General features: G+C 42.8%; 70 protein-coding genes and 1 pseudogene (1 of these 71 only partly in view). 60 read left to right on the top strand and 11 right to left on the bottom strand.

Annotated elements, in window-relative coordinates:
• From H7T88_RS04240 to H7T88_RS04090, 31 genes and pseudogenes are all read left to right on the top strand, one after another.
• Positions 1-1097, top strand: the 3' portion of a protein-coding gene (locus H7T88_RS04240; RefSeq protein WP_221787159.1) for an FRG domain-containing protein. The gene continues 199 nt to the left of window position 1, outside the view; only the last 1097 of its 1296 coding nucleotides appear in the window; its start codon lies beyond the left edge, outside the window; its stop codon occupies positions 1095-1097.
• 585 nt (positions 1098-1682) lie between these two features.
• Complete coding sequence (locus H7T88_RS04235) at positions 1683-2075, top strand: DUF6547 family protein (protein ID WP_260510694.1); 393 nt, start codon at positions 1683-1685, stop codon at positions 2073-2075.
• A gap of 133 nt (positions 2076-2208) precedes the next feature.
• Positions 2209-2976, top strand: coding sequence for a GNAT family N-acetyltransferase (locus tag H7T88_RS04230; RefSeq protein ID WP_221787157.1), 768 nt, complete (start codon positions 2209-2211; stop codon positions 2974-2976).
• 288 nt (positions 2977-3264) lie between these two features.
• Complete coding sequence (locus H7T88_RS04225) at positions 3265-3762, top strand: DUF6933 domain-containing protein (protein ID WP_221787154.1); 498 nt, start codon at positions 3265-3267, stop codon at positions 3760-3762.
• Between the two features lie 25 nt (positions 3763-3787).
• Positions 3788-4120: pseudogene (locus H7T88_RS29130) on the top strand (GNAT family N-acetyltransferase); the annotation flags it as partial.
• A gap of 264 nt (positions 4121-4384) precedes the next feature.
• Positions 4385-5182, top strand: coding sequence for a phosphotransferase (locus H7T88_RS04215; RefSeq protein WP_221787150.1), 798 nt, complete (start codon positions 4385-4387; stop codon positions 5180-5182).
• Positions 5183-5226: 44 nt separating this feature from the next.
• Positions 5227-5715 carry a hypothetical protein gene (locus tag H7T88_RS04210; protein ID WP_221787148.1) on the top strand — a complete coding sequence of 163 codons (489 nt, stop codon included), beginning with the start codon at positions 5227-5229 and terminating at the stop codon, positions 5713-5715.
• A gap of 45 nt (positions 5716-5760) precedes the next feature.
• Complete coding sequence (locus H7T88_RS04205; protein WP_260510715.1) at positions 5761-6183, top strand: GNAT family N-acetyltransferase; 423 nt, start codon at positions 5761-5763, stop codon at positions 6181-6183.
• 73 nt (positions 6184-6256) lie between these two features.
• Complete coding sequence (locus H7T88_RS04200; RefSeq protein WP_221787144.1) at positions 6257-7024, top strand: nucleotidyltransferase domain-containing protein; 768 nt, start codon at positions 6257-6259, stop codon at positions 7022-7024.
• Positions 6984-7460, top strand: coding sequence for a hypothetical protein (locus tag H7T88_RS28620; RefSeq protein WP_260510723.1), 477 nt, complete (start codon positions 6984-6986; stop codon positions 7458-7460). Before H7T88_RS04200 ends, H7T88_RS28620 begins: the two co-directional genes overlap by 41 nt.
• Positions 7453-7872 (top strand): DUF7674 family protein, encoded by a 420-nt coding sequence (locus H7T88_RS04190; protein ID WP_221787141.1) that lies wholly within the window; start codon positions 7453-7455, stop codon positions 7870-7872. The genes H7T88_RS28620 and H7T88_RS04190 overlap by 8 nt, the downstream gene beginning before the upstream one ends.
• Positions 7873-7941: 69 nt before the next feature.
• The gene (locus H7T88_RS04185) at positions 7942-8436 is read left to right on the top strand and encodes a GNAT family N-acetyltransferase (protein ID WP_221787140.1); all 495 of its coding nucleotides are present in this window, start codon (positions 7942-7944) and stop codon (positions 8434-8436) included.
• 185 nt (positions 8437-8621) lie between these two features.
• Complete coding sequence (locus tag H7T88_RS04180) at positions 8622-9203, top strand: DJ-1/PfpI family protein (protein WP_154982843.1); 582 nt, start codon at positions 8622-8624, stop codon at positions 9201-9203.
• 35 nt (positions 9204-9238) lie between these two features.
• Positions 9239-9562, top strand: a complete 324-nt coding sequence (locus tag H7T88_RS04175) for a hypothetical protein (RefSeq protein WP_221787139.1) — start codon at positions 9239-9241, stop codon at positions 9560-9562.
• Positions 9563-9656: 94 nt separating this feature from the next.
• Positions 9657-9962, top strand: a complete 306-nt coding sequence (locus H7T88_RS04170) for a DUF2834 domain-containing protein (RefSeq protein ID WP_312027577.1) — start codon at positions 9657-9659, stop codon at positions 9960-9962.
• Positions 9963-10047: 85 nt separating this feature from the next.
• Positions 10048-10509 (top strand): SRPBCC family protein, encoded by a 462-nt coding sequence (locus H7T88_RS04165; RefSeq protein ID WP_221787136.1) that lies wholly within the window; start codon positions 10048-10050, stop codon positions 10507-10509.
• A 143-nt stretch (positions 10510-10652) separates the two neighbouring features.
• Positions 10653-11228 carry a dihydrofolate reductase family protein gene (locus H7T88_RS04160; RefSeq protein ID WP_221787134.1) on the top strand — a complete coding sequence of 192 codons (576 nt, stop codon included), beginning with the start codon at positions 10653-10655 and terminating at the stop codon, positions 11226-11228.
• A gap of 164 nt (positions 11229-11392) precedes the next feature.
• Positions 11393-12022, top strand: a complete 630-nt coding sequence (locus H7T88_RS04155) for a hypothetical protein (protein ID WP_221787127.1) — start codon at positions 11393-11395, stop codon at positions 12020-12022.
• 46 nt (positions 12023-12068) lie between these two features.
• Entirely contained in the window at positions 12069-12656 is a 588-nt protein-coding gene (locus H7T88_RS04150; protein ID WP_221787125.1) for a GNAT family N-acetyltransferase, read from the top strand.
• Positions 12613-13104, top strand: coding sequence for a CDI toxin immunity protein (locus H7T88_RS04145; protein WP_221787123.1), 492 nt, complete (start codon positions 12613-12615; stop codon positions 13102-13104). The genes H7T88_RS04150 and H7T88_RS04145 overlap by 44 nt, the downstream gene beginning before the upstream one ends.
• A 42-nt stretch (positions 13105-13146) precedes the next feature.
• Positions 13147-13656 (top strand): hypothetical protein, encoded by a 510-nt coding sequence (locus H7T88_RS04140; RefSeq protein WP_221787119.1) that lies wholly within the window; start codon positions 13147-13149, stop codon positions 13654-13656.
• Positions 13657-13836: 180 nt separating this feature from the next.
• Positions 13837-14148, top strand: a complete 312-nt coding sequence (locus tag H7T88_RS04135) for a hypothetical protein (protein WP_221787118.1) — start codon at positions 13837-13839, stop codon at positions 14146-14148.
• 64 nt (positions 14149-14212) lie between these two features.
• Positions 14213-14650: a GNAT family N-acetyltransferase gene (locus tag H7T88_RS04130; protein ID WP_221787115.1), complete on the top strand. Its 438-nt coding sequence runs from the start codon at positions 14213-14215 to the stop codon at positions 14648-14650.
• 75 nt (positions 14651-14725) lie between these two features.
• Entirely contained in the window at positions 14726-15523 is a 798-nt protein-coding gene (locus H7T88_RS04125) for a hypothetical protein (protein ID WP_221787113.1), read from the top strand.
• A gap of 33 nt (positions 15524-15556) precedes the next feature.
• Positions 15557-15817, top strand: a complete 261-nt coding sequence (locus H7T88_RS04120; RefSeq protein ID WP_221787112.1) for a hypothetical protein — start codon at positions 15557-15559, stop codon at positions 15815-15817.
• A 390-nt stretch (positions 15818-16207) separates the two neighbouring features.
• Positions 16208-16636 carry a GNAT family N-acetyltransferase gene (locus H7T88_RS04115; protein WP_260510692.1) on the top strand — a complete coding sequence of 143 codons (429 nt, stop codon included), beginning with the start codon at positions 16208-16210 and terminating at the stop codon, positions 16634-16636.
• A 79-nt stretch (positions 16637-16715) separates the two neighbouring features.
• The gene (locus H7T88_RS04110) at positions 16716-17372 is read left to right on the top strand and encodes a hypothetical protein (RefSeq protein ID WP_221787110.1); all 657 of its coding nucleotides are present in this window, start codon (positions 16716-16718) and stop codon (positions 17370-17372) included.
• 34 nt (positions 17373-17406) lie between these two features.
• Complete coding sequence (locus H7T88_RS04105; RefSeq protein ID WP_221787109.1) at positions 17407-17970, top strand: hypothetical protein; 564 nt, start codon at positions 17407-17409, stop codon at positions 17968-17970.
• A gap of 55 nt (positions 17971-18025) precedes the next feature.
• Positions 18026-18409, top strand: coding sequence for a hypothetical protein (locus tag H7T88_RS04100; RefSeq protein WP_221787107.1), 384 nt, complete (start codon positions 18026-18028; stop codon positions 18407-18409).
• Positions 18410-18461: 52 nt separating this feature from the next.
• Positions 18462-19016 (top strand): hypothetical protein, encoded by a 555-nt coding sequence (locus tag H7T88_RS04095; protein WP_221787105.1) that lies wholly within the window; start codon positions 18462-18464, stop codon positions 19014-19016.
• A 33-nt stretch (positions 19017-19049) separates the two neighbouring features.
• Positions 19050-19529 (top strand): hypothetical protein, encoded by a 480-nt coding sequence (locus tag H7T88_RS04090; protein WP_221787103.1) that lies wholly within the window; start codon positions 19050-19052, stop codon positions 19527-19529.
• Between the two features lie 79 nt (positions 19530-19608).
• Here H7T88_RS04090 and H7T88_RS04085 read toward each other — a convergent pair whose 3' ends face one another.
• From H7T88_RS04085 to H7T88_RS04075, 3 genes are read right to left on the bottom strand one after another with little or no spacing between them, the layout of a single operon-like run.
• The gene (locus H7T88_RS04085; RefSeq protein ID WP_221787102.1) at positions 19609-20040 is read right to left on the bottom strand and encodes a hypothetical protein; all 432 of its coding nucleotides are present in this window, start codon (positions 20038-20040) and stop codon (positions 19609-19611) included.
• A gap of 18 nt (positions 20041-20058) precedes the next feature.
• Positions 20059-20226 (bottom strand): hypothetical protein, encoded by a 168-nt coding sequence (locus tag H7T88_RS04080; protein WP_221787099.1) that lies wholly within the window; start codon positions 20224-20226, stop codon positions 20059-20061.
• 24 nt (positions 20227-20250) lie between these two features.
• Positions 20251-20529: a hypothetical protein gene (locus H7T88_RS04075; protein ID WP_260510691.1), complete on the bottom strand. Its 279-nt coding sequence runs from the start codon at positions 20527-20529 to the stop codon at positions 20251-20253.
• Positions 20530-20747: 218 nt separating this feature from the next.
• On the opposite strand from H7T88_RS04075, the gene H7T88_RS04070 reads away from it, so the two are divergent.
• From H7T88_RS04070 to H7T88_RS04015, 12 genes are all read left to right on the top strand, one after another.
• The gene (locus H7T88_RS04070) at positions 20748-21314 is read left to right on the top strand and encodes a histidine phosphatase family protein (RefSeq protein ID WP_221787096.1); all 567 of its coding nucleotides are present in this window, start codon (positions 20748-20750) and stop codon (positions 21312-21314) included.
• Positions 21315-21548: 234 nt separating this feature from the next.
• Positions 21549-22274, top strand: a complete 726-nt coding sequence (locus H7T88_RS04065; protein ID WP_221787095.1) for a hypothetical protein — start codon at positions 21549-21551, stop codon at positions 22272-22274.
• Between the two features lie 31 nt (positions 22275-22305).
• On the top strand, positions 22306-22866 hold the full coding sequence (locus H7T88_RS04060; protein ID WP_221787093.1) for a hypothetical protein: 561 nt from the start codon (positions 22306-22308) through the stop codon (positions 22864-22866).
• The gene (locus H7T88_RS04055; protein WP_221787092.1) at positions 22866-23744 is read left to right on the top strand and encodes an alpha/beta fold hydrolase; all 879 of its coding nucleotides are present in this window, start codon (positions 22866-22868) and stop codon (positions 23742-23744) included. The genes H7T88_RS04060 and H7T88_RS04055 overlap by 1 nt, the downstream gene beginning before the upstream one ends.
• Before the next feature lie 34 nt (positions 23745-23778).
• On the top strand, positions 23779-24465 hold the full coding sequence (locus H7T88_RS04050) for a hypothetical protein (protein WP_221787090.1): 687 nt from the start codon (positions 23779-23781) through the stop codon (positions 24463-24465).
• A 33-nt stretch (positions 24466-24498) separates the two neighbouring features.
• The gene (locus H7T88_RS04045) at positions 24499-25080 is read left to right on the top strand and encodes a chloramphenicol phosphotransferase CPT family protein (RefSeq protein WP_221787089.1); all 582 of its coding nucleotides are present in this window, start codon (positions 24499-24501) and stop codon (positions 25078-25080) included.
• 469 nt (positions 25081-25549) lie between these two features.
• Positions 25550-26377: a transporter substrate-binding domain-containing protein gene (locus H7T88_RS04040; RefSeq protein WP_221787088.1), complete on the top strand. Its 828-nt coding sequence runs from the start codon at positions 25550-25552 to the stop codon at positions 26375-26377.
• A 27-nt stretch (positions 26378-26404) separates the two neighbouring features.
• Positions 26405-27100 carry an amino acid ABC transporter permease gene (locus H7T88_RS04035; protein ID WP_221787087.1) on the top strand — a complete coding sequence of 232 codons (696 nt, stop codon included), beginning with the start codon at positions 26405-26407 and terminating at the stop codon, positions 27098-27100.
• Positions 27097-27807 carry an amino acid ABC transporter permease gene (locus tag H7T88_RS04030; RefSeq protein WP_221787086.1) on the top strand — a complete coding sequence of 237 codons (711 nt, stop codon included), beginning with the start codon at positions 27097-27099 and terminating at the stop codon, positions 27805-27807. The genes H7T88_RS04035 and H7T88_RS04030 overlap by 4 nt, the downstream gene beginning before the upstream one ends.
• Complete coding sequence (locus tag H7T88_RS04025) at positions 27804-28556, top strand: amino acid ABC transporter ATP-binding protein (protein WP_221787084.1); 753 nt, start codon at positions 27804-27806, stop codon at positions 28554-28556. Before H7T88_RS04030 ends, H7T88_RS04025 begins: the two co-directional genes overlap by 4 nt.
• 48 nt (positions 28557-28604) lie before the next feature.
• The gene (locus H7T88_RS04020) at positions 28605-29615 is read left to right on the top strand and encodes an LLM class flavin-dependent oxidoreductase (protein ID WP_221787082.1); all 1011 of its coding nucleotides are present in this window, start codon (positions 28605-28607) and stop codon (positions 29613-29615) included.
• Positions 29616-29676: 61 nt separating this feature from the next.
• Complete coding sequence (locus H7T88_RS04015; protein ID WP_221787080.1) at positions 29677-30171, top strand: DinB family protein; 495 nt, start codon at positions 29677-29679, stop codon at positions 30169-30171.
• A gap of 42 nt (positions 30172-30213) precedes the next feature.
• Here the strand turns inward: H7T88_RS04015 and H7T88_RS04010 are convergent, their stop codons facing one another.
• Positions 30214-30585, bottom strand: a complete 372-nt coding sequence (locus tag H7T88_RS04010; RefSeq protein ID WP_221787074.1) for a hypothetical protein — start codon at positions 30583-30585, stop codon at positions 30214-30216.
• Positions 30586-30710: 125 nt separating this feature from the next.
• Positions 30711-31412, bottom strand: coding sequence for an NAD(P)-dependent oxidoreductase (locus H7T88_RS04005; RefSeq protein WP_221787071.1), 702 nt, complete (start codon positions 31410-31412; stop codon positions 30711-30713).
• Between the two features lie 186 nt (positions 31413-31598).
• On the opposite strand from H7T88_RS04005, the gene H7T88_RS04000 reads away from it, so the two are divergent.
• The 6 genes from H7T88_RS04000 (at position 31599) to H7T88_RS03975 (ending at position 40121) form a co-directional block, all read left to right on the top strand.
• Complete coding sequence (locus tag H7T88_RS04000; RefSeq protein ID WP_312027576.1) at positions 31599-32159, top strand: TetR/AcrR family transcriptional regulator; 561 nt, start codon at positions 31599-31601, stop codon at positions 32157-32159.
• Between the two features lie 26 nt (positions 32160-32185).
• Complete coding sequence (locus H7T88_RS03995; protein ID WP_221787064.1) at positions 32186-32464, top strand: hypothetical protein; 279 nt, start codon at positions 32186-32188, stop codon at positions 32462-32464.
• Between the two features lie 157 nt (positions 32465-32621).
• Positions 32622-33662, top strand: coding sequence for an ABC transporter substrate-binding protein (locus tag H7T88_RS03990; RefSeq protein ID WP_154887198.1), 1041 nt, complete (start codon positions 32622-32624; stop codon positions 33660-33662).
• 1 nt (position 33663) lies between these two features.
• On the top strand, positions 33664-34440 hold the full coding sequence (locus H7T88_RS03985; protein WP_221787062.1) for a (2Fe-2S)-binding protein: 777 nt from the start codon (positions 33664-33666) through the stop codon (positions 34438-34440).
• Between the two features lie 45 nt (positions 34441-34485).
• Entirely contained in the window at positions 34486-36213 is a 1728-nt protein-coding gene (locus H7T88_RS03980; protein WP_221787060.1) for a helix-turn-helix domain-containing protein, read from the top strand.
• 299 nt (positions 36214-36512) lie between these two features.
• On the top strand, positions 36513-40121 hold the full coding sequence (locus H7T88_RS03975; RefSeq protein WP_221787055.1) for an S-layer homology domain-containing protein: 3609 nt from the start codon (positions 36513-36515) through the stop codon (positions 40119-40121).
• 841 nt (positions 40122-40962) lie between these two features.
• Here the strand turns inward: H7T88_RS03975 and H7T88_RS03970 are convergent.
• Positions 40963-41283 (bottom strand): hypothetical protein, encoded by a 321-nt coding sequence (locus H7T88_RS03970; protein WP_221787052.1) that lies wholly within the window; start codon positions 41281-41283, stop codon positions 40963-40965.
• A 103-nt stretch (positions 41284-41386) separates the two neighbouring features.
• Here H7T88_RS03970 and H7T88_RS03965 point away from each other — a divergent pair, with 103 nt between their 5' ends.
• The 5 genes from H7T88_RS03965 (at position 41387) to H7T88_RS03945 (ending at position 44934) form a co-directional block, all read left to right on the top strand.
• Positions 41387-42775, top strand: a complete 1389-nt coding sequence (locus tag H7T88_RS03965) for a lipase family protein (RefSeq protein WP_221787050.1) — start codon at positions 41387-41389, stop codon at positions 42773-42775.
• A 1-nt stretch (position 42776) separates the two neighbouring features.
• Positions 42777-43082, top strand: a complete 306-nt coding sequence (locus H7T88_RS03960; RefSeq protein ID WP_221787048.1) for a WXG100 family type VII secretion target — start codon at positions 42777-42779, stop codon at positions 43080-43082.
• A 287-nt stretch (positions 43083-43369) separates the two neighbouring features.
• On the top strand, positions 43370-43612 hold the full coding sequence (locus H7T88_RS03955) for a hypothetical protein (protein WP_221787047.1): 243 nt from the start codon (positions 43370-43372) through the stop codon (positions 43610-43612).
• On the top strand, positions 43609-44061 hold the full coding sequence (locus H7T88_RS03950) for a hypothetical protein (protein WP_221787046.1): 453 nt from the start codon (positions 43609-43611) through the stop codon (positions 44059-44061). Before H7T88_RS03955 ends, H7T88_RS03950 begins: the two co-directional genes overlap by 4 nt.
• Before the next feature lie 492 nt (positions 44062-44553).
• Positions 44554-44934 (top strand): hypothetical protein, encoded by a 381-nt coding sequence (locus tag H7T88_RS03945; protein ID WP_221787045.1) that lies wholly within the window; start codon positions 44554-44556, stop codon positions 44932-44934.
• 51 nt (positions 44935-44985) lie between these two features.
• On the opposite strand, the gene H7T88_RS03940 is transcribed toward H7T88_RS03945, so the two are convergent.
• Positions 44986-45510, bottom strand: a complete 525-nt coding sequence (locus H7T88_RS03940; RefSeq protein WP_312027582.1) for an amidase domain-containing protein — start codon at positions 45508-45510, stop codon at positions 44986-44988.
• A 204-nt stretch (positions 45511-45714) separates the two neighbouring features.
• Positions 45715-46119 carry a hypothetical protein gene (locus tag H7T88_RS03935; protein WP_221787044.1) on the bottom strand — a complete coding sequence of 135 codons (405 nt, stop codon included), beginning with the start codon at positions 46117-46119 and terminating at the stop codon, positions 45715-45717.
• 266 nt (positions 46120-46385) lie between these two features.
• Between H7T88_RS03935 and H7T88_RS03930 the strand changes: the two genes are divergently transcribed.
• Both H7T88_RS03930 and H7T88_RS03925 read left to right on the top strand, forming a co-directional pair.
• Positions 46386-46571, top strand: a complete 186-nt coding sequence (locus tag H7T88_RS03930) for an aspartyl-phosphate phosphatase Spo0E family protein (protein WP_221787043.1) — start codon at positions 46386-46388, stop codon at positions 46569-46571.
• Between the two features lie 36 nt (positions 46572-46607).
• On the top strand, positions 46608-46913 hold the full coding sequence (locus tag H7T88_RS03925; protein ID WP_221787042.1) for a hypothetical protein: 306 nt from the start codon (positions 46608-46610) through the stop codon (positions 46911-46913).
• 209 nt (positions 46914-47122) lie between these two features.
• Here the strand turns inward: H7T88_RS03925 and H7T88_RS03920 are convergent, their stop codons facing one another.
• Entirely contained in the window at positions 47123-48802 is a 1680-nt protein-coding gene (locus H7T88_RS03920; RefSeq protein WP_221787041.1) for a type 2 periplasmic-binding domain-containing protein, read from the bottom strand.
• Positions 48803-49200: 398 nt separating this feature from the next.
• Positions 49201-50808, bottom strand: coding sequence for a response regulator transcription factor (locus H7T88_RS03915; protein WP_221787040.1), 1608 nt, complete (start codon positions 50806-50808; stop codon positions 49201-49203).
• Positions 50809-51149: 341 nt separating this feature from the next.
• Between H7T88_RS03915 and H7T88_RS03910 the strand changes: the two genes are divergently transcribed.
• Positions 51150-52094 (top strand): alpha/beta hydrolase, encoded by a 945-nt coding sequence (locus H7T88_RS03910; protein ID WP_221787038.1) that lies wholly within the window; start codon positions 51150-51152, stop codon positions 52092-52094.
• Between the two features lie 12 nt (positions 52095-52106).
• Entirely contained in the window at positions 52107-52256 is a 150-nt protein-coding gene (locus tag H7T88_RS03905) for a DUF4175 domain-containing protein (protein WP_221787036.1), read from the top strand.
• Between the two features lie 59 nt (positions 52257-52315).
• Here the strand turns inward: H7T88_RS03905 and H7T88_RS03900 are convergent, their stop codons facing one another.
• Positions 52316-54130, bottom strand: coding sequence for a sensor histidine kinase (locus tag H7T88_RS03900; RefSeq protein ID WP_221787034.1), 1815 nt, complete (start codon positions 54128-54130; stop codon positions 52316-52318).
• Positions 54131-54625: 495 nt separating this feature from the next.
• On the opposite strand from H7T88_RS03900, the gene H7T88_RS03895 reads away from it, so the two are divergent.
• Positions 54626-55483, top strand: coding sequence for an ABC transporter permease (locus H7T88_RS03895; protein WP_186809594.1), 858 nt, complete (start codon positions 54626-54628; stop codon positions 55481-55483).
• A 19-nt stretch (positions 55484-55502) separates the two neighbouring features.
• Positions 55503-56375: a carbohydrate ABC transporter permease gene (locus H7T88_RS03890; RefSeq protein WP_090921935.1), complete on the top strand. Its 873-nt coding sequence runs from the start codon at positions 55503-55505 to the stop codon at positions 56373-56375.
• Positions 56376-56884 lie beyond the last annotated feature (509 nt).

Raw genomic sequence — 56884 nt, 5'->3', positions numbered from 1 at the left:
GTTATTTGGAAAAGATTACTGACAGGGGAAGAATGTATCTTATTGAGTATTCATTTGATAAAGAAATACCAACTATAAAATCTTCGGATTTGGAAGATATCGCGTTATTATTAGACATCAGAGGTTGGGAGATTAATCGGACTCATTGGGCAATCAAAGATGAAGATTTATTAATACGTCTAAGTGAAGCAAACCTTATTAAGATTGAAGTAGATAAGAATGATACTGTTCTACCTGATCCAGTGGAATCAGATAGTATAGTAGTAGAGTCGGTAAAATCATATATTGAAGAAATTTTTAAGCTAAGCAATGATCAAGACAATGATACTTTTTATAGAGGGCATTCAGATAAAAAAGTATATAAACTTGTACCCTCTCTTTTTAGAAAAGATAAAGCCGGAAATTACAAATTTCTTGACAACGAAAATGTAATGTTTAATGAAATGATATTATCTAATTCTTCTGATTTTTCAATGGATACGAGTACTTTGGATAAGTTAGTAAGAATGCAACATTATTCACTGCCAACACGCTTGCTAGATATAACTTCTAATCCACTTATCGCTTTGTATTTTGCATGTTCTTCAAATGGAAACATGAATGTTGAGGGTGAGGTTATTATTTTTAAAATAAACAAGAGTCATATTAAGTACTTTGATTCTGATAAAGCGAGTTGTATATCAAATCTAGCGAAATTATCGAAAGATGATAAAGAAAACATTATATTCGAGGCTGATGTGGAGGGATTTAACAAGCAACAAATTGTTGGTAGATTACTTCATTACATCATGGAAGAGAAGCCATTTTTTCAGCCAAGAATAGTGCCAACAGACTTACAAGATATCTTGTGTATTAAAAGTAAGCGAGCAAATAGTAGAATATACTCACAATCAGGAGCATTTTTGCTTTTTGGTCATGAAGCAGTTATGAATGAAGAAGGAACCGAAGATATTACAGTAAGAAGGATAACTATTGTAAATAAGCAAAAGATTTTAAATGAACTTGATGCATTAAATATTAATGATAGTACAGTCTTTCCATATATCGAGAATACAGCAAAGTATATAGCAAAGAAATTTGAATTCATAAGCAAATAATTCGAAAAGTCCTTCAGATAACAAAATATTCACGCAGTCGGCGTTCGCCCTTGATCCGGCATTCGCCGTACACCCGACATAAGTCGGGCCGTGAATACAACAATGTTATACGAAAGGACGAAGTTTAAGCAATTATCATAAAATTTTACGTTATCTATGAGGAGAAAACTATTATGTGGGGTATGGTGTCAACGGTGTTTAGCATCATAAGTTTAATAGCATCAATAATAGCATTGTATTTTCTTAATGGAAAAATCAAAGGAGACAGTGTTCAAACATTAAGAAAAGTGAAGTTTTATATATATATTTTGATTGCAATCAATGGCACTAGTCTACTTTTTAGACTAATTTAAGTTAATAAAAATCTATGGGATTGAAAGTAACTCAAGCCCTCTATGTATAACACAGCATTAGCGCATCGTCGCAAGCTCTTCGGTCACGGATAAGAAGTTGCAGAGAAATGGATCCACGTGCCAACCCTGCAAGGCTAAGTCTGCGATCCGTTTCGCATTCGCTTTACTTAAGCCTCTCGGGTTTGTTGATGCAAGAATGTTATACGAAATTTGAAAAAGTGCGGAGGACCATATGAAAGAAGACAAACATTCAAACAGTCTTCAGAACTATAAAGATTTTATTGATGGATTAGTCGAAATTCGGCCTGGAGTATTATCGAGATGGGTGCTGACTACTGGGTGGCCAAAGACAGAAGAAAATATAAAAGTTAATGAATTCATTGGTTCGCTGTCTGAAGAACAAAAACAATTACTTGCACAAATCATTCAACAATCACGAGATGGTGGTATACATGACGTTTTGGTCTACTTAAATGATGAAATAAACCTGAATGGAATGAAATTAATAAAAAATGACATTGAAATAGCAAAGGAACCTTTTGATTCAGAGATGTATTTTGACTGGTTATGTAGAAGGAGATCCGTGGCCGGATTCGGAGAAGTAGTAAGACTTCGTATAACATAATATTCTAGTTGCGTCTCCTTCGGAGTCTTGGTTTGCGAGAAGCATTTCGAAGAGGGATTTCAGCAGATAACTCCTTCGGGGTTCATGAATACAGAAACGTTATAAGAAATAGCCGCAAAGGGAGGAATAATTGGTGTTAGAATTAGAGAAAAATGAGCTCGAGGCTGTTCACTTTTTATGCAGCGGTATAAGTAATACAGTTCTTTTTGCGAGTATAGAAGGAAATATAGGAAGGACATGGATTGACAGTAAGAAGGAGCCCACGTACTCCGTAATTATTGCAGGAGATTTCGCATTCTTACTTGGAAGTGTCGAAGCTTTGAAAGAAGTAGATGTTCCATTGCGGTTTGTTCTTGAAGAATGCAAGGGGAAAATCATAATTACGAATGAGTTTTCTTGGATATCCCTTTTATCTCGACATTACTCGGATTCATTCCAAAAGTTTAACCGGTATTCCTTTAAGAAAGAACCGACTTTCCAAATAGAACAATTAAAAGAGAACATAAAAATGATGGATACTGCTTTCAAAATCGTACCCATAGATGAACATATTTACCCAATGGTACTGCAAGATCCCTTTATGGCAGATTGTTGTTGTTTCTTCTCTTCCTTAGAAGAATTTATGCAACATGGAATTGGATTTGTTATCCTCAAGGATAATCAGATTATTGCCGGTGCTTCTTCTTATACTTATCATGAAGGGTGTATTGAAGTTACAATTGGGACACATCCTTTGTACAGGCGCCAAGGTTTGGCACTAGCTTGCGCATCAAAATTGATTCTTGAATGCCTGAGCCGAAATATCCACCCAAACTGGGAGGCAGCCAACATAGAGTCAGTTGCTCTTGCAGAAAAATTAGGTTACAAATTGGAAAAAGAATACGAAGTGTATTCCATATAAACAGTCACACTACAGGGACTGCGTTAAGATAACAGGACACGGTAGTTGAGTGTTGCAAAGAAAATAATTGTAGGTACTTCAAAGAAGGCGGATACATCTATAACAACATATCTACGCCGCGTCGCTATCGCTCCTTGGTTTGTCCGAGGATTTTCGAAAAATTGGATTCCCGCAGGCACTTCTGCAAGGCTAAGTGGCTGAGCCACCCAGTCACTTTGCTCCTTTAAGCCTTTCGGGCTCGTGAATAGAGGAACGTTAGGCGAAATCAGTAAGAGAGGGGACAACATAATGCTTGCACTAAGACTTACCAAAGACTTATTGAAAGATATGAAAGTGACTCCAGTTGAAGATATCAATGCAGCTTTGTTTTTAAGCTGGCATGTAAATATTTATAACTTGAACAAACGAAAACACATTGTTTTTGTGAACGATTTAACTAGATTAGCTATTATCATTGATGGAATCAGAACAGGGCAAATAGAGCGTTTGAAAGAAAAATTTTCGATAACTCTTCGGGAATACTTACTCCGAGAGGGCGTTAATGAAAGTCTTATCAATAGATATTTTGCGAATAGCGAAGAAGTAGTTATCTCGAAAACAAACAATAGAAGCGTCCTAGGAACGATGAAAGAAGTTACGTGGTTTATTGAAGATGATTTTCACGATAGCATTGAACGTATGAAGTGGCTAAATAGAATGATTCATAAATCAATAGATTACAAGGAACCGATCAATTATTTTAAAGAATCCTTATGGAATATTAACAACTACAACATAATTATCTGAGGCTTTTGGAGATTCCGAGTCTTGGACTAGGGAGTATCTGAGCCATACTAAAGAGTCATCACGTATTACGTATATTGCTATGGACCGTCTGACACCCTTAGGCATGATTAGAGTTAATTGTCTTCATACGAATACTGCCATAATCCATGATTTTTGTGTGCTTCCTGCATTTCAGGGGAGAGGGTATGGCCGTGACATTCTTTCGAAGGTAGTTAAGTTCTTGCAAAATCAAGAGTACTCTCCAATCCGCTTGAGTGTAGTTACTCAAAATAGACGTGCATTAAGTCTGTATCAGTCCATAGGATTTGATGTGTCTGCCGAATCTCTTTATTATGTGATTCCTATGGATAACCTTTAGTTGATTACGATAGGAAAAGAACGAGTTACCAACTAAAAAATCTTTATGGTATATCAAAGTATCAAAGAAAACGCTGAAATCCTATAACCTAGTATTCATGCTACAGGGTTATCACCCTTGATTGTCAGATGCTAATCATGGAAGGAAGCTCAGACAACAAATGACCCAGCCTAAGATAAGAGCTATCTATGGCTGGGTCATTTTATGAATATAGGAACGTTAAATGAAATCAGCGCATGACACAAAATTAAGGAGTACAAAACCATGGATAACAGATTATCTATACCAAGTAAATTAATCAATCTATCCGAATTAATGAGTGCTACAGCCATTGAAAAAGGAAGGCATTATCAATCGGTGTGCATTTTGGAGTTTAGTAATTCTATAAAGTATGTATTGAAAGAAAAAAATGTTGAAGATTCCGGTAGTTTGATGGACGAAGCAGAAAGATTAAAATGGCTCAATGATAGAGTTCCGGTTCCTAAAGTTATTGGTTATTTAAAGGAGAACGGTAAGGAACATTTAGTTATGTCCTACATAGAGGGCTGTGTTGCCGAAGAATACAAGCAGGAAAAGGGCCAAAAAAGTCTAGGTTATATTCTGGGAGAGGGCTTAAGAACAATACACAATATCCCCATTCATAATTGTCATTTCAATGATAATTTGCCGGATAAGCTTATTGATATGGTAAGGAAGAATATTACTGAGAGAAAACATGAAGTCAAGGATGCTATTAACAAGTCATTTCCCAATCATACCATTGAGCAATTGATGGATTTCTTGGAAATGTATAAAGCATCGACAGAAGAACTGGTTTTTACGCATGGTGATTATGGTTCGGGAAACGTTATGTTACATAAGGGGCGTATTGCAGCATTTATTGATGTAGGAGCATCTGGGATATCCGATCCGTACTATGATATTTATTATCTTGTAAAAAGTCTTACATTTTATACGGATAAGGAAGAAGAAGTAGAGGAGTTTATGAAAGGATATGGCATATCTGAATTAGATGAGAATAGAATGAAGTTTCATCAAATCATCGATACTTTATTGTTATGAGTACGTTACGTTATCTGATATCTTTCATGAGGTGAATGTATCAAATGATAAAATTAAATATGAAAATCATGACCTTGATCTTATTTTTAATTTTGCCTGCCTGTTCGGCCAGTAATGAAAAAGATCCTTCTGACTCCATCTTTCAGGTTGAAGTAGATGAGATTGAAAATGTTAAGGTCAACGAAACTTTTCAAATCGTAGGGTATTTGAAAAATTCATCAAAAAAGGCAGTGGAAATATCTCATGGCTCAGGTATGTTTAGTTATGAGATTTATAATGAAGCTGGCGAGAGAATCCTTCCAGACGCAACCGTGCTATTAGAACACGCTATTGGCTATCAGGTTGAGCTTCGACCAGGTGAAGAATATAGAAATAATGGACAAGATCAACGAAGTAAGGAATATTATGAATTCGTTATCCAGCAGCCAGGCAATTACAAAGTTAAAACACATGTCGAATTTATGATGAATAATGATGGCAAACAAAAGAAAATAAGCTTATCGAGTGAATTCAATGAATTCAAAGTGCAGTAGAGGATTGCAGGGAGTTTCACCATAAATTTAGCGAAGGTGATTTCAATGGAAGTGAAAATACTCAAAAAACAAATTAGTGTACAAGATTATATGAATCTGAGGGAAATCGTGGGTTGGGGTAATCCTGATAATATAGAGGCCATCGAACGTGGATTAAAGAACACTTTATATTCCATCTGTATAGAGGTTGAGGAGCAGATCGTAGGATATGGAAGAATCGTGGGCGACGGTGGGTTTACTTTTTACATACAAGATATTATCGTGTTACCTTCCTATCAAAGGCTAGGTTTAGGCAATAAAATAATGGCGGAACTGATGGAGTATATTACAAGTACGTATCCGCCAGGAAGTTCAGTCGGACTCATGTCGGCAAAAGGTAAAGAGGATTTTTATAAGAAATTTGGATTCGTGGAGAGACCCAATGAAAGTTATGGTGCAGGAATGATCCAATACTTAAAGAAACCATAGTAGAGGCATGTCAAGCAAGAGAAATTCACCGGACACATAGCTGAAAGAAGTTCTTAGTTTAGGAGGAATTCATATGATATTAGAAAAAGTTATAAATCAAATTAATATACAAAGTGAATATAAGGATTTGGTTGATACGTATGTAGAGCATATCCTGAACGAATTCAAAGATAAGATTCATAGCATTTATATGTGTGGCTCGATTCCCAAAGGAACGGCTCAACCTTATAAGTCAGACGCAGACTTTACGATTGTATGTGCAAAACCCGAAGATATTGATTACGAAAGATTGTCAAATATCAAGGATAAGCTTTTGGAAGAATACCCATTTGTCACGAAGATGGATACGATCATTTGCTCGATGGATGATGTATTAAGTAGACCGAATGATTGGGGTTTTTGGGTTAAGATCATTTGTGTTTGCATACATGGGGAGGACATTGGTGAAAAAGTACCCCCGATCATTATCTCTCCAGAATTCATCTTAGACTTAAATAGAGATACCAAGGAGGAAGTGGATCGTGTACATCGTTCACTTTCTAATGCTAGTGATGACGCGCTGAAAACTAGATATACTAAAGGTTACTCGAAGAGATTACTTCGTGCATTATATTCATTGATTATAGAAGATACAGGGGTATGGGAAGACGACATGACTAAGATGAAAAATGCTATATTAAACTATTGCGAGATTGATCCTGCTTTAGTTGAATATCTGTATGCTTGTTACTTGGATAGTAGTCATGTACCTGTTGAAGAGTTTCTAAGAAATGCAGAGGAAGTATATCGCTATTTCGAGAATGCCTTACATACAATGGCTGCTTTCAGAAATTCAAAATGAAGGTGAGGTGGGACAGATGAAGGAGGCTACTCCTAAATATGTTGAACAAGCATCCATGGAAAGTCTCATACAAAAGTTGAATCTGCCGCCACTCACTCCATTTTCACAGGACTGGGAGTATACGTCGGCTGATGCATCGAGATTAGATGAATTTATTACGTATTACGAGAATCATCAATTAAACGACAATGAGAAATTTACACTGATGATCATTATGATCTCTTCATTGGATGACTACCTTTCCGAAGGAAAAGGAACGGATGGTCAAAAACTATGGAATAGAATAAAACAAAATCTACGTAAAGACTATGAGTTACATATCCATACTATTAATTATTGGGCTCAAGATGAGAGCGATCTGGAAGACTGTTTTGCAGTCACACCCTATGTTAGAGAGATGCGAACCTGGAACGAAGGTGAATACGACAATGATTGAAAAAGAAGAAATCATGGAGAGGTTATTAATAGCCGTGCCCTCCTATAAAGATAGATACGAACGGTACATCCAAGAGAACTATGAACTTGGAGAAGAGAGATTGATCTATGTCGATATAAGTGACTTCGTCAAACATGTTATTAAGTGTTATCAACGTAAAAACACGGATGAATTCGATGCACTATTCGAAGTCATTGAAGAGCTTCATACGAATGGAGATTCATTTGTTAAAGAATTTGCTACAGTCGGTATTCTGGAATCATTACAGAACCAATTATCGGATAAGAATATTGAGTATAGTGAAATTGAAAAATGTTTAAAACCAGAATCAAAACGATGGTGGAATCATGTAATTGATTATTGGAATGGGAAGACTCCATACATTGGAGGACCGATTAAGGAACAATCATAATGTTCTGGATGTTGGTGATTTTGAAGCAACCCTAGAATCATTCAAAAGCCCGAAAAGGAGATGATTCTTATGAAAGTCACGCTTCGCTTTGTCTTACCTTGTGATGCTGAATATGTACAGCAATATGCAAGTTACCCTGAAATTTCAGAGACAAGCAATGTTCCCTATCCTTATCCAGACGGAGCAGGAGAATCATGGGTGAACATGGTGATGGCTAGACGTGAACAAGGGATATCTTATGTATTTACTATTTTATCGGATGATCAATTTGCGGGTGTCATGTCTATAAATGCTGTGGATCTAACTGAGAAAACAGCAGAGTTGGATTACTGGATTGCAGTTCCTTTCTGGAATCAAGGCATAGGCACAGTCGCAGCCCAAAAGGCTATTGAATTTGCGTTTCATGAATTGGATCTTCAAATTCTTAGAAGTGCTTGTTTGGCGAGCAATAAAGGTTCGTTAAAGGTCCTTGAGAAGAACGGATTTAAAAAAGTGAATGACTTTATTTTTGAAGCTGGCAAGTTTAAAGATAGGACAGGATGTAGACTTGAATTACATAGGTGACGACCTTTAGGTTGCAAATCCCGATGAAAACTTTATGGAGCCTGTGATTGATTAAATCGAGTGAGAGGGAGAGATCTCAATCCACTACTGCAGGCGATTCTTGATTACGATCAAAAAGAGATCGATAAGGGATTAAAGAATATTTCATAGAAGTGAATCACTTAATCTTGGAGAGGAATGATTCTATGAAGATGGCCTTCATTTTATTCAATGGAGTAACATTTCTTGATTTTGTTGGTTTCTATGACGTTATCTATCGATTGAACTTATTTGACCAAACCAAAGGAACGACATGGGACATCTGTGGATTGACTGAGGAAGTGACGGATGAACTTGGGATGAGCGTAAAGGTGGATGTCATAAAACCTGATTTATCTCCATATGACCTTGTTTTTATTCCAGGAGGCATGGGGACTAGAAAACTAAAAGAAGATAATGAATTTGTAGATTGGATTCGAACTGCCGAATCTGTAAGCTACAAAATCTCGGTTTGTACGGGTTCACTTTTGTTAGGGGCTGCCGGTTTCTTAAAGGACAAGATAGCAACAACCCATCCTAATGTATATGACTTACTTGAGCCTTACTGCAAAGAAGTAGCTAAAACGAGAATCGTAAAGGATGGAAACGTGATCACTGCGGGAGGCGTAGCGACATCGATTGATTTGGGACTATATTTGATTGAATTATTTGCAGGCCAAGAAGAGGCCAATATAGTAAAGAAGCAGATTGATTATCCCTACACTGCAGTAGGAATCATTGAAGTGTAGTTTTTTTGCAGAGGACAAATTAAAGGGTGAAGGAAATGAATAAGAAAACGTATCTTGTTAAGGTTGCTTATTTAATTGATCTAAGTGATGAAGAATACAAAGAAATGGGTGACCAATTGATTCCAGAACTTGAGAACGAAATGATAGTCGGGGAAAATCTAAAATTAGATTGGCAGAGTAGTTCTACTATCTTACTGAATTCAGAAACAATGAACTGCGGAAAGTGCTTCAAATGTAACTCGTGGGTAACCGACAGAGAAAAACCGGATCATATAGATGAACTAAACAACGGAGCGGTTGTCGATGATCGATTACTCTGTGATGAGTGTTTGCCAGAGGATCATAGGTGGGCATTCTAGAATGCTGCCTAGGTGCACGAGAGTCATTACCAATAGTTAAATTTAGAGGGACATAATATATTAATGAGGTGAGAGGTTGAAGTATTTCTTCGGGGTGTTAACCATATTAGGAATAGCACTGCCCTACATGGCGTTTATTCCATGGATTGGTGAAAACGGATTCAATCTAACTATGCTAATCAATGAAGCAAGACAGAATCGGATTAGCGAGTTTGCTTGGCTGGATGTACTGATCTCCGCGGTTGTTTTGATTGGGTTTATCATATATGAAGGAAAACGAATTGGAGTAAAGCATATGTGGTTACCGATCATTGGAACATTAACCGTTGGCGTTTCTTTTGGACTGCCATTATTTTTATTATTGCGTGAAATTCATATGGATAAAATGAAGAATAGATAAACTGGGAAATGGATTATAAGTCAGTGGCAGATTCATGTAGTTCTAATTCAATAAATCATTCGTTACGTATCGAGGTGATTGTGGAGTGGTTATAGTTGAGACAGAGATTCTAATCGATGCTCCAATAGAGTTATGTTTTGATATGGCTAGAGATATTGATGTTCATACACAAACGGTCTGGAAACATACGAAAGAGAAAGCTGTCGCAGGAATTACTTCGGGAAAAATAAATTATGAAGATACGGTAACCTTCGAGGCAAGACATTTTTGGATTAGGCAAAAGTTGACGTCAAGGATCACAGCGTACCAAGCTCCTTATTATTTTGTAGATGAAATGCTGAAAGGTGCGTTTAAAAGCTTGCGCCATGAGCATATTTTTGAAGAACATAACGGCAAGACACTCATGAAAGATCGGCTTACTATGGTTGCTCCGTTCGGGGTTATAGGCTGGGTCACCGAAAGACTTATATTAAAATCATATATGAAGCGTTTCCTCATGTATCGAAATCAACAATTGAAATTCTTAATAGAGATGCAAAGTGAATAATAGAAGAACGTTATATACATCTTTTTGGAATAGTCGTATATTTCATTTGTGGTTAACAAACCATATGAGAAAACAAGATGAATCATGTCAGAGTTCAGTTCAGATTTAGCGGAGATATCCCTCATAAACAAGGAGAAGTGAAGATGAGAAAACTCGTTTTATTTCTGCATTCGTCGCTTGACGGTTATGTAGAAGGACCCAATGGTGAGATGGATATTGGCTGGGTTTCTTACGATGCAGATTTGGAGAAATACGCGAAAGAAGTTCTGAGTACTGCTGACACGGTCATTTGGGGACGTGGGACGTATCAGATGATGCACGGTTACTGGCCATCTGTACGTTCGGACGTATCGGCTTCTCAGCATGAACGGGATCATGCCGAGTGGATTGAGAAGGCCGTCAAAATTGTTTTTTCAACAACGCTGAGCGACGTCGAGTGGAACAATTCCAGATTGGTAAAAGAAAATATTGAAGAAGAGATCAAAAATCTCAAACAACAACCAGGCGAGGATATGGTCATACTCGGTAGTCCAAGGTTCGCACACTACCTTATGCAGCTTGGCTTAATAGATGAATATAAAATTACAGTGTCTCCCGTTTTAATCGGAAGTGGATTACCGTTATTCCAAGGTCTCAACCAGAAGATCAATCTTCAACTTATTGAAAATAAAACCTTTGATTCCGGTGCTCTAGGTCTCTTTTATCGGGCGATTAAATGAATGGGTTTTCTTTAAAATAAAATAAAGGGAAAGAATCCCATTACACAAGACCCAGTCTAAGATAAAATGATCTAAGGCTGGGTCATTTGTATAGAAGGAAAATAATCTTCTGCCAGCTGCTTTTGACGGAAAGATGTTTTAAAAAATGAAAAGGAGCATAAACCGTGAGCGAATTTACTTCAGGAAGCGTAACATTAATGAAATATAAAGAGGAAATTCTTAAATATGATCCAATTTACATAGATAATTTAAATGATCAATGGTTTGTATTCATCACTAAAGATACAGAGGTGAGTGAAGAAATCCCGGAAAGTTTAATTCAAATTTCAGAAAAAATTCCAGTGTTATATTTTTATAATTTCGAGGACCATGGTTGGGGCTATCGTGTAGTTTACAACTTCAAAGAGATTGCAAGTCTTCAAATAATATATGAATTAATAGATACGATAATTATAGAGCTTGCGGAAGAGAGGTATCCGGAAGAAGATCATATTGAATTTTTATATGTCGACCCTAGAGGGGAGAGTATCCGAATTGAACTTATAGAAGAAATTCAAACAACTAATAAATATGATGAGGCGATCACAAGACAGTTTACAAATTGCAATCTAGAGACATTTAAACGATTTGAAATTGCTGATGAACAAATACAACGATTAAGCCAAATTTTGAATGCGAACTACTATTCTCAACTGGAATCTAAACATCAATTAGTAGAAGAATTTAAGGAAGTACTAAACATTCAAGAAATGAGCTGGATCGAAGTGGATCATTTGCATGAAAGTGAAGTGTAACGCTTGAATCGTTCTATTATAGATACATAAACTGGAGGTGTTGAAAATGAAGATTGAAGATGTTTACAACGATTTACCTGTGCTTGAGACTTCCAGAGCCATACTTAGAAAAATTGAAAAGAATGATGTGCAGGATATCTATTCTTACTGTAGTGACCCGGAAGTATCCAAATATACAACATGGCATCCGCATATGAAAATAGAGGATACAGAAAAATTTGTTAATTTCATCATAGATAAATATAATAAAAGCCAGATTAGCCCATGGGGGGTACAAGATAAAACAACAGGCAAGATCATCGGAACTTGCGACTATGTAGGCTGGGATATCCATCACCACAAAGCTGAGATTGGATACGCATTGTCAAGAGATTATTGGGGACAAGGTTATATGACGGAGTGTGTGGAGAAAATAATCCAATTTGGTTTTGAACATATGGACTTGGTTCGAATTGAAGCTAGATGTATATCAACGAATACGGGTTCTTCCAGAGTCATGGAGAAAGCAGGCATGGAGTTTGAAGGGATTTATAGAAAGCATATATTCATTAAAGGGAAATTCGAAGACCTCAGAACGTATTCGATCATAAATGAGAATTCAGCGAAAAGAGTGGAAGATAACTTTGCCATCTGACAGAAAAAGAAGGCTTCAGACATTGTTGAGAAGAAACAAACTGAAAAATAAGGAAAGAGAAACAAGTGTGTTGTTTGAAGAATGCTTGGCAGCGTTAGGTAGTGATGTGATTGTTATGACCGATGAACGGTCAAAAGAAATATATAAATTATTTGAAGCGGAATTTAAAATCAATTTATATGGTCGAATAGAATGGGATTCATATAAAGCGTATGAGGAAATGGATGAGAATACATTTGGAAATCGATATATGAACCAAGAAGAATATTATTATATATTATGGAGTCATGGATCAGATCCTGTAATCAAAGCAAGGTTGAATCAGATCGTTAAAAACCTGGAGGATGTTACTGCTGTTTCTCCAGATATATGGGTCTATCGAGAAGAGAGGCAGGTTATTGAAATCTTCCATGGTGGAATCGTAAGAGTGATGCAAAAGAAAGAATGAGGGTGGTAAAAATGAGGATTAAGGATGTTGGGAGGGCAAATATTGCGAGTAAGTACATTTCTTGAAGAAAAAGATTTTAGCTTTAAAGATGTGGAATACTTGTCTCCAGAAATCAAAGCAGTGGTGGTCAATCATCATATTAATGTCACACAAGGAGAAAGTGAAAATATTGCACATATACATGTTCAATATAATGAAAACTTGTCCTTTCAATGTAAAGTGATTGATTTATACCAGGAGCATTCACCAAAGATCGCATGGATCAAAAATAGTTATGTAACAGATACATCGAATGATGATTTTGATTATGAGGATGTATTGCCTCCTTTTGGTGTTGTAGAGTTATATGATTTGGATATGAAATGTAATTCAGATTGTACGAAAGTCATGATCCAAGCTTTGTATCAATTAATGTTTAACTTCTTGCTGGAATATTTCAATGTGATTGTTTTTCATTCAAGGGAAGCTACGAATGTTATAGATCTTGAGAACATAAGATTTAAGCGTTTCATGATCAACGACGAATTATATTATAGGTCGATTTCTTACTAAGTATAAAGAAAAGTTATTGTTGAAGAATGAACAAGTGCTGTTTTTCGATCCAACTTTTCTCTCTGGCATTAATATAGGTGGAATAGAGCAGTATGAATTTTGGCGGATTCACAACGAAGAGGAAAAACAAGAGGTATATATCGAGCTTTAATTAATCTAATACATTGGAAGTGGTCTTCAGTGAAGAAAGTAGCGGTTGTTAGCTTGTATTTTTTGAGCGAGGCAGAAGGTGGACAGAAGGCAGCAATTACGGAGGACTTTTCGGCACCTATCGTTTTTGATGTGGATCCAGATTTGCAATTCGGGCTCTGGAGTGCTGTCGTGAAGTTACATAGTCAACCGGATGAACATAGGGAAGCTAGGGCTGATCTGTATTATCTATTCCACAATTCAGAAGAAGTGCCGAATCATCTGTTGGAACCCGGCAACAGTTTCTCACTAAAAACGAATAAGACTATTGCCAAAGGAACGATAGAATGGTTGAAGGAATGATAAGAACATCAATCCTCGTAGGTTCAATAATATAAGGTATCATTTCAGAGATCGGAGGTTAACCATGGACGTTGTGATTCGAGAAATCCGAGAGACGGACTATTCTGATGTAGTCATGTTATGGAACAATGACTTAGGCAGTCCGACTGTTACTTCTGATAATATATCTGCACGGATCGAAAGACTGAATTCAGATGAAAACTACAAAATAATAGTCGCCGTATCAGATAACAAGGTAGTTGGTTGTATTTCAATGGTGCAAATCATGGCATTGGAATATGAGATAGGATACTTACAAATTAATGGTCTGGTTGTTCAAAAAAATGCTCAACAAAAAGGAATAGGCACTAAATTAATTGACCATGCCGAGGATTTTGCTTCAAAGAACGGACTTTCTTACATGATATTAAATTGTGGATTTCAACGTACAAAAGCACATGAATTCTATGAATCTAAAGGATTTGATAGATTATCCTATTGTTTCACTAAAGCGGTAAGGTGAATCAGTCCAATGGATGAGTATTAGACAAAGCGAAACATAACAGACAACGTAAATATACAAAGGAGTTATGCATAAATGGTAAATCATATGACCACATTGGGATTTCGTGTAAATTCTCCAGAAGATTTTGAAAATATCGCCGAGTATGCACTCTCAACAGGAACCAGAATTAAAGCTAAACATGGGCAATATGCTTTTGCTCTGGCAGGAGAAGGGATTGAGATATGGCTTCAAATAGATAAAAAAAATCAGGTTATCGGATTGAATCCACATTTTTCAGGTTCATCTCGTATGAATATCGGACTTACTGCAGAATTAAAGCCAGACGAAAACAATAAACTAGATGGCAGTTTTCATGCTTGGGCTGAACCCGATGATTCGATGGAATCTGGGAGTTATCCATTCGTTTTTGATGTACCTAACCGAGGCGTCTACGGGCAAATTCTGACTCCTCAGAGTATACATGTACAATTATCTGCATTCGCACATGAAGTGACGATCTATAAAGATGAAGAAGAGTTTAACCTGTCCCAAGATAGTGAATTGAAATTTGCAGTGGAATCTTTTATCCCATCCGGACTATTTGATAGTGAAGGTACACCAAGTGCAACAGCCATTTTTACTGGGCGAATCGTAGAAACGGCAGAGATTGTTAATGAGCAGTCGAAGCTACGTTTCACCTGGGCATTAGTCAGAACATTAGGTGGGGAGATTGATGTTGTCATTGATCAAGAACTCGTTAACAAGGAAATGATAGTCGGTGGCATTATTTCTGGTTCATTCTGGCTTAGCGCAAAGTTCCAGGATGAACCTGTCATTAAGAAAAAAAGCAACGTGATTGAGAGAATATTTAGAAAAAATAATGAGAAATAATATGAAATTATAAAATTTAATATGGAGGTCTATTTGAAGACTGAAGAAATACTCACAAGGATTATCAACGCATGGGACCCACTTGCACTTCTGGCTGGTGGGGCACCAAGTAATGAATATGATATTGAGATAAAAGTGATATGCAAACAAGTAAACGCAGCAACGAACGAAAATCAAATAGCTCAAATCATTTATACAACATTTAGAGAAAAGACGGGCATTGAATTAAATCTATTGAGTTGCTTGAAGTGTGCATTTAAAGTTGTTCAGGAGATAAAGGGTAATCAACAATGAAAATAGAATAAAAAACTGAACCATGGATGTCATCTTTTAAAATAGTCACATCTATGCTGACATCTCATCCATACAACTGTGATGTTAAACATGAACCCCGCGATTCATTGTCGCGGGGCTTCTTCATAAGGTGCTACCAACTAGAGCAGCAAGTCGCCCCTATGCGGCTTACCTATCCATAGACGCGCCACGCTTCACCTTTGACAAAAATCCTGACGCAAGCGAAACTGGACTTTCTGAATTGACAAGATAGAGAAGAAATGTCATGTTTTATTATGAACGATGATTAAATGTTGAGTGAACCGGGGCAGCAACGTCACGAAGAGATATTTGAATAAATAATAGATAATTGGGTGTAAAAGAAGGTGGGATGGTGTGACTCAAGCTCGTTTGATTCGTGAAGATGAATTAGAGGATTTGTTATTGCTGTATACGTTTCTTCAACCGAATGATCCTGAACTAAACAGAGATCAAGGTTTGGCAGATCATTGGGCTGAAATGCTGCAGGACAAGAATATGCACATTGTTGTTGTGGAACATGAAAGTGTACTTGTTGCTTCTTGTATTGTAGTTATTATTAAAAATCTGACTAGAAATGCTAGACCCTATGGATTGATCGAAAATGTAATAACGCATAAGGATTACAGGAGGCGGGGGTTGGGTCAACTGGCACTTGAAAAGGCTAAGGATATCGCCGAGCAAAAGCACTGTTATAAGTTGATGTTAATGACGGGTTCTCAGCGAGAAGAAGTGCATCGTTTTTATGCGAGAGCAGGGTTTAAAAAGGGTAGGAAGACAGGATTTGTATTACATATGTGATACAGCATGGGTGGGTTTAATTGATTAGGCCTGATAAATCGGATGGATCAAAAATAGCTACGTTGGAGGGTGATCATGGTTGGATATTAATAATCGAAACGGTGATTTTCTTGGTAGAATTCAGATGGAAGCGCAGGAAAGTGATTACGTCGTAGATCAAATTATACGCACTCTGAAACCCGGTGATGGAAAGGCCATTTACATTGCAAATGCTGGAGAGCACCAATTCACCCAGCAGACGAATTATGCTGCCGTTAAATGGGAGCACGGACTGGAGCAGTTGAAGGAAACGCTGACGGAGTGGCAGCCGCAGTTTCCGGCCCATGCGGGGGTTGAGAGCATTCAGGTCTATTATGGATTCGATAATCTGACACCGGATGAGATTGAAGCTATGGCTGAAGAGAGCAGAACCACAGGACAGCAGGTCGTGATCCGTGATTTGCATCCAAACAACAAACTTGTAGGTATCCGAATCCAGTATCAAGGAGAAGGGGCACTGACCCTTCACATTTTTGGCACAACCAAAAGCCGAGTTTACCTATCTGAGGATGAATTGTCTCAGGTGAAACCGCTACGCGTTCGGGGCGCAGAAGCATTTTATTTTTCGAATCACGGAATGGACCGGTTGATCTGGATTGAGGTTGGAAGCAGCGGAAAAGCACTACAGTATGAACTGATTGGGCAGCAGCAGTCCGCAGCAACTTTAATTCAAATGGCTGAAGGGATGAGCATATAGTCTGAGTTAAGCATCGAAAAGGAAAGGAACAGATATGAATAACAAAAGATGGGCATTACTTTCAACGGTTATCGTGATTGTAGCTGCGATATTTATATATCAGTATTACAAGTCAGACTCCCCAAGCGAGGCAATAACAGAGAAGGTTTTGAACCAAGATGGGTATACCGTCACGCTGAGATCAGAACATATTCCTGTTGAAATTTTTGTAAAACCCGAATGGATTAATTTTAATGTCGATGAACCCATGAAAAAAGATATCCAAGCAGCCGAGATCCACAACTCGACTCTGCTACTGGATGTGGTAAACAGAGGTAACGATATTTATTTTTCGTTTAGAACGATCTTTAATATGAACAATCCTTCGGGAGCATTTATATATAATGGATACTTTACTGACGAGGGGATTAGTACATCCATGGACACTAATATGAAATTGTACGATAAGAATGGGAAGGAAATTGCAGTAGGTCAGACAGGAATTGGTCCAGGCGCAGCTTTTTCCTTTGGAATTGAGAAGGAAGAACAGATGCTTATCAAAGAAGGATTCTATGTGAAGTATGATGATTTTAAAGTTTATAATTATATGAAAAAATAACAGCTCATCATGAATGAGTTCAGCGATTGGATGCGCCGTGTCGAGAGGTGGATGGATGGGTGTAAGCAAGAAACATAAACGCAGTATTATTCGTGCGAATCGATTATTTTTTTGGTATGTAAAGCCGGATCTGGACGATGAAGGGATCATGAAACTACATATCATTTCTGAGGATAGAAAATTTATTGTCGCTTATGAGGTGGGACAGTGCATTAGAGGTCATCTTGAGGTCCCAATGTTAGTGATTATCGGTAAAGAGTTTGAAGGTTGGACTGCAGATTATATGGGTCACCGAAGAGTTCGAACACCCGTATGGAACGATGGCGTAGTTACACCACGACTGATAGGGAAGATCATTGACTGGTGCTTAATGAAAGACAAAGAAGTCATAAGTTTGAACTGGAAAGGTGAAATCATAGCATTGGACCAACGTATTTAAAAGAGGTAGAAGTCGATGATTCGACAAAGTCGTAGTAAGGTCAGGAGGAGTTATGGGGACAGATATTTGGTTTTATGTAGAGAAAAAACACTACCGAAGAGAGTATCAATGGACAAATGGCAGCCTGGTCGAAATCCCGAAAAGTGAAAAAGAATTGAAGGACACAGCCCGTTGGGTTAGCGAGGATCACTGGAAGGTCAATCCCAACTACCATCTGTACCCGGAAGAGCGTGCTGCTCAACTCGTACAGATCAATCCATATCAATTTTACAGCGGAGTTAGAAACTACGATCTGTTTGGTATTTTGTCCAATACCAGAAATGACCGTAATCTTAAGTTTATAGATGCCCCGCGAGGTCTTCCGGCTGATCTTTCTCCCGAGCTGCTTCAAGTGGCATTAGAGAGTAAAGATGACTTCTATGACCACAGCTGGCTCTTGTTAGAAGAGCTTATGCAGTTCAAATGGGACGAGCGCTTTTATTGTGATGCGTTTATGGAATATAGAGAGGTTAAACAGGTATGTTCCGATTTTATTTATGAAACGATCCCGAAGCTTTCCGTGTTAGGAGAGCCTCAAGATGTACGCGTGATTTTCTGGTTCGGATAGAAGAGTAATATGAAGTTATATATGGAGGATTGTATGGACATTGTAACCAAGCAGTTGAAGCTGGAAGAGCTTAGTGATTTGAAATATGAAGTGCATATGGGAGATTCCCAAGCCGTTAATTACTGTAGCATCATGATCTTAAAATTCATGGGTGAGTATGGTTTTGGTTCATCTGGGAATTCAGATGCTATTTATATGTGTGCCATCGGAGAAGCAGCAGTTGAAGCCTGGGGACCAGACGGTTTGATTTTGGACTTTAGTGAGCTGGTCTACGAATGGGGCGATCTGATCGAGCGTGTTTTTGATATCGGTAAAGCCAAGTCTGGGAGAATTCCTTTCCCAGAAGCACTTGTTGTAGGCAAACAATCGGAAGAGGCAATACGAACTTTGATTTTGGGAGAATATAGTGACGAGTCTATTGACGACATTGATTGGGTTCACCGAGATCTGAACAGCGCATGGGCGTTCATTGAGGAGAAATTGATGGAATATGATCGGGATAAAAAGTTGTAGAGTACGGCATGAACTATAAAAAAAGCCCCTATTCTGGGGCTGATCTGATCAAACGTATTTTTATGACCAATGAGATTGATTAAGAATCCTGTCCTAAATTGTACTTCTTCATAACCGAGTGGCGAAATGCTGCGTATTCGGATAATTCCTGTGCTGTGGCGGTTTCAGGTAAGCTGCTCTGGCTGAGGCCTTCCAAGCTGAATTTTCCTAAATTATCATTGATTAATCCATAGTCACCATAGGTATTTCTCATTAAAAATAGTACACTTGGTTCACTCTTCTGCAGTTCAACATACTGATTAACGGTATACTTGACATCTTCTTTCAAGCTGACAGGTTCAATTATTGTCAATTTCTTCTGATCTGCAAGGAAATCCTCGGGCTTCTTCAATATCTGCTTAATTTTGATGTTGGTGTTGGTGTGAAAGGACTGCATGGCTCCATCATCGAATGCGGTGATCACATGTTCGCGATCGTTAAACTCTTCCTCTGCGTAACCGATCACGATCAATTCGGCAAACTCATGCAGCTATTCCACTTCGCTGAAGGTGATGGAGTTGGCAGGAAGATTGACTACATTATAGACGGTTTGATCCGGTTTGGATTGATTATTTACAATTCCGATAGTAGCGATAGAGATAACAAGCACACCTAATATGGAGAACAGTACGTATTTCTTTTTGAAAAGAGACATCATATCATCCTTTCTGTGCAGATTATTTTAAGATGAAGGTACGTCCTTTTTCGGGTTTCGACTATCTATAAACCAGCCTGGTCCTTGTACACTGAATACCTCTTGTTTATCATAGTCGTAGGAAACGGTAACATGTTCATCCTCATGTCCCTTGATGTAACCATATAGGTATAGGCGTGGATGGATGTAAGGAGCATCAATATCGTGACCCGTTACAATAAAGTCCGCATTATAGTACTTTTTTATATATTGAACACTTATGGGTTTGGCCGTTTCTACAATAACTTGCTTGTGTGAGGTAGACATACTAGAACAGCCTGCTAATAAGGATAAGAAAATAAGTAGAGTCAGAGCCAAAGGTTTTATTCTCATAGGTTTTAATTCTCCTTTTATGGAAATAAACTCTAAAGATACTCTATTATATATCATTGTAATAGACAAGGTGAGGCATCTTGACATATATAAATGTTAAGACCTATTGGGCCATTGATGTCTATCCAGATCAATTATGTAAGGAGGAACCTATGAAAACGATCATTTACATGGTCAGACATGCGGAGTCACCGTTTAACGAAGGAACAGAAAGAACGAGAGGACTTACCTTGAAGGGCAGGGAGGGTGCGGCTAAAGTAACAGAGATATTAAAGGAAGAAGGAATACATACCATCATTTCAAGTCCTTATGCCAGGGCTGTTTTAACCTTGGAGGGAGTTGCAACGGCTTTAGGGTTAGAAATCCAGCTCATGGAGGATCTGCGAGAAAGACATTTTTCCGATGGGGTTGTGGCGGATGAAGATTTTGCATCTGCTGAACAGCAGATGTTTGATGACCCTGATTACGCATTACCGGGAGGAGAATCGAACAGAGTCTGCCAGCATAGGGCTGTGACCGTATTGAAACAGATTGTAGAAGAGCATTTTGGGAAAAAAGTAGCGATCGGCACACACGGACATGTCATGACGTTAATAATGAATGAATTTGATCCAAGTTACGGATTGCATTTTATGAACCAGACTACGAAACCGGATATCTACCAATTACAATTTGACGGGCTAACCTTAGAGAAGGTGAGAAGGCTCTGGCAAGAATAAGAAAAAAGTGATTCGACAGGAGAGCTAGTACGTCATCTTGGTTATAGGTAAAATTTAAATAACATTGCGGCTGGAGGGAATAGCCCGGATGATATTACAAGAATTGTTTCAGGACAAACCGACGAAACCCTGGAGTAGATAGATTGGCTGGTATGCACATCAAGGAGAATGCAGATATTACGGAAGAATGGAGAGAGTGGTAGGATTGCTCGAAAAAGAGGGGAGAGAGTATGCATGGATCAACAGGAATATGGCCTCTATTGTTTAGCAATGGGTGGAGAAGAGTTTATGCCAGAAGATGGCGAACAGGTTGAAGCAGAGCATCTGTACGGATTTTTTCAGTGGTTTATGCCGTCGGGTGCAGGTGTTGAACGGGTATTTGAGTCGATTCCAGAGGGCCAGCTTTTCTTGAACAGAATACGTCCGATCTATGCGATGTTGAATCCGGAGGACTTCACCGGCGAATATGTGCCCGGTTATTTCAATGGTGGATATGAGGTTGCTTCCGAGGAAACGTTACGAAAATGGGGTCTGGAGCTCATTGTAGGCTTGAAAAGTCTGTTCTCTATGGTGCCAGAAGATGACGAATCAGCGGATATCGCTATGGAAGCATTACAAGAGCTGGCCTGTGTGCAGGAAGTGGTTGTGTTACCACAGGGTGAGCTTGGAAAGTTAGAGCAAAGAGCCATCCAAGGCACGGACGAAGAAGATAGCGAGGCGGTTTACGAAGCCCTCGGAGACCTTCTTAGCTCTCGCAGAAACTACGATGAAGCGATTGAAATCCTCAGCGAAGCCTACTATTCAATTGCTTGTGACTATTGGGTAGCCTATTACTTGCAATGGCCCCGTTATGAAGGTCTGCAGGAAGCAGAAAACTGCCTGTATCCATACTTCGAGTTGTACCGTTATGGTTATAATCTTCATTGGACTCAGACGAAATTATTCATAGGCAAGCGTTAGTCCTATTTAAGCTTACAGAAGGAGTATATGTATGGAGATTGAACTTACCAAAGAGTTTGCTTGTAAGCTTGGGATTATGCTCCAGAGTAAATTAATCTGGTACAAACACTTCCACCCGTTTTGTGATGACATTATTATGGAATATGAGGAGCCGCCGTATTGGATCATTGAATTAGCAACGATCAGATATCAAGGTGCGGCTATTGAGATCGTTAACAAATACATCCACTCCGAACCTTTTTGTACTTATTATAATCATACACATTTTGATCAGTATATTGCTTGTTTGTACATAAAATACGACAGAAGAGAATTATCCTGGGCCAGCTTTCTGATGGAAGCTGGACAGTATGCTGACGGTTGTGAAGCAGTGAAGGAGCCTTGTGAGTACTTTTTTGAATTATTAACTCATTATGAGGCCGAGGAATTTAACATCGAGCTGGAATATAAACAAAGAACAGAAATACAGGAAAAGTTCCAAGAAGAGATCCTTGAAGTGCAGGAAATCTATGATGTGTTTAGGGAATATTTTAGACAATATGTTAAAAAGGAAAAGGAGCAACCATGTAAAGGAAAGGAAAATGGTGCCTAATGGAGCGATATAAATCACCTCAAGGAAGACAGCTCATCTACCAGTCGTATGACAAGCTGCTGCAATCGTATGCTGTTCATATTGAAGAGGAATTTATTGAAACGAGCTTTGGACAGACACATGTGATTACTGCCGGAGATCCGCATAATCCTTCCTTGTTACTGTTCCATGGCACTGCGGATAATGCCGCAATGATGTGGATGTACAACATGAACGAGCTTTCCAAGAAGTTCTATGTCATAGCGGTAGATTCGATTGGAGGATCGGGGAAAAGTGAGCCGAACGCCGAATATTTCAAACGGTTTGATCAGGTGAAATGGATGGATGACATCATGGACGCTTTTCAGCTCCACAATTCATATATTTGCGGCGTGTCTTATGGTGCATATCTGTCCTATTTTTACACACTAAAAAGACCTGACAGAATCAGAAAAGCCATGTGCCTGGCAGGCGGAATTTCATCGAGTACGTTTGAAGTGATGGTCAAAATGATGAAAGCCTTTATGCCTGAAGCATTGTTCCTCTCGGAAAAAAATTGTGAGAAGCTGCTTCGAAAATTATGTGGCCCTAACTATGCGGTCTTTGCCGAGAATGAAGAATTGATGCGACACTGGACTTATTTGCTGAAGTATTTCAACAACAAGTCTATGATGAAACACCGGATACAATTTGTTGATGATGTGGAACTTGCCACACTGGTAGGAAAGGCCAAGTTTCTGATCGGGGAACATGACATCCTCTCTAACTATCCAAAAGCGATACATTGGCTACAGCGCAACCAGTTGAATTATGAGATCATTCGAGATGCAGGTCATGCCATTAACCACGAGCAGGCGGATCTGGTAAACCAGAAAATTATTGAATTCTGGAATGAATGATGGCTGTGGAGCAACAATTCAAAGGAGAGAGAACATGAAGCTTTTTCATGGAAAAGAAACCAACGATATACCGCAGATGCCTGCGATGCCGTCTATTTGTACACCTCTGGGCACCGTGGAATTCTCACTTTCGGTCTCCAACCAATCCTGTCTTGCAACAGAATGCGCCAAGCTCAAAAGCGGTGGGTGGTTGTATAAGTATTACTACGACTCATGGGACTGCGAACTCGCAATTTGTAGAGTGGATGTAGAACTTGCTTGCGATCAGGCAGTAGAAGAATGCTGGGGAGCTGTATTCAGAATCAAACCAAAGAATGATTACCAGATTGATGAGTGCAGCTTCACGGCTTCGTGGAAAGAGGGATATAACTGGACAAGCTGTGGATCGGATACTGGAGAAGGACTCGAAGCGATTGAATATAAAAATCAAACGTATCAGTTACATATCGGTACACAAGACGGAACGCTATTAATGATGAGGAGAAACCAAGGGGATCGGATTCCGAAATCCTATGGTGAAGGTATTGATGTTGAAGCACAGGGGTACATCCTGAGTTCTGGAAAAGGGATTAGTGTGCCCATGTCACAGATGGGATCGGATGAAGTATGTGAAATTCATGTTGTAATCGCTTGGAAGAAGTATGTAGAAGAAGATGTGTCTACCTGGCTCGCTGTGGATCAATTTTCAAAGGATATCTTAAAGGGAGAAGAGCTCAGCTAGGCAACACCAATTTAATAGATAAGGGTGAACCATATGGAACGAGGACTTATTATCTTTTTAAACGGAACGTCAAGTTCAGGCAAGACAAGCATTGCGCTGGAAATGAAAAAGCAAGGGGAAATGCCGCTGCATCATCTGTCCGTAGATCAATTTTTTCAAAATTATGATCATTTCATAGATACGACATATCCCGATATGAAGCCAACAAGAGAAGTGGAGCCGGGTGTGATGTCAGATATCCTATTTGGCCCGATTGGTTCATTGTACTTCTCAACCATTAAACTGTTTTCGGAGCTGGGTCTGAATGTAATTGTGGATACGGTCATCAGCGATGACAAGTTGTTCAATGATTTTTATGATTTGCTTGCGGATTATCCGATATTGTTTGTTGGTGTACACTGCTCCAAAGAAGAACTTACCAGAAGAGAGCAGAGCCGGGGAGATCGCGAGATCGGGCTTGCTCATTCCCAGTTCGATTACATATACGCTTACGATGAGTATGATCTGGATGTGAATACAGAAGAACTCACTTCAGCTGCATGTGCGGAAAAAATACTAAGTTATATGAACTCCGGGCAAGAGTACTCGGCATTTAAGAAGTTAAGTCGAAGATAACTATATAAGTTGAAGAAAAGGGAATCCAAAAAAATCCGGGGATAACAGCGATGGGAAGGTTATTCTGTGGTCGGAGTGCTCCGTGTAAACATCTTTAGTTCAACTTATATAGAAGATAAGTGAAGGAGAAGGGGCGGCTAGTTATACTTTCATAAGGGTGTTGGACATCTTGAACCTAACGATTCTTCGTTAGGTTTTTTGCTTGTTTCTCCGAGATCACGTTAGATAAAGATAACGATCAGGTTTAGTGTAGAAGTCGTCTATATTATTGCAAGTGGACACTCATGGTAATGTTAAGGCGAGTTGTAATCGCACCCATCGAATATTTTATTTATATATAGAATTGTTCTATAAGTAAACCCGTTGACGATGTTCCTGTTGGAATGCTATTTTTAGATCAATTAATTCCTAGTTAACATGTAAGAATTAGTGGTTTAAAATAATCGCACACATAACGGGGGAGAAAAACATGAAAAAATGGTCTGTTCTAACACTTACAACTGCAATCGTATTAGCGCTGACAGGATGCAGCACCGGGGGAGACACGAAGACGGCATCGGGAGCTGAGGGAGCGAAAGAACCAACCAAGATTATTGTGGGAACAGGCACGCAATTTCCGAATGTCGCTTTTATTGACGAAAATAACAAGCTGACGGGATACGATGTGGAACTCGTCAGAGAAATTGATAAACGGCTGGATGATTACGAGTTCGATCTGCAGACGATGGAGTTCACGAACTTGTTGCTCAGTCTCGAAACGAACAAAATTGACATGGTCGCGCATCAGATGGAGAAAAACCCGGAGCGCGAACAGAAATATTTATTCAATAAAGAAGCATATTCCCACTGGAAGAACAAAATCGCGGTTCTCAAAGATGACAATACCATTCATTCCATTGATGATCTTAAGGGCAAAAAAGTGTTAACGACAGCAACCAGTGCCCAGGCCATCTTGCTAGAAAACTACAACAATCAGAATAACAATGCACTAGATATTGTGTATTCAAGCGGTGTGGCTAACGATTCCATCGCACAGCTCAAGGCTGGACGGGTTGCAGCGTTTGTAGCAGCGGACTTTACGCTTCCACTCATTGATCCGAGCGGCGAGCTGAAACTGGTGGGTCCACCACTCAGTGAATCGGATACCCTGTTTATGTTCCGCAAGGATGATCCTGAAGAACAGAAACTTGCGGATCGCGTCGATGAAGCACTCAAGGAAATCAAGGCAGACGGTACATTGAAGAAACTGAGTGAGCAGTGGCTTGGCTTTGATGCTACGCAATCGGAAACGAAATAACACGTACAGGAAAGGCAGGTTGCAACGATGGGCGCACCATTTGAATTCAGTTATGTCATCGACTACTTTGTAAAGCTCTTACCCACCATCAGTACTACGCTTCTCATTGTAGTTAGTGCAATGGTGCTTGGTCTAATCATTAGCTCCATCGCGGCACTGCCGCAGATGTACAATATTCCGGTGCTGAAACAGCTGTCTAAGCTGTATGTGTCCTTTTTTCGCGGAACTCCGATTTTGATTCAACTGTTTTTGTTCTATTACGGCGTGCCGGAAATTTTAAGTTTGTTCGGTATTAATGCGAACCGCGCACCTGCCATCTACTTTGTCATTATGACTTACTCGCTCAATAGTGGAGCGTTTATGGTGGAGATGATTCGGGCTTCCGTCGCTTCCGTGGATCGGGGACAGGTCGAAGCAGCTTATGCCATGGGCATGTCTGGCCCACAAGCGTTCTTCCGGATTGTATTGCCGCAGGCTTATGTGACGGCATTGCCTATATTCGCCAACATGGTGATTGGTAGCTTGAAGGACACATCCCTTGCGTTCAGTGTGGGTGTCATGGAGATGACGGGCAAATCGTCTACGCTGGCAACGATCTCTCGTCATTTTATTGAAGCGTATATCTCGCTGGCGCTCATTTATTTTGTTTTGAGTTTTGTGCTGGAGAGGGTGTTCGGTGTACTTGAGCGGAAAGTGCAAAAGAGGGGGTTTGCTCCGATATGAGCTTTGATGCTTCCTTTGTATGGACCGCGTTCGTGCAACTTCTCGGTGTCATCCCGATTACACTGGCGATCACGGTGGTCTCGGTGGTACTTGGTTTTATCATCGGCACAGCGGTCGCCCTTCTCCGCCAGTTTCGGATTCCTGTACTAAGCCAGCTGGCGACGGCCTACGTTACGTTTATTCGCGGAACACCGATGATTACACATCTGCTACTGATCTATTTCGGACTGCCGATGATTATTGACAGCGTGTCTTCCTCACTCGGACTGGGGTTCAACTCGTCGTCCATTCCATTGATCGGTTTTGCTTACCTGGCATTCTCGATTACGGCTGGTGCTTATGCGTCAGAGATTGTCAGATCCGGCTTGCTCGCGGTGGATCGCGGTCAGATTGAAGCGGCGTATTCACTGGGTATGACAGCGACGAAGGCACTGCGCAGAATTGTGTTGCCACAGGCTTTTGCAGCCAGTCTACCCAACGTTTCTAACATGCTGATTGGCATGTTGCATGGATCTACACTGGCATTTGCGGTCTCGGTGGTGGAGATTAACGCCAAGGCGCAAATTGTCGCATCGACCAACTGGAAATTTTTCGAGGCATATGTGGCGGCGGCCCTCATCTTCTGGGGACTGACCGTCATGATTGAAAGACTGACCGCAGTGGCAGAGAAGCGGTTCAGATCGTACAACCGGGGAGGCGTGTCATGATTGAACTCAAGCAAATACACAAAAGCTTCGGAGACAATAAGGTGTTGTCAGGAATCGATCTGAAGGTGGCACGTGGAGAGGTCGTTGCGATTCTGGGGCCGAGTGGATCAGGCAAAACAACGCTTCTGCGCTGCATTAACTATTTGGAAAAACCAGACTCCGGGCATATCACACTCGGTGGTTTCAACTTGGATTACGGCAAACACGCCAAAAAGGATATCCATGCCTTACGCCAAAAATCAGCGATGGTCTTCCAGCAATATAATCTGTTCCGCCACAAAACAGCATTGCAAAATGTAATGGAAGGACTGGTGGCTGTCCGCAAAGTGGCTAAAGAGGAAGCACGGACGCGGAGTGTCGCTTTGCTTGAAAAGGTAGGTCTCGGAAACAAGCTCGATTCATACCCTAGCCAGCTTTCAGGTGGACAGCAACAACGTGTCGGGATCGCCAGGGCCCTGGCGATGAACCCAGAGGTTATTTTGTTCGACGAACCGACTTCGGCGCTGGACCCGGAACTTGTAGGTGAAGTGCTGGCGGTAATTCGGCAGATTGCAGAGGAAGGCATCACGATGATCATCGTGACTCACGAGATGGGTTTTGCACAGGAAGTGGCGAACCATGTTGTATTTATGGATGGCGGGGTCATTGTGGAAGAAGGAGAGCCGAAGCAGTTGTTCCGCTATCCGAAGGAAGAACGGACGAAGCAGTTTCTCAAACGCATTACACCGGATACTTCATATTCCATATAAGAACACGGGATCAGAAACATAAGAAGGAATATCCAAGGGGGAAGAGATATGTCATTTACATTAGGGATTTTGGATCAGAGCATTGTGTTTCCAGGCCAGTCGGCTACGGAGGCGTTGAAAAATACCGTAGAACTGGCGAAGCTTGGTGAATCACTTGGATATGACCGGTTTTGGGTAGCGGAGCACCACGACTCGGAAGGGGTTGCCGGATCATCGCCGGAAGTGCTCGTGTCGTATTTGCTTGCTCAGACCCAAAAGATTCGGATCGGCTCCGGTGGTGTCATGCTCCAGCATTATAGCCCATATAAGGTGGCTGAAAGTTTCAATGTGCTCGCGACACTAGCTCCGGGACGAGTTGAACTAGGGATTGGGCGAGCTCCAGGCGGCTTACCTCGTTCCACAATGGCGTTGCAAAAGGGAATCGCCGAGCCGGAAACGCTGGATGACAAACTGGTGGAACTGAGAAACTTCCTGAACGCTCCGGCGAGTGAAACTCATGCGCAGCCAGGACTCACAGCGCATCCGTTACCAGGTCAACCGGCACGTATTTATATGCTGGGCACGAGTGTTTCAAGTGCGGAACTGGCAGCCAAGCAGGGGCTACCTTATGCGTTTGCGCTGTTTATCAACAGTGATCCCGAAACGGCACGCATCGCACTGGATACGTACCGCACGCAGTTTAACACCGAACATGGCGGAGAGCCTGAAGCCATTCTGGCCTTGTCGGTCATAGCGGCAGATACGGAAGAAGAGGCAAATGCGCTGGCGGGACAGCACAAAACCGTGCGTGCAACGCTGGCGAGTGGCAAAACCGTGAATGTGCAGACGTTGGAGCAAGCAGCAGAATTCGCAAGACAGGCGGGAGAAACGTATACGGTGGTGGAGCGCGAAGCGGACATTACACGCGGTACCAAGGAAACGGTGCGGAAGCGACTGCTTGAGCTGTCGGAGGAATATGGCGTAAACAGCTTTGTGTTTACAACGATTATTCCCGATTTTGAACAACGAACACGTTCATTCCAATTGCTGAAAGAAGCATTTACGGGGGAACTGGTGTAAACATAGCAAATCCTATCATCCGTATTGTAGTTAAACTTATATAGATCGGAGAGCGGTAATCATGGGGAACACAACAGTGAAGACAGAATCCATTATATCGGCATATGTACACGCTTATGAAGAGATTGAACAGGAGATTGCAGGTTTGACCGAGCAGCAGTTGAGGTGGAAGTCTTCTCCTTCCTCCTGGAGTGTTACGGAAGTGCTGGGACATCTGGTGGATCACAGTATCGTCGTATCCTTCCGCATCCGTGAAATATTAGCGGGATCACCAGCGACGCTGCCTGGGTTTAACCAGGATGCATGGGTTGCCGGACAAAAGGCAAATGAGGAGCAGATTTCTCAGTTGCTTACGATTGCTAATGGTCTGGTGCAGTACAACTCAGGACTACTGGAGCGGCTGAGCGACGAAGAATGGGAGAAAACCGGCATTAACTTCAAAGGCGAGACGGTATCTCTAGCTGCAATCATTCCTGCTTTTGTCGCTCATGTGCAGAACCATCTCGACCAGATTGGCAGAATCAAACAAGAGTTGGTTGAAAAGCAGGCGAAGTAATAGGAAATGCAATGATGAGAGCGACGGGAAGGCAGGTATCCGTTATGTCTGAGGCCAAATCTTTCTTTTAGCGTTGTCCTGCCCTACTAAGTAGATTTCATCAATATTCCCATATGTGTTAGAGAATGAAATGTTGAAGTCGTTATGACCTCCAATCGGAAGTTGGCTGCCTTTGATCTGGATGAATAGTGAATGATCATGATGTGAGATGTTGTAGCCGTGATATTTGCTGATACTGTCTCCGAATCCACCTTGTATCGTAATAAGCTCAGGAGAAACGTCAGTCTTCGTAACCATTATCTCTTCCGGGTCGACAACCTTGTTGAACATATAAAATCCAATGATAATAGGAAAAGCAATAATGGAAACGGTGAACACTATAGTGAGATACTTCCTTTTTAGTCGCATACTCATGATTCACCTCATAGTTAGATGATATGAATCGATGTCTCAGTTATTATGGGGCATCGATTCTTTTGTTTTAACACAGACCTACATAGAGTATATAAGAAATGAAACGAACCTCCAATCCGAACGACTTATCTCCCTATATTCACAATTTTTCCGGTCCAATCGGGCTGGCTGGCTGCCGCGCGTACTAGCCCGTCAGCACAATCTGCAAAAGGAAGTGCAGCAACTGGATTGATGCGAGCGAGTGGACCAGCCGTATATTCCAAGTTCCCTTCCGCATACTGAAGCACGGATGCACGCATGATGACCCATTCCAGATCACTTTGGATGAGCGCTTGTTCCGCGATATGTTTATCCTGAATGGCCTTCCAAAAAATACGGCGCATCAGATGCACGGCGAGACGGCTGACATAAGAAAATTCTCTACCATCGCTCAAATTAATGCCGCTCTGCATCACCATACGTTTAACCCCTGTATGCTGACAGGCCGAAATAATATTTGGAATTCCCACAGACATGACCGTACCTGGTGAGAAATTAGCCTTCATTGTACTTAAACCGGCACTGAGATTACCCAAGCCCTTCTTGGCGGAGGTGGATGATACATTGAGGGGAGGGCCTATACAACTGATGACAGCTTCTGCCCCTGAAATGGCCTGAATCATAACAGGTAAATCGAACACATCCCCTTTTCTAACAGTAAGTCCTTCTATTGGAGCAATGGCTTCGGGACGACGAGCAACGGCAATAACTTCATGCCCTAATCCAAGTGCGCGTTCAATCACTTTTTTTCCTGTTCCTCCGGTAGCCCCAATGACTGCGATTTTCATATGGTTAAACTCCATTTCTCACTGTGAATTAATGCACAGTAGTGTATTATTTATCAACTATGTATAATGGTATACGTAAATAAAAATCTTACAATGGCTAAAAAGCTGGATTGCGTGCAATTGTGCACAGATGGTTTGAAAATGTGTATTAACAATGAAGAAAAAGGGTGATATAAGGTGGTAAAGGTGGATCGAAGGATACGCAAATCCCAAGAAGCGATCAAAACGGCGGTTACTGAACTGATGATGAACAAAGATTTTGATCATATTACGATCCAGGACATTTCTGACAAAGCGGATATCAGCCGCAGAACGATCTATCTTCATTACACAGATAAATTCGATCTTCTGAATAAACTCATCACAGAGCATATTGAGAATTTGCGTGAAATCTGTGAATCTACGGAGATGGACACGGGTTATAACAACATGGTATTCGTGTGGTTTGAGTATTTTGAGAAGCATTTTTTATTTTTCTACGCATTGCTGGCGAGTAAAGGCAGTTCTTTTTTTCGTAAGCAGTTTCTGGACTTTTTTATTCATGAATTACAGAACGGGAACGAGAGCGAACCAGCTGTTATGAACACCGAATTAATGAAAGACCAGATTGTGGAGGTTCAGTTTGTGGGGGGAGCGATCATTGGGGTCGTCGAATGGTGGTTTACGCATGAAAGACCTCTCCCACCTTCCGTAATGTCTGAACGTATAGGAGCAATGCTTGAACGAAATCTGGATACAAATCCTTAAAAATATTCCTTTGGAGGAGATCCACTATGAATCCAGAAGAGCATATTGAGCAAATGTTACATACTATCATTGAGAATACTCAATCCATCATTAACGATAATCAGAAACAATCCTTCGGCTCACTGGAATATTTCCTGGGACATATTAGGGAGTATCGAGATGAAAAGCAGTACCTGACAGAGGATTGGCAGTTCCGTACACCGCGCTGGCTGGGGGAGTATGGCAATACGCCGGAGGAAGAAGAACTTCTTGCAGACATTTACCGTCTTCAGGCTTACATTGCTGAGAAATTAAAAGGCGGATAGTGGATAGGTGTAGGTAAAATATCAATGACGATGTCGCATTAGTCCGACTGAAATGTCGCAAAAGTACATGGTAACACGATACACAGATCGTTTATACTCTCTTTATGTTTCGATAATGAAAATCATTATCACTAGTATACATAAGGGGGATTTACAAATGAAACAAGGAACAAACGGGCAAGCAGCCGGAAGCAAAGGCTATCTTGCTCACAAATCACGATTACTGATGGGCTTGATGTTGGCCCTGATTCTTGTCCTGACGGCGTGCGGTGCCGGAACAGGTACAGATAGCGGTAAACAATCCGCGGCAACGCCTTCGGATACACCTGCAAGTACAGAGACGAAGACCGACGGCGCTTTTCCAGTAACGATCAAGGGTATGAAGGGTGACATCACTCTAAACGAAAAACCGAAGAAAGTGGCCGTGCTGGATGTTAAGTTTTTGGATCAAATGTTAGCGGTTGGCGAAAAGCCGGCAGGTAGTGTTATCGCTGGAGGTAACACTGATTTTCCAGAATACTTGGGTGATCAGGCGAGTGGCGTTGAAGTGCTGGGTACACGGGACGAGCCTAACCTGGAAGCCATTGTTGCACTTGACCCGGATCTGATCATCATGACCGACTTCCAAGAGAAGCAGTATGAGAGTGTAAGCAAAATTGCACCTACCCTGGTACTGGATTTCTACGAAGACTGGCGTGATACGTTAGCTACAGTAGCTAAGATTACGGACAAGCAAGACGAGGCAGAGAAAGTGCGCACAGCGTATGAAGAGAAAGTGGCAGGAATGAAAACAAAACTGGCTGAGAAGCTGGGTGATGAGACGGTAGCATTGATTCGTCCGCGTAAAGAAGGTATTCGCGTTCATGGCATCGAGCACCGCACAGGCGGCATTCTGTATAATGACCTGGGCTTGAAAATGCCTGCACTTGTTGAAGGAATCAAGGATGATACTTCCGTAGAAATCTCGATGGAGAAAGTCCCTGAAATTGGAGCAGATCGTTATTTTGTCCTGTCGGATGAACTGTTTGCCGCAGAAGCAGAAGCGATGGTGAACAATCCGGTATGGAAGTCTCTGGATGCTGTGAAAAATAACCGCACGTATGATGTAAACTCCACACTATGGATCGCATACTACGGACCGCTTGCGATTAATCTGATTGTAGATCAGGCTTCGGAAGCCCTGCTCGGATCGAACTAATATGAGCCGATATCTCTCGACAGACGCATGGAAAGAGACGGTGGAGGATCATTCGATTTTGCTTGGCGAGCCGCCTCAACATAGTGTCCGTAGCATTGCGCTGAGTGAGCTGCATGACGAAGAGGCGTGCCGAGAGTATATCAGCTGGTTTCAACATTATATCGATGCACCAGACATGAAGGTTGCCGCTTCGATGTTAGCCAAGCGAATTGGCTATCTATGGACGACTCCGCTCGTGACTGCGATGACATTTCATCATCAGCATGTAACCTTTCAGCTGGAGAACAGCTTTCTCTATCATCCGAAGCTCGAAGAACATGAGGAGGGTACACGATTTCCTTTTCTAGCGGTGAACGAGCTTCGGGCTGAAGAGCTGACGGGAGATAGACACGTTTGGCGGGAAAAGGCAGTCCAAGAGATGTTCGCGGTACAGCTTACACCTCTGTTAAAGACACTTGCTGCGATTGCACCCCTTTCGATGAGTATTCTCTGGGAGAATATCATGGTACGGATCGGGCGACTTTTCGCTCCTGATGAAGGTGAGACGGAGCAGGAACGTAAGATCATTCGAGAGGACTTCGCCTATCTGACGCAGGTAGCGTCCGGGCAAGTGTTTGGTGAGAGGAAGAATCCGTTAACCCGTTTTACCGAGTGTAAGAACGATGTGCATGTTGCCAAAAGTGATCGGCTCACCTGCTGTTTCTGGTACCAGATGTCAGGGGAATATTGCCTCAAATGTCCGAAAATTGACAATGAGAAAGAATCTCAACTACAATGACAACAGTAATGATTATACCTACGCGATTGTCAGGAGATGAGAGAAATGCCGCTGCAGGAACAGACAAGTGGTTGGAGTGACACAGCAATCAAGATGCTGGACGGATATAGCGGTACTTTGCAGACAGGCAGCGTTTTGCACGAAACAAATGTAACTTCTAATGTGCTGCTGCTGGCATACGGAGGCGAAGGGGAGCTTGCAATGGATGGCGAGGGATGCCACATTGGAGCTTCTTTTGCCTGTCATGCGGTGAAGGGATCATCCTACACGTTGACGGCCAGATCAGAGGACATTCATTATATTGTGATCCAATACAAGGCTTCTTCCATGGAGGGAGCCTCTATTGTTATGCCTTCATACCGCAAACACCCGCTGCGCAGATCATTTGTGCAGAACTCGGCAACCAACGCGGAATGGATCGAGAATGCGGAAAAAATAGTAGCCAAATGGCGCCGCGGCGAAGGACTCGAACGATTTTATGCCAACGCTTTGCTCCAGGGCATGATCTATGAGCTAATCATGGCGTATGAACGTGGTCAGGGGGGAGCGGAGTCCGATATGGTGGATGTGGTCGCTTCCTATATTGCGTCGCACTATCGTCAGAACCTGGAGCTGAAAGAGCTGGCAGCCCTTGCGGGCTGTAGCGTAAGACAACTACAGCGCCGTTTCAAACAAGAAAAGCAGCTCGGCCCGATGGAGTACGTCATCCAGCTACGCATGGAAAGTGCTTCGCGCATGCTGCGTCATACGGATGCTTCAATAGGAGAAATTGCCGACAAGCTGGGCTATCGAGATATGTATTATTTCAGCAGGGCTTTTAAAAAGTATGTTGGCGTCCCACCGTTACATTACCGGCATGCCGCCGCTTCTAGAACCGATGCAGATTATGAGAATGCTCTACTGCAAAACCGCACAGCTTCATCCTATGAATCAGCCCAAGGCCTGGTCATCTGTCATATGCAAGGGGAATGCATCGTCACTGAAACACCGCAGCGTATCGTTGCCCTCGATGTGCAGTATGCGGATCATTTGCTTGCGCTGGGTTTGTCTCCGGTAGGGAGTGTCGGACTTGGAAGCAGCGTGTTATCTTTTCCCCAACCCCTTCAGGCAGGACTCAAGCACACCGAATTACTGGGGACATATGAATATCCCGATCTGCCTGCGGTGGAACGACTTGCACCGGATCTAATCATCTGCACCGAGGTACATGAGCAGTATCTTGAACGATTAAGTGGGATCGCTCCAGTGCTCATGTTCAAACGTAACGAAAACTGGCAGACGATCCTTAGTCTGTTCGGTGAACTGACAGGCAAGCGAGCAGAGGCCAAGCAGATTAATGCCGACTATCTTCGCAGAACTGCTTTGCTGGCTGAGGAACTAGCTACAGTATTGGCAGGCAAAAGTGTGGCCCTGATCCGTCCGTTGGACTCGCTCGTTCGTGTCCATTCCGCCGCTCATCGTACAGGTGCTGTGCTGTACCGTGATCTAGGTCTGCCTGCACCATTGTTTGTGGCTGACACCTCCGATACGGCCTATCATATTTCGGTTGAGAGATTACCCGCAGTGCAGGCAAGTCACTACTTTCTGCTGAGTAATGAACTTATGCAGGATGGGATATCGGCAACAGAGCAGCGGGTTTTGGAGATGCTTGGTGGGGGAGAGGAGCAGCGAGTACATTCGGTGGATGCAGCGACATGGATTGGTTGTTATGGACCGATGGGGATCAATGGAATTGTGGATCAGGTGGAAAAAGCGTTGTTGGGGTTTACATAAAGCATTTACCCTAATCAAGGTTCAAATAGCTATTCTTAAGACTATAGACAGGTCATCTTTTCTCTCCGTAAAGAGGATAAGTGACCTGTTTTTTTTGGTTTTAATGAGTCGGAATAGGGCGAAAGTTCTAAAGATAGTTCTTAAAGCACAGGAATTCTTTTCGATAATGTCGCAAAATGGATTTTGTCTATGTAGTAAAGGTTTTATAAGGGGTTCAACTAATTCCGGTGTTAATTAATGTTTATGTTTCAGCAATAGTGAGATTCAGGATTAAATCTAAACGATAGGGAGAGTAGTCGATGAAGAGCTTATTACGAAAAATGTTAGTCCTGGTCACCATTGCGTTAACCTTTCAGGCGGGATTCGGTAATTATATTATACCGACAACCTTTGCAGCAACGGGTCCTGTGTTAACTCTAACTGGAGGTACTGCTTCATTCGTGGCTGGAGATAATGTGTCCTCAACTCCGGTTGCGATCGACTCTGGCATAACGGTAACCGCGGATAGCACCAATACCCTTGCAAGCGCAACAGTAGCGATTACAGGTAATTTTCATGCTGGAGAAGATATGCTGATGTTCATAAATTACGGACAGAATATGGGGAATATTACAGCCAGTTATAATGCAGGTACTGGCGTGCTGACGCTGACATCATCAGGCGCAACCGCAACGTTGGCGCAGTGGCAGAACGCTCTGAGATCAATTACTTATAGCAATGCAGCGATTACGCCAAATACGGCGACACGTACGGTTAGCTTTACGGTGACGGACGGTGTGGATACAAGTAACACGGCAACACGAATTATAACGGTTACAGCTACCGACCAGACACCAATCGTGACCACAAGTGGTGGTTCGGCGAATTACATCTCCGGAGCTTCGACTCCGTTGGCGATCGACAGCGGTCTAATGGTATCAGACCTAGACAATGCAACCTTGGCCAGCGCAACGGTTAGCATCACGAGCAACTTCGACGCGGGAAAAGACGTATTGGCATACACTAATGATGGGGCGAGCATGGGAAATATCGTGGCGAGTTATAATTCATCTACTGGCGTGATGACGCTGACATCATCAGGCGCAACTGCAACGTTGGTGCAGTGGCAGAGTGCGTTGAGAAGTATTTCATTCTCAAGTACAAGTGCCACGCCAGGGCAGCGTATCATTAGCTATGCCGTAAATGATGGAATGAAGACCAGCGGTGCTGCTACACGTTCAGTGGAAGTAACGGTGATCACGCCTCTGATGCTGACGACAAACAGCGGTTCGACTTCATTCGTGGCTGGAGATAATGCGTCCTCAACTCCGGTTGCGATCGACTCTGGCATAACGGTAACCGCAGATAGCAACACTACGCTTGCAAGCGCAACAGTGGCGATTACAGGCAATCTTCGCGTTGGAGAAGATGTGCTGATGTTCATTAATGACGGGTTGAACAAGGGAAATATTACAGCCAGTTATAATGCAGCTACTGGCGTGCTGACGCTGACATCATCGGGCAGAACGGCAACGTTGGTGCAGTGGGAAGCCGCTTTGAGGTCGATAAATTATACGAATACAGCGATTACGCCAAATACAGCGACACGTACGGTTAGCTTCACGGTGACGGACGGTGTGGATGCAAGTAGTACGGCGACACGAAATATAACGGTTGCCGCTACGGACCAGTCACCAATCGTGACCACAAGTGGTGGTTCGACGAATTACATCTCTGGAGCTTCGACTCCGGCGGATATTGACAGCGGTCTAACGGTATCCGACCTAGATAATGCAACCTTGGCTAGCGCAACGGTTAGTATTATGAGCAATTTCGACGCGGGAAAAGACGTATTGGCATACACCAATGATGGGGCTAGCATGGGAAATATAACGGCGAGTTATAATGCCTCTACTGGTGTAATGACGCTGATATCATCTGGCGGAACCGCAACGTTGGCGCAGTGGCAGAGAGCGTTGAGGGGAATTTCGTTCTCAAGCACGAGCGCCACGCCAGGGCAACGCAATATTAGCTATATCGTAAGCGACGGAACAAAAGCAAGCGTTGCTGCTACACATCCTGTGGAAGTGGCGGTGATCGCGCCTCCGATGCTGACTACAAGCAGCGGTTCGGCTTCATTTGTGGCTGGGGATAATATACCTTCAACTCCGGTCGTTATCGACTCTGGCATAACGGTAACCGCAGATAGCAACACCACGCTTTCAAGCGCAACAGTGACCATTACAGGTAATCTTCATGTTGGAGAAGATGTGCTGGGTTTCATCAATGACGGGCTGAGCATGGGGAATATTACAGCCAGTTATAATGCATCTACGGGTGTGCTGACGCTGACATCATCGGGCGGAACTGCAACGTTGGCGCAGTGGCAAGCTGCCTTGAGATCGATTACTTATACCAATACGGCGATCAAGCCAAATGCGGCGACACGTGTAGTAAGCTTCATGGTGACGGATGACGACAATGTGAGCAATCCAGCGACACGAACTGTGATGGTGATGGATACCAACCAGACACCTATTGTGACCACGAGTGATGGTTTGACCAATTACATCTCTGGAACTTCGACTCCGGTTGCTATTGACGGCGGTCTGGCGGTATCCGATTTGGATAATGCAACCTTGGCCAGTGCAACGGTTAGCATCACGAGCCACTTGGACGCGGGAAAAGACGTATTGGCTTACACCAATGATGGAGCGAGCATGGGGAATATTACGGCGAATTATGATGCTCTCATGGGTGTTCTGACGCTGACGTCCGCAGGTGGAACCGCAACGTTGGCGCAGTGGCAGAACGCATTGCAAGCAGTTACTTACAGTAACACACAAGTTTCTACGAATATGACGACGCGCACGATCAGCTTTACCGTAAGCGACGGCAACAAAATGAGCGGCATCGCAACAAAGAGCATTACCTTGCAGGGATTAAACAGTTTAAAGACGGATACGAATACGTTGAGCGTATCGACCGGACAAACGGTTTCTGTAGCGATTACAGCTGTTTTCTCAGATCAGTCGCAAAAAGATGTGACCTCATGGGTAACCTGGATTGTTCGTAATCCGTCAATTGCTATTGTTAGCAGTGGGAGGGTTACAGGTAAGACAGCGGGCAGCACTGTCGTCAGTGCTGTGTATGGAACCCAATCGGTAGATATCAACATAACAGTAACTGGCACGCCAGTTTCGGGGTCAGGATCTTCTCCGAGCAGTTCAACCAATACAAGCACTTCAATCGATAATAGTACTCCGGCTAAAACGGAACCTTCAATACCTCCTGCTAAGGAGACCAAGCATTTTCAAGCTCTTGTTGAAACCGATCGGCTCGTAGCTTTTATACAAAAGTCATTGGCAGGTAATTCTGTAACGTTCCGGGATGTAGCGTCCCACTGGGCTTCCAAAGATATTTTGTCCGCTACCAAGATAGGTATAATCAATGGCTACCCAGACGGCAGATTCAAACCGGATGTTTCTATTACAAGGGCAGAGTTCAGCACACTTCTTGTTAAAGCATTTGCTCTGCGCTCAGGAAGCGGAATGTTTGAGTTACGGGATATTCAAAACTCCTGGGCGCGAGACTCTATAGCAATTCTTGCTTCCAATGGAGTTATCAACGGGTACTCTGACGGAACGTTCCACGCTGATTACAGGATTACACGAGCCGAGATGGTTGCTATGATCTCAAAAATCCTGATTTTTCAGAATAGTGTATCTGGCGATGCAGCAACATTCGTTGACGTAGCACCCAAGCATTGGGCGAAGGAGATCATTGAAACGGCTGCAAAAGCGGGTATACTGGAGGGCAAGAGCCAGAATCGGTTTGAACCGGACGCCAATCTCACGAGGGCGGAAGCCTTAACGGTAATCATGCGCATGCTGAGAGAGAATCCAACGATAGATCAATTGCTGGGTTAACCATGAAATAGCTCATAGCTTTTAAACTAAGTAGATATAAACAAAGAAAAGTCCCCCTTTTCGGTAAGCAGTGTATGGATAAAACCTGCTACGGTGAAGGGGGATACCTATTTAAATTTGGTTTTTTGTATATACCTTCAGGGAGGGATAGTGTCTGTCTTCATACTTAAAAAATAGTAGTTTACAAAAACAAACACCTTCTTTTTCTTATCGCCTTCTATGTTTATGTAGACATGGGGGCCTAACGAGATTACATTAGCGATGATGTATATTGGAAAATATCTGCACTTGCTTACTAAGACAACGTTTAAACTGAGCACCTCTTAAAGATGAGCGGGATTATGCGTAATTGAAATCCATTGAACATGAGAGTGCCAAGCTCCAGAATAAAGTGTCGGGTTTCGATTTCGTTGTCCTCCACAAAAAAATCAGACGAATCAGATTGTCATCAGTCACAGAGTAACGGAACCAGATGAGAACTGGAGTGGTATATCGTTTGATTACGAAACAGACGTGTTCGATGTTTTAGGTGGACGCAGGGGATTAATGGGATCGTGGGTCTGATTAAGCAGGCGTCATTAGAAGGGAGAGGAGCTATATGTTTCTCCCCCTATTTACGTATGTCCACAATGTATTGGATCAGTAGAGAACTTCTTCAAACAGAGATATATCATAATTTGAGAGTACAATCATTCTATTATGTAGATCGCATTTGTTTCTTCATTTTATTGTTGCGGGGAACGTTGACAGAAGTGATCAACGAAAGATAAAATCCATATATTCCCTATATTTTCAAAAGCATTTATATAGATTGATAGTTAAAAAAATATACTTCAACGCTCTATTTGGAATCTGATTTCTTGGATATTCCATCAGGAAGCGATAGTGTCTCCACACTTAATGGATCGTAATTTACCATAACGAATACCTTCTTTTTCTTATCGCCTTCGGCATAGCCGTGGAGGCCTAGAGACTTGCTTAGATCGGGAGGAGAGAATCTATACTCCGTAAAACGAACCGTTACACCGTATTTTTCGAGAACATAATTTGCAGCGAACTTCTCGGCGGAGGATACAATCTCCTTTTCCTCTTTGGAGGCACATGCTCCAAGCAAGAGAGATGAGATAATTAAGATTACAAACAGGAAGAAAGGTTTTCTCAAAAGGGACACCTCTACTTTCTTAGACTGGTATTAATATACTATAAAGATTGAATTATCACTAGTTTACATAATCATATTGAAATGTTCAATTCAGGAGGTATTTATGCAAAACGGTTACATTAGCGACGAGTTATACCAGAAAATATCTAACTTTGCTTATCAGAGGGACATTTCTGCCGGCACACCGCTTACAGAGGAGGGGGAATATGCACAATGGAAAGTCATTGAACCTGAAGGTGCTGAGCTCCACAATAAAGTGTCGGGTTTCGATTCCGTTGTCTTCCAAAACAATCAAACAAATCAGATTGTCATCGGTTACCGGGGAACGGAGCCGGATGGGAACTGGCTGGGGATAGCGGCTGATTACGAAACAGACGTGTTTGATGTCTTAGGTGGACGTACCAGAGAACTGGAGGATGCCGTAACTGACCCGAATCATCATAACATTTTCAAGAAAAGCTTTATTCAATCGATTAAGGAAGATATCGATTGGCAGAATAACCAATTCCATCAGGCGGAAGTACTTTATGAACAGGTTAAATCAAAATATCCTGACGCAAGTATATCTCTTACAGGACATTCGCTTGGAGGTGGTTTAGCGCAATACGTAGCAGCGCGACAGGATTTGTCAGCCATGACATACAGTGCCCCGAGTGTAACCAATCTGCTGGACGATGCAAGCTTAGCGAAAGTAAATGAGGGATACTATGATAAAAAAGTGGTAAACATCGTTCATCCTAACGATTCAGTAGGTGCAGGTGGGATTTCTGAATATGACAGGCATGTTGGCAGCACGTACTACAAAGGCCAGGATTTTGACTCAGCCAATGCGATGTACCAAAACTGGAGACTGCAATTCCAGCTTATGTTGCCTATTCGCCCGATGGGACCCAGCGGCCCACTAGCTACATACAATTTCCCAATCGATATTGATCTGGACAAGTTTCAGGTCGGCAATATTATTCGATTGATGGACTCATTTTCTAAAAAAGAAGGTAAAGGCTATCACTCCATGAACCAATATCAGTTTGATCAACAGGGGAATTTGGTCGGTCCACTTATTGATCGTGCTACGGGGCAACAAATTGATATCTCACCACGCTGGAATACTTATCAGGAATCACAGGTGGCCTTGTCAAACCTCTTTGGCGGAGTGTTGGCGCCCTTAATTGCGGTTGCCGCCTATGGGAAGTCAGGTCAAGGTGGCGGTACAATCCGATTGACACCGGAGGAGCTGGCGCAGGCAGCAAGGGAAATGCGCCTTAGCCTGGACGGATTCTCCAATGATGCACAAGCTTCCATCAGGATGTTCGAGGCGTATACTTCCACAAGTGAAAGCCATTCCTTTACCCCAATTGCTTACGATGCTACAGCGACACTAGAACGAATTAACCGTTGGTATCAGGAATCGATCAGCGAGATTGCAGAGTATATTGAACGAAAGCACGAAGATTTCGTTCAAGCAGATCAGTTCTTGACAGGAGGTAAGTGACATGGCAAGAATATCGGTATCTTTATCTGATCTGAGAAGAGCCGTTCAGCAATGTGAGCAGTTGCTGGAGCGCTTAATGCAGCAGGAGCAGAAGATGCGTTCAATACATAGCAGACTAGAGCAAGATTGGGCTGGAAATTCTGCAACCACGCTAGGATTTAAAATGCAATCTTTCCTAAGCGGAACATCCACAAGAATAAATGAATTGGAGACGCATAAAGAAGCACTGCGACGTTACATCCATAGGATGGAGGAAGCTGACCGAGAGGAGCGTAGAGATTACAGGGAAAACAGCATGCTGAGATGAGGATATAGACTGGTAGATATTTAATGGTATTGTGTATTAGATAGATTACGCAGGCGTATTGTTTGGAGAGCCAGGTTCTAATGAGAAAAAAGAAACCGTTCCGCAACAGGTGGAAGTGCAAGCAGCAATCTACTTAAGGGTACGGTTTCTTTTGTATATTCTACATATTTGATAGGGACATAATAGACTAATTCGGTTGTTATGATGAAGGAACGATATTTGAATTCAGGTGTATATGATAAAATGATAGAAAGTTTTAAAAATACAAATAACAGGAGGTATAACACATGAAATGGCAGGAAGTGAGAGAACTGTTCCCTGACCAATTTGTCCTAGTTTCCATTATTCAATATCATGAGGAAGATAACAAAAAAATCGTAGATGAAGTTGCACCAATTCGTATCGTATCCGAACAAGATGCCAATAAAGAGTTTTTTCGAGTAGAGCCTGGTAACTTTGTATATCATACTTCAAATCCAGACTTTGTGATTCATCTCCGTAAAGATCCATTAATGAGGGCGGTATATTGAACGGATATGGAGCAAAAGATTTAGAAGGAGAGCTTATGAACGAAAGAGCTAAAAAGAAATTGAAAATGCAATTTGGCTTCATCATACTATTTATTTTTATCATTGGTGTGCAATTAATTGTCAAAAACTACTTCGTGGATCATCCCCCTGCATGGGCAACTGGATTATCCATTTCTGGTTTTATTATATTTTGTATACTTGGGCTGCTAACCTACCTTGATCTCAAGAACCAAGAACAATTCGTAACCATTGGACAAATCGTAGAGGTGAAGAAGGATACAAATATCATCATCGTTAAAGGGCTGGGGAAAGGTCATCGGAAAATATTAATAAAAGATAGTCATATCCTGAATATAATGCAGGCAAATGAACTGATCGAAATCACGAGACTGAAATATACAAATATGATAACGAAAAAAATGTATCAGGACCAAGAGCTACAACTTTGATCAGGTGATGAAAGAGTTGTGGTTTTTTATATATTGATGACGGTTGAAATTAACAAAAGTAGATTTTCCTTAATCCCAAGGTTATGAAAAGAAAGTATGCTCTTGATGAAGCTCAAGCAAGCATTCGAACAGCAAGATTTGCACCTGAACTCCATTCTACTGAATGTTATGCTTTATTTAGAGATGCCATCGTTAGACTACATAACGCCGATCTTCGAGTAAGAGATGTCAAAGTGTCTACTTTAGGATTTGAAATACCGGACTCTCGGCGTACCACGGGCATCTCTTCTGAGTTCACGTCACTTGCAAGGCAGCTTTAAAAAAATGTCTGATTTCACATTGACAATCCATTTTACTTTTGTAGATGCACTGAAATATTTAAATGATCTTTAAAAAGAAGTGAAAAAAGAGGATTTTTAATTTTTTTGGCAACTAAGTGATGTCTGGTTCCGTTTATATTTAATAAGAAAATCAATTTTAGGAGGGAAACTGATGAATAAGAAATGGAAGGTCATTTTATTCAGCTTTATTGGGGCTTGTATGCTTTTAGTCGTGTTAGGAGCATTATATGTGAATAACGTTGGATATAATAATGTGAAACACATGTATCGTTTAGAATCAACCGGTAAATCTGTAATTCGGATAGATAGCGATATGCCTGCCCGAGAGCGCTATCTCACGAAAGAAAAGGGTGATCCACAGGAACTGTTAAAGTCACGCATGGAACGAGAAGGGTGGGTATATAGTCAACAGGAGGGATCAGGTTATTTTTTTAAGAAAGACGGTCGGGAAGAAATAGTCACTACGCAGCAATGGAATCATTTTTATATTATATATAGTTTGAATGCTGGAATTGCGAACCTTGAGGATTAGACAAGAAAACAACGCCCTACTTTGTAAAGGGGGCGTTGTTTTACGTTGTGCTTAGTTACCAGTGTTAGTTGCTTTGTCCATTTCGTATCCATATACTTTATAGCCAGCGGTATACCAATCTTGGAGTGTGCTAGTTTCCTTTTTGTCAGTTGTATGTTGGGTTAAGAATTTATTGTTATTGTTGTTGCCTGTATTTTTTGTGATTATAGCAGTGTGATCGACATGTCCATCAGCTCCAAAGTCCGCATTTACGGCATCACCTGTTTGTAGAGCGGCCACACTTGATGCAACGCCAGCTCTTTGACTCCAATGTTTATAGAAGTTTTGAGCTCCTCCCCACGTGTGAGTAGGCATAAGGGGTCCGAACTTCCAAGCATCATCAGCAGTTACGTGGGAACCTGTTCTAAATTTCATCCCTCCTGCATAAATCGCTTGGGATACAAAGTTAGTGCAATCATTCCATTTCGACCAACAAGATGAATTTGCTACATTACAGCCTTCTTTTTCAGCATAATATGTTGAATACGTCGGGTTTCTTTTGTTCCACCAACTGTAAGCATAGTCTCGGGCTGCTATATTGTCATATCCGTTTGCGGAAGTAGCTAGTGGACTAACCTCGTCTGTTGCGAAAGAATCAAAGTTTGTTTCGCTACTAGTTGTTGTTTCGTTATTATCTGTAGATGGAGCAGTAGAAGGAGCATCTGAAGGAATCGGTAAAAGACCATTTAATTCAGTAAGTTCTGCATTGGAGAGTGTTACGTTGTTTCTAAGCTTATTTTGCTATGTTCTCAATTGTACATTAAGTTCATAGTTTTCATACCAATCAATAAATTTTACATATTCTACTATCTTTTTCATGTCCTCAGCAGAGAATAATTCAAAAGAAGTCCCTAACGAGAGTACATATTTTTGATATTCTACATTGTCTAAGTCTGTTTTGATAGCGATACCATCTTTATTCAACTGCTTTTCAACCAAGTTGATAGCATCGTTGTGTTCAATAAGAGCTTTTTCTTTCACCTCTGCTGACTTTCCAGGAAGTACATTGTAAAACTGGATATCGCTAGCATTAATTTGAATATCGGCAACCTTCTCTGAATTAGTCTCTGCGGAAGCAGCACTTCCCATTAAGCTGAAGCCTAGAGCGAACGTTCCAACAATCAACCAAGTCTTCTTGAAATTCAATTTTTCACTCTCCTATTGTCATATTTTGTAATGTTGTTTCATAGATATAAACGCCATAAAAGGGAAAAAGTTACTTAAAATTTCATCTTTTTTTCAAAATTTTTTAAGTTTAATTCGATTTCCGCATTATAACGATTATATTTCCTCTTACAATATGAATAAGTAGAAGTGAATTCTCTCTGGATAGTAGTCGCATTAAAAATGACTACTTATGTTTAGTTCTAACAAGACACGATGCAGTTTAGACCCATCAGAGAGGTGCAAGTATGAGCCGATTGCTTGACTTATTGGAAGAGGAACGGCGCAAGCTTAATCAGCTTGGTGAGGCATCCTTGAAGCAAGCGATTCCGTTGTGGGACAATCCTGCGGTTCAGGAGCAGAGCCGGAGGGTGGATGAACTGGTGGCACAAGTTACTGAAATGAAAGCGAGACATAACCAAGTTGTACGGTAATGAGCGAAGTACATAATGCGTAGGGGAGGAGAAGCTATGGATTTTCCACCGTGGATGCAGCGAGCGATTCAAGCAAGGCTGGATGAGGTGACACCCCGGATCGAGCATGATCCTGAACTGAGTCGTGTACGTGGGGAAACCGACGAAGCGTTTGAAGCTTTGCTTGCTGGCAAAGATGTCGAGCAGACACCTGAATATGCGGAATGGGAGAATCGTTACATTGTTAGCAGAGGCATAGAGAATGAACGGTTGTATATGCAGGGGCTGCGCGATGGTATTCAGTTAACGGTATCCTTGCTAGGCCAGTCGATGTTGGTGGAGAGAGGGAATGAATCTGACTAAAGCTAATTGATTTACGAACTTAGCAGTGTGAAAAGCCCGTTAATGCTTACATGGCTTAGCTTGGTAAGCATTAACGGGCTTGATCCGCTAACGCGAACTCATATGTCATGGGGGAGCAACCCCGCTTTACACTAAAAAACCCGAGCCGAAGCGTGAATAACTCGCTTCGGCTCGGGTTTTAATGCTTTACTTTTCCCAACAACAAATTCTTATTTCCCACTCACAGACTTGAACCAATCATTTACCTCTTGGGTGATCTGGTCGCCGCCGTTGGATTTCCAGTTGGCTACGAATTGGTCGAATGCATCGATTGGCAGTTTGCCGTAGATGATTTTGTTGAAGGTTTCGAGCTCGGACTGACGGAGCAGGTTCCACTTGGATACCATGGTTGGTGTGGCTGCGCCTGTGAAATAGTTTTGTTTGCGGATGTCGATCTGGGACATCACGACTTTACCTGCATACCAGTTTTCCGGTTTACGGAATTCAGCCATTTGTTTCTCGTAAGGTGTTTCAGCTTTCTCGCCGTTCGCGAGTTTCACGAGTGTTTTCATGTACAGGTCCGGAATTCGCGCCGGGCCGGTCAGGAACGGGAATTCGTTGGAGAAGTCTTTGATCTTCTCTTTGTCACTGGTCGGTTTACCATCTACGATATCCCAGTCGTACCCTTTGGCAAAGCCGTACTCATACGGACTGCCCGCTTTCGGGTTCGCCAGGTTATCCAGCAAGTAGTTGTAGTACAGGAAAATTGCTTCCGGGTGCTTCGCATCTTTGTTGATCATGATACTTGCGTTGACGCCAGAATTCTGCCATTTCGTACCGATCTTGCCGTCTGGACCAGCCGGAACAGGATAGGCTTTGTATTTCGCGCCCGGTACGTTCTTCAGCAGGTCTGGAGCAGGCCAGTCCGGTACCCAGTTTGCGCCAGGTAGAATGCCGGCTTTGCCAGCCGTCCAGCTTTCGGCGGATTTACCTTCGTCCCACAGTGCGGAGTCGGCGTGGATATATCCTTTTTCCATCCATTCAGCCAACTTGGCAAGGGCTTGTTTCGCACCCGGGTTCACGGAGCCGTACTCCAGATTGCCGTTTGCGTCTTTGTTCCATTGTTCTTCAATTGTGCCGTATGCACCGAACAACCAGTCGAGTCCGCCCATCCAGGTGTTGGTGTTGTTTTTGAGCGAGATTGCCAGCGGGAATACTTTGTCTGGAGACAGGCCGTCCGGGTTCTCGTTTTTGAATTTGTCCATGATGTTCTCAAGGTCTGCGATGGTTTTTGGCGCTTCCAGGTTCAGCTTCTCCATCCAGTCTTCGCGGAGCCAGAGCAGGGTATCGTCGTTATCCGTGTACTCCATGATTGGCATGTTGTACTTTTTGCCGTCCTTGGTGAACGGATACCACAGCTCAGGATGTGCTGCTGCGTGCTCTTTCAGAATCGGGCTTGCATATTTCTCGAACAGCTCGTCAATGGCGATGAATTGACCGGAGTCGATCAGCTGATTCGTCAGTACCGCGTTCGTTGGCACGGTTACGAAATCAGGCAGCTTCTCGCCGGACGCAATCGCCAGCTGCAGCTTCTGTCTGTATTGATCGTCAGTGGCCGGATACCACGTATCTTTGTGCTTCATGCCCAGCGTTTCGAGCATCCAACGGTCATGTACGTTGTTCTCTTTGGTATCGCCATGAGCGTATTTTTTCGGCATCAGCACGGAACTGAATTCGATGGGCGGGTCATATTTTCCTTTGGCAAACGCTGCTTCCGCTTCCGCAGAACCGACAGCCTCTTGTGTATCATTCGTGCCTTTCTCACTGGCTGACCCGCCACTGCCGCATGCAGTGATGGTGATGAGTGCGATGACCATGAGCAAGGACCACCATGTTTTGAATTTGATCATTGTTCAATCCCCCTACGATGTATGATCTTTACACTGTAACTGTACCAAGTAGAGCGGGAGCGCATCTATATGAGTTTGTTAGTTTCGATAGGACTCTCTTAGTGAAAGTATAAAAACTTTGGTTATCGCAATCTATATAAGTTGAACTAAAGATTTTACACATTCCACTCCGATGACAGAAGAACCTTCCAATCGCTGTTATCCCCAGATTTTTTTCATTCCCTTTTTAAAGGGGGAAATCCGGTGATAAAGGCGAAGCTTATGCTTCCGATGTAGCTTTCTTTCAGAAAGCTTTTAGCTTCGCTTCTCCAGGTTTTTTCTGTCCTCTCCGTTCTCGTGTAAATGAATAGTTTAACTTATATATAAGTAACGTAATCAAAAGCGAACTGCTATTCATATTAATGCTGGTCTCGGTACTCTTGAGGTGTCACGCCAAATTGACGTTTGAACACTTTGATAAAATACGCCGGGTCCATATAGCCGATCTCCAGGCTGATCTCATATACTTTCTTGGTGGTTGTGACCAGCTTATGGCAGGCCCGATCCATGCGCAGGCGGGCGATATATTCACTGATGCCCTCGCCAGTTTCGATCTTATAAATCTTGGACAGATGCGTGGGATGCAGGTTCACATGATCTGCAAGCACACGTAAAGATACGTCGAGATGCAGGTTTTTATCCGTAAACTCCTGAATCTTTTTTACGTATTCCGACCGGGTATCCTTGACCTCGTTGGATGTGCCTTCTTTGAGTTTGGCGAGTACGCCGAGCGACCATTTGCGCAGCTTGCCGATGGTGGAGAAAACTTCGCCGCTCTGTAGCTGCTCGATCTCACTGCCCATGAGACCTGACAGGGTGAGCTTGTTCCGATGAGCCAGGTTAGTGAAAGCAGCGGTGATGAGAAAACCCGCCTCCATACAGTGTTCCCATGATTCGGACCATTTCTCGTCCAGTTCGGCGCAGACGGCACGGATTTTGTCTTCGGCGGCATCCCATTGGCCGCTTTCCAGCAGCTGAATGAAGGTAGGCGGTGTGTACAGCACGTCCAGCGGACCTTGTGCCGCAGGTGCTTCGACATCGGTGACCCGCATGACGAATTCACGCTCGTCCCCGACGATCTGGCGGAAATAGGCGGAAGCCTGACGGAAGCGATCGTAGATCTGTTCCGGGAAGGTGAACCACTCGGTCATGACGATGGAGAGGGAGCCTTTCAGAAACTGTTTTACTTTGGATTGAAGCTGAATGGACAGCTTCTCCAGAATGGTTTCTTTTCCAATATCGCCATTCGCCTCTTTCAATTGCAGCAAAAATACGACATACCCGTGCTCTTCCTTCACACCCCACACGTGCATAAACTCACCCATAATCTCCTCTGCCATGTTGATGATGGCATATTCGATCAGGGTCTGATCATGGCTGTCGTAGTGGCCGAACTCATTATCCATACGGACTAGCATCAGCGCGGCATCCCCGGTGTGGAAGGGCAGGTCGTAATTGTCCAGTTTGCGTTCCCATTCGCTTGCGGAGAACCGAATTCCCTGTAATGCTTCTAAAAGTAGGCGTCCACGCAAATGCGGCAAATTCTCGCGCAAAGTAAACTGCGTTCGCGACAGGGAACTGACAAGCGCCCATTCATTGTTTAGTTGGTCGATGGCTTTCTGCACGGCGCCGATCAGTTCGTCATCTGTTGGAGGTTTGAGCAGGTAGTCCACGGCTTCGTACTGGATGGCTTTCTTGGCATAATCAAATTCGGAGTAGCCGGATAAGAGGATGCATTTTATTTTTTTGTCCCGGATGCGTATGCGTTCGATCAGCTCTATGCCTGTCATTTCCGGCATCTGAATGTCCGAGATCACGATATCAATAGGGTGAGTTTCAATGAGTTGCAGTGCTTCACGAGCGGAGTATGCCCGGTGAACCTGTTCGATCCCGAGCGTATGCCAGGGTTTGGTCATGGACAGGTTATCGACCCAGTGTGCTTCGTCGTCTACGATGATCATTTGCATGTTGCTTTGTCTCCTTGCTTGAGGGTTTACACGCTTCTAAGCTGACATGTGTTGCAAGCAGTATATCACACCACCATCCGCTTCTCTATGGAAAGAGTTCCGGGCGCATATGCGCTTGAAAAAAAGATTGAATAATCAATATTTACGTATAGTAATCCGATATATAGGGTGAAATTACATTGCTAAATTCCTCCTTAGAGAAGTAGGATGAATATGTATGAACGTTCACTCAGCATGTGGCAACCTTGAAGCCGATGAGAAAATACAGAAATACATAAAGAAAAAGATCACGACGAAGAAGAAGAGAATAAAGAGAAAACGTATCATTACGGGGGGATTTTGTGAGTACGACAAATCATTTTAAGTTTAAATCGGACGAAGGAACGCGAATCCATGTGTATAACTGGCTACCTGCGAGTGACACTCAGGTCAAAGGAGTGGTGCAGATCTGTCACGGCATGGCGGAGACGGCAGCCCGGTATGAGCATTTTGCGCTTGAACTGAATCGAAATGGATACATCGTGTACATCCATGACCAGCGCGGGCATGGCAAGACAGCAGAGGTTCTGGAGAACGTAGGGTATTTGGCAGATCGCGACGGATTCGAGTGGATGGTGCATGATCTGTATAAACTGACTGGCATCATTAAGAAGAAGTATCCTGAACTCCCTTTATTTCTAATGGGGCATAGCATGGGTTCTTTTGTTACGCAGCGTTATCTGATGCTATATGGCGAAGAGCTGGAGGGGGTTATCTTGTCGGGTTCTACGTTACATGTGCGCTTTATTCTTCATGCGGCTGCGTTGTTAACCAAAGAAGAGATTCGTCGCCGTGGCAGACGTGTTCCGAGCCACCGGATGAACAAGCTGTCCTTCGGCAACTACAACGATGCGTTCAAGCCTGTCCGCACCGAGTTCGACTGGCTCAGCCGGGATGCGGAAGAGGTGGATAAATATATCCGTGATCCGTTCTGTGGAACGGTATTTACGACAGGATTTTTCGCAGACTTTTTCACTGGACTCAAAAAGCTTGGGATCAAAAACAATCTGAATTTGGTGCGCAAGGACCTGCCAATTCATATCTTCGCTGGAGACAAGGACCCGGTAGGCAACTTTGGCAAAGGCATTATCCGGCTGTACAACGCCTATAAACAGCAGGGCATCGACAACGTGACCTACAAGCTGTATCCGGGCGGGCGGCATGAGATGCTGAACGAAACGAACCGGGACGAAGTTACTGCGGATATTGTGAATTGGCTGGATGAGCGGATGAGCAAGAGGGTTTAGACATAGTCGCAAATGGAAAAAGAAAGCAAGAAGATAGCAAAAAGTGTAGCAAAAAGGATACGAAGAGATACCAAAAAGAAGGGGAAAACGCCTTTACCATCGCCAGAATTGGCGGGTAGAAGGCGTTTTTTATTACGTGCAATCGTTATGCTAGGCCCTTAAGGGTTAATGTGGCGCTCATCGTTCCACTCCTGAAGCATTTGCGTTAGGTTAATCTGTCTTTATCCATCCGCCTGAGTCGTCCCACGTTCCTTGTCAGCTTCTTCGCTCGGGATTTCCCAGACGATTTCGGTGCGGAAGCCGCCGAGTGGGGATGGGCCGAACAGCAGGTAGGAATGGTTGCCAAAGGTGTGGATCATACGCTGGTACGTATTCCAGAGCCCGCAGCCGACTTCCTCTTGCAAAGGCTCCAGCATTTCCTGGTTCAACGCTTCGTACTGCTCCGGCGTGAGGCCGGGGCCGTCGTCATCGATATAGATTTTGCCAAACCCGTTCGCACTTTCCCCGGTTATTCGAATCTCCCCGGATGTATACGATTTCCCAATCCCATGAATCACCGAGTTCTCAACCATTGGTTGCAACATTAGACGCGGCACCGACTGGGCAAGCATATGCTCCGGAATATCGATGTGATATTCGATACGGCCGTTGCGCAGCTTCTGAATATCCAGATAGTTAATGAGTAAATTGATCTCTTCCTGGAGCGAAGAGGTTTCCCGTTCCATCCGGGTGGTGTAGCGATAGTATGCACTCAGGTTATGCGCCATGGATACGACGGCTTGCTCGTCCTTCATCTGCGCCATGTTGATAATATAACCGAGACAGTTATATAGAAAATGCGGATTTATCTGTGCCTGAAGCTGCTTCAACGTTGCTTCTCTGGCCCGGATTTTTTCCTGAAACACATTTTCAATCAAATCCTGAATCTGGTGGGACATATCGTTAAAACGATGGAACAGAAACGAAAACTCATTCTGGTTATTGCTGTGCAAACGCACGGAGTAATCACCTTGCTGTACGCGGCGTAGCCCTTTGATCAGCTTCTGAATCGGGTACTGCACATTGCGATACAGCAGAATGGACGCGGAAATACCCACAACAAGCAGCAAAATCATGCAGGCATAAAACAGATTCTGACTCAGCGAGATCGGCTCCAAAATCTGATACAGCGGCACGACATCCACCAGATGCCAGTCCAGATAAGTGGATTTGACGGTGCTGACAAGATAGTTTTTACCGCCCAGTTCCACGATATCTTGTGTTGTATCTTCAAGCGAGTGAGTATCCAGATAACGGATCAGGTCACCGGATAACTGCTTGTCCGCGGTGCGGTTTAGAATAGGAGTGTTGCCTTTGTGATAAAAGAATGGGTCACCCTGTCCACCTGCTTTGTACGTGTCGAGCATATTCTGAATGTTCTCATGGCTAAAGCTGGCTTCAATAACCAGATTGCTGCCTGTGAGCATCCCTGGTTGAGCTAATGAATCCGTATAGAACCAGTAAAAGGATTGCATGGCATCTTTCGAGTCGGTGGAATGATCCCCGTAGGTCCATTGTCCGCTCATGTTTTTTTTCAAATACGCCTCATCATAACCCGTATCGCGGGTGTAGTTCGCAATAACCTCTTTGTTCTGCTGGGAGTACACCGCGTAGCGGGTAGGCCAGAGATCGGTTACGCCGGTCTGGAGCGTCATTTTCTCCTGAATGATGTACCTCGTCTGCATCTGGTCGTATTTATCTTGCCACAGGTTCAGGCCATTGAAGGCACGCACATTCGGATCACGCGAGAGAATAAGGCTGAAATCCATCATCTGATTGATGCGCGAATCGATCTGACTGGACAGGAACGTGAGCTGCTTGGTGTTAGACACTTGCAGTTCTTTGCTGACGACGTCATATGTGACGTTGTTCGAATAGGTGTACATGATCAGAATCGGGATGAACAGAATGATGATTAACAGGTTGATTTTGGCGAAAAGGCTGAAGCGGGATCGGATTCCTTTTTGAAAAATGTTAAAGCGCCCCCATGTATACATAAAAAGTCTCCTCTATATTCACATACTGACTATATTGATTGCCCTTTTTCTCACACGTTAACGGAGAGGGCAGAAAAAAACCGGAAAAGCAACGCGGTCGCTTACAAGCTTTCTGCAAGAAAGCTGCATCGGAAGCATACGCTTATCACCGGATTTCCCCTTAAGAAGGGAATCAAAAAAATCTGGGGATAACAGCGATTGTAAGGTTATTCTGTCCTCGGAGTGGCTCGTGTAAATAACACGATTAGTTCACCAATATAGATCAAACTAACAAAACCCTATCCACCCTAACAATGTTATATAGTCAGACCTCGGAATGGCTTGATACTATTTATATCAGAGAAGCCCAAGACACACAAAAACTTTTTTTGGGAACAGGAGAAGGTTCATATGGAGGCTAAAATAGAGGGTCAACGGCTCCCGCAGGCGAATGTCGGCAACAAGCTGGAAAAAAAGAAGAAAAAACGCTACAAACAGCCGTGGATATTGCACTTCATGGTGCTGCCAGCGGCCATTATGGTCTTTATATTTTCATATATTCCGATGTCAGGTATTCTAATGGCCTTTCAGGATTATAAGCCCGCGCTTGGCTTCAGTGGTTCGGAGTGGGTGGGGCTGAAGCATTTCGAGTATATGTGGACCAATGATTATTTCCTGCAAATTACATGGAACACACTATTCTTTGCCTGCTCGAAGATCATCATGAATCTGATCATTCCGTTTATCTTTGCGCTATTGCTCAACGAGGTACGGAAGATGGCATTGAAACGTACGATCCAGACACTCGTGTATCTGCCGCACTTCTTGTCCTGGGTGACGCTGTCCGGTATTCTGATCGACATTCTAGCTCAGACGGGAATATTGAATCAGTTTCTGGTGTCGGTATTTGGCATCAAACCGATTTTCTTCCTCGGGGATGGCAACTGGTTCAGGTTCACCGTCATTATCAGTGATGTGTGGAAAGAGTTTGGTTTTAACACGATCATCTTCCTTGCAGCACTGGCGGGCATCAACCCGTCTCTGTATGAAGCAGCTGAAGTGGATGGGGCGGGGCGCTGGAAACAGACGATGTATATCACCATTCCGGCACTTATTCCCATCGGGATCGTTATTGCCACGCTGGCGCTGGGCAACGTGCTAAACGCCAACTTTGACCAAATCTTCAACTTGTATAGCCCGTTAATCTATCAGCAAGCGGATATCATCGATACGTTTGTGTATCGCGAAGGGCTTCTGAGCGGACAGTTCAGCTTTGCAACGGCGGTCAATCTGTTCAAATCGGTCATCAGTCTGATCCTCATCGTGATCTCGTACCGACTGGCGTACCGTTTTGCCGGATACCGAATTTTCTAAGAAAGGATGATGATGAACCATGTATCATAAAACGTTACCTTATCGCATTTTCAGCATCTTCAATAATGTGTTTCTGACCATCCTTTCGGTGCTCTGCTTGCTGCCGCTGTATCACTTGCTGATGGTATCCCTCAGTTCGTCCGCCCCTGCGAATGCGGGGCTCGTGACATTCTGGCCGATTGGATTTACGTTCGAGGCGTACGCCAAGACGTTTGATAACTCCAACTTCTTGTCCTCGCTGTGGGTATCGGTGGAGCGAACGGTGCTGGGCACCGGGCTTGCACTCATCGTCAATACGCTTGCGGCGTATGCGCTGTCGAAGGAGACGCGAGTGTTCCGCGCACGTAATGTCTACCTGTGGTATTTTGTTATTACCATGCTGTTCAGTGGGGGCCTGATTCCGGGGTATATCCTCATTCTGAAACTGGGTCTGATGAACACGCTGTGGGCACTCATTCTGCCAGGTCTGGTGGCGGTATTCAACATCATTCTGCTGCTGAATTTCTTCCGCACGGTGCCGAAAGATCTGGAGGAGGCCGCATTTATCGATGGCGCAGGTCATTTCCAGTCATTTATCAAAATCTATCTGCCCGTGTCCGTTCCGGTTATTGCTACGGTGTCCTTGTTTATGATGGTGGGGCACTGGAATGCATATTTCGACGGGATCATCTACATTCGTGATTCGGAAAAGCTACCTTTGGCGACATTTATGCAGACGATCATCGTGCAAGGCGACATGACCAAGATGGACCCGCAAGCGATTGCGAACCTGTCCCAACGGACCATCCGGGCATCGCAAATTTTCATCAGCGCACTGCCAATCTTGCTCGTGTATCCGTTCCTGCAACGTTACTTTGTAAGCGGAATTGTGGTAGGGGCTGTGAAGGAGTAGGGACGTATTATCGGAGCACACGGTATAAATCTATTTAGTTCAACCGGTATACCATTGTGAAAAGAAAGCTGCCAAACTGGGGAAGGCCAGGGAGGCAGCTTCTTTATGATGTAAATATTTTCAATCTTATTAATTTGTTATAAGATAGTACCAATCCATGATGGAAGTGAGGGTATAGTTTTGATACCTCCATATGTTGTAGACCTCTAGGTACGTTACTGCTCATACCTTATTTTAGGTAAATCTAAAGTACGTGCCGGGGATGTTTTTGTTCAAAGATAACGACGAAATGCAAGCATGGGAAATGCAACAGCTAGACAAGGATCTGGGTACATCGAAGAGAATTAAAAGAGATTTCGATCCTAGAATGAAAAAATTAAATGAGTATCGAAACCACAGAAAAACCAAGTATTATTATAATAACGAGGTTAAGTCCATTCGAAGACTCACTCAAAGAAGCTTTCGCAAACAATTCAAACAGAACATGCTTGATGAAGAATTTTATCGTC

Source organism: Paenibacillus cucumis (ex Kampfer et al. 2016) (genome assembly GCF_019748695.1).
Classification (GTDB): Bacteria; Bacillota; Bacilli; order Paenibacillales; family Paenibacillaceae; genus Paenibacillus; species Paenibacillus polysaccharolyticus.
Note: the sequence above shows the minus strand (reverse complement) of the source record. Positions and strands in the feature narration are given on the sequence as shown.

Excerpts from the sequence above, each read along its gene's own strand:
- H7T88_RS04035 (WP_221787087.1), top strand. The coding sequence starts at position 26,405 with ATGGGCGCACCATTTGAATTCAGTTATGTCATCGACTACTTTGTAAAG.
- H7T88_RS04150 (WP_221787125.1), top strand. The coding sequence starts at position 12,069 with ATGAAGATTGAAGATGTTTACAACGATTTACCTGTGCTTGAGACTTCC.
- H7T88_RS04225 (WP_221787154.1), top strand. The coding sequence starts at position 3,265 with ATGCTTGCACTAAGACTTACCAAAGACTTATTGAAAGATATGAAAGTG.
- H7T88_RS04105 (WP_221787109.1), top strand. The coding sequence starts at position 17,407 with ATGAATAACAAAAGATGGGCATTACTTTCAACGGTTATCGTGATTGTA.
- H7T88_RS04040 (WP_221787088.1), top strand. The coding sequence starts at position 25,550 with ATGAAAAAATGGTCTGTTCTAACACTTACAACTGCAATCGTATTAGCG.
- H7T88_RS03990 (WP_154887198.1), top strand. The coding sequence starts at position 32,622 with ATGAAACAAGGAACAAACGGGCAAGCAGCCGGAAGCAAAGGCTATCTT.
- H7T88_RS03925 (WP_221787042.1), top strand. The coding sequence starts at position 46,608 with ATGGATTTTCCACCGTGGATGCAGCGAGCGATTCAAGCAAGGCTGGAT.
- H7T88_RS04025 (WP_221787084.1), top strand. The coding sequence starts at position 27,804 with ATGATTGAACTCAAGCAAATACACAAAAGCTTCGGAGACAATAAGGTG.
- H7T88_RS04180 (WP_154982843.1), top strand. The coding sequence starts at position 8,622 with ATGAAGATGGCCTTCATTTTATTCAATGGAGTAACATTTCTTGATTTT.
- H7T88_RS04125 (WP_221787113.1), top strand. The coding sequence starts at position 14,726 with ATGGTAAATCATATGACCACATTGGGATTTCGTGTAAATTCTCCAGAA.
- H7T88_RS03900 (WP_221787034.1), bottom strand. The coding sequence starts at position 54,130 with ATGTATACATGGGGGCGCTTTAACATTTTTCAAAAAGGAATCCGATCC.
- H7T88_RS04145 (WP_221787123.1), top strand. The coding sequence starts at position 12,613 with ATGAGAATTCAGCGAAAAGAGTGGAAGATAACTTTGCCATCTGACAGA.
- H7T88_RS04065 (WP_221787095.1), top strand. The coding sequence starts at position 21,549 with ATGGATCAACAGGAATATGGCCTCTATTGTTTAGCAATGGGTGGAGAA.
- H7T88_RS03945 (WP_221787045.1), top strand. The coding sequence starts at position 44,554 with ATGAATAAGAAATGGAAGGTCATTTTATTCAGCTTTATTGGGGCTTGT.
- H7T88_RS04060 (WP_221787093.1), top strand. The coding sequence starts at position 22,306 with ATGGAGATTGAACTTACCAAAGAGTTTGCTTGTAAGCTTGGGATTATG.
- H7T88_RS04030 (WP_221787086.1), top strand. The coding sequence starts at position 27,097 with ATGAGCTTTGATGCTTCCTTTGTATGGACCGCGTTCGTGCAACTTCTC.
- H7T88_RS04130 (WP_221787115.1), top strand. The coding sequence starts at position 14,213 with ATGGACGTTGTGATTCGAGAAATCCGAGAGACGGACTATTCTGATGTA.
- H7T88_RS04185 (WP_221787140.1), top strand. The coding sequence starts at position 7,942 with ATGAAAGTCACGCTTCGCTTTGTCTTACCTTGTGATGCTGAATATGTA.
- H7T88_RS04090 (WP_221787103.1), top strand. The coding sequence starts at position 19,050 with ATGGACATTGTAACCAAGCAGTTGAAGCTGGAAGAGCTTAGTGATTTG.
- H7T88_RS03955 (WP_221787047.1), top strand. The coding sequence starts at position 43,370 with ATGAAATGGCAGGAAGTGAGAGAACTGTTCCCTGACCAATTTGTCCTA.
- H7T88_RS04055 (WP_221787092.1), top strand. The coding sequence starts at position 22,866 with ATGGAGCGATATAAATCACCTCAAGGAAGACAGCTCATCTACCAGTCG.
- H7T88_RS03920 (WP_221787041.1), bottom strand. The coding sequence starts at position 48,802 with ATGATCAAATTCAAAACATGGTGGTCCTTGCTCATGGTCATCGCACTC.
- H7T88_RS04190 (WP_221787141.1), top strand. The coding sequence starts at position 7,453 with ATGATTGAAAAAGAAGAAATCATGGAGAGGTTATTAATAGCCGTGCCC.
- H7T88_RS03960 (WP_221787048.1), top strand. The coding sequence starts at position 42,777 with ATGGCAAGAATATCGGTATCTTTATCTGATCTGAGAAGAGCCGTTCAG.
- H7T88_RS03930 (WP_221787043.1), top strand. The coding sequence starts at position 46,386 with ATGAGCCGATTGCTTGACTTATTGGAAGAGGAACGGCGCAAGCTTAAT.
- H7T88_RS03995 (WP_221787064.1), top strand. The coding sequence starts at position 32,186 with ATGAATCCAGAAGAGCATATTGAGCAAATGTTACATACTATCATTGAG.
- H7T88_RS04050 (WP_221787090.1), top strand. The coding sequence starts at position 23,779 with ATGAAGCTTTTTCATGGAAAAGAAACCAACGATATACCGCAGATGCCT.
- H7T88_RS03980 (WP_221787060.1), top strand. The coding sequence starts at position 34,486 with ATGCCGCTGCAGGAACAGACAAGTGGTTGGAGTGACACAGCAATCAAG.
- H7T88_RS03915 (WP_221787040.1), bottom strand. The coding sequence starts at position 50,808 with ATGCAAATGATCATCGTAGACGACGAAGCACACTGGGTCGATAACCTG.
- H7T88_RS04020 (WP_221787082.1), top strand. The coding sequence starts at position 28,605 with ATGTCATTTACATTAGGGATTTTGGATCAGAGCATTGTGTTTCCAGGC.
- H7T88_RS04100 (WP_221787107.1), top strand. The coding sequence starts at position 18,026 with ATGGGTGTAAGCAAGAAACATAAACGCAGTATTATTCGTGCGAATCGA.
- H7T88_RS03965 (WP_221787050.1), top strand. The coding sequence starts at position 41,387 with ATGCAAAACGGTTACATTAGCGACGAGTTATACCAGAAAATATCTAAC.
- H7T88_RS04045 (WP_221787089.1), top strand. The coding sequence starts at position 24,499 with ATGGAACGAGGACTTATTATCTTTTTAAACGGAACGTCAAGTTCAGGC.
- H7T88_RS04080 (WP_221787099.1), bottom strand. The coding sequence starts at position 20,226 with ATGATGTCTCTTTTCAAAAAGAAATACGTACTGTTCTCCATATTAGGT.
- H7T88_RS03890 (WP_090921935.1), top strand. The coding sequence starts at position 55,503 with ATGTATCATAAAACGTTACCTTATCGCATTTTCAGCATCTTCAATAAT.
- H7T88_RS04175 (WP_221787139.1), top strand. The coding sequence starts at position 9,239 with ATGAATAAGAAAACGTATCTTGTTAAGGTTGCTTATTTAATTGATCTA.
- H7T88_RS04070 (WP_221787096.1), top strand. The coding sequence starts at position 20,748 with ATGAAAACGATCATTTACATGGTCAGACATGCGGAGTCACCGTTTAAC.
- H7T88_RS04160 (WP_221787134.1), top strand. The coding sequence starts at position 10,653 with ATGAGAAAACTCGTTTTATTTCTGCATTCGTCGCTTGACGGTTATGTA.
- H7T88_RS04010 (WP_221787074.1), bottom strand. The coding sequence starts at position 30,585 with ATGAGTATGCGACTAAAAAGGAAGTATCTCACTATAGTGTTCACCGTT.
- H7T88_RS04075 (WP_260510691.1), bottom strand. The coding sequence starts at position 20,529 with ATGTCTACCTCACACAAGCAAGTTATTGTAGAAACGGCCAAACCCATA.
- H7T88_RS03905 (WP_221787036.1), top strand. The coding sequence starts at position 52,107 with ATGGAAAAAGAAAGCAAGAAGATAGCAAAAAGTGTAGCAAAAAGGATA.
- H7T88_RS03985 (WP_221787062.1), top strand. The coding sequence starts at position 33,664 with ATGAGCCGATATCTCTCGACAGACGCATGGAAAGAGACGGTGGAGGAT.
- H7T88_RS04200 (WP_221787144.1), top strand. The coding sequence starts at position 6,257 with ATGATATTAGAAAAAGTTATAAATCAAATTAATATACAAAGTGAATAT.
- H7T88_RS04205 (WP_260510715.1), top strand. The coding sequence starts at position 5,761 with ATGGAAGTGAAAATACTCAAAAAACAAATTAGTGTACAAGATTATATG.
- H7T88_RS03975 (WP_221787055.1), top strand. The coding sequence starts at position 36,513 with ATGAAGAGCTTATTACGAAAAATGTTAGTCCTGGTCACCATTGCGTTA.
- H7T88_RS28620 (WP_260510723.1), top strand. The coding sequence starts at position 6,984 with ATGCCTTACATACAATGGCTGCTTTCAGAAATTCAAAATGAAGGTGAG.
- H7T88_RS04215 (WP_221787150.1), top strand. The coding sequence starts at position 4,385 with ATGGATAACAGATTATCTATACCAAGTAAATTAATCAATCTATCCGAA.
- H7T88_RS04235 (WP_260510694.1), top strand. The coding sequence starts at position 1,683 with ATGAAAGAAGACAAACATTCAAACAGTCTTCAGAACTATAAAGATTTT.
- H7T88_RS04005 (WP_221787071.1), bottom strand. The coding sequence starts at position 31,412 with ATGAAAATCGCAGTCATTGGGGCTACCGGAGGAACAGGAAAAAAAGTG.
- H7T88_RS04210 (WP_221787148.1), top strand. The coding sequence starts at position 5,227 with ATGATAAAATTAAATATGAAAATCATGACCTTGATCTTATTTTTAATT.
- H7T88_RS04095 (WP_221787105.1), top strand. The coding sequence starts at position 18,462 with ATGGGGACAGATATTTGGTTTTATGTAGAGAAAAAACACTACCGAAGA.
- H7T88_RS03895 (WP_186809594.1), top strand. The coding sequence starts at position 54,626 with ATGGTGCTGCCAGCGGCCATTATGGTCTTTATATTTTCATATATTCCG.
- H7T88_RS04015 (WP_221787080.1), top strand. The coding sequence starts at position 29,677 with ATGGGGAACACAACAGTGAAGACAGAATCCATTATATCGGCATATGTA.